Below are 57671 nucleotides of genomic sequence, written 5' to 3' on the forward strand. Positions count from 1 at the left end.
CTATTGTAGCCCGTGCATTATAAGGGGTCAAACGAACGGCCACGTAAAACGCCGCAAAACATGCAAAAACGATCAGATTCCGGCACCTGACGGCGCGGCAGCACAGTGTACACCTCTCCAGACACGTGAAATTGGAGGATAACTTCGAACTGCCACTGTAGCGGCTCTACGCCACCTGCAACACGATTTTGCCTATATGGCTACCACCTTCCATCATTGCATGCGCCTGATCCGCCTGCGCCAGCGGGAAAATCTGGTGAATAACAGGCTTGATCTTGCCACTGGCCAGCAAAGGCCACACCCTAGCCTGCAATTGCTGTGCAATTGCAGCCTTGAACGCAACCGGACGCGGGCGCAGCGTGGAGCCAGTCACCACCAGACGCCGGCGCAGCACCTGCGCGAGGTCCAGATCGGCGCGAGCACCGCCCAGCAAGGCAATCAAAACCAGCCTGCCGTCATCGGCAAGGCTGTCGATCTCACGCGGTACGTAGTCACCCGCCACCATGTCCAGGATCACATCCACACCCCGCCCATCGGTCAGCGATTTGACCACCTCCTTGAAATCCTCGGTTTTGTAGTTGATGCCGCGCTCGGCGCCAAGGCGCTCGGTCGCCCTGCACTTGTCGTCAGAGCCTGCCGTTGCAAAAACCCTGTGTCCCAGCGCCGTCGCAATCTGAATCGCCGTCACGCCTATGCCCGAGGTGCCACCCTGCACCATCAAAGTCTCGCCGGCAGACAATCTGGCTCGATCAAACACATTGCTCCAGACGGTGAAAAAGGTTTCAGGCAAAGAAGCTGCCTCCACCGGCGACAAACCCGCAGGAACAGGCAGGCATTGCGCTAGCGGCGCCGCGCAGTACTCGGCATATCCGCCGCCCTGCACCAGCGCGCACACCAGATCGCCCTTGCTGAATCCACTGCCAGCCAGATCACCATCGACAATTTCCCCAGCAACCTCCAGGCCAGGCAGATCCGACGCACCCGGCGGCACCGGATAATGCCCCAGGCGCTGCAGCACATCGGGACGGTTGATGCCGGCGGCCAGCACCCGAATCAGCACCTCGCCAGCCTTGATTTGCGGAACCTCGCGCTCACATATTTTCAATACTTCCGGTTTGCCGTACTGGGTAATTTCCACTGCTCGCATGGTGTTAAATCCTTTAGGAAAGACCCGATTTTAGCCGATAAAAAAAACGCCCGTTGAAACGGGCGCTTTGGGTGTTGCTTATTGACCGGCGCACATCAATTCAACATCGATGCCGGCCGGACTCAATATTTACTCTGGCTGTTGCGGAGCCGGGGCTTCTTGCTGCTGTTGCTGCTGTTGAGGCTCAGCTTCCAGCGCTGCTTTCATGGACAGTTTGAAACGGCCGCGGTCATCAGTTTCCAGAACCTTGACACGCACTTGCTGGCCTTCTTTCAGGTAGTCGGCAACTGCATTGACGCGCTCATTGGCGATCTGGCTGATATGCAACAAGCCGTCTTTGCCTGGCATGATTTGCACGATCGCGCCGAAATCCAGCAATTTCAATACAGTACCGTCGTAGGTCTTGCCGACTTCAACTTCTGCCGTCAATTCCTCGATACGGCGTTTGGCTTCTTGGCCAGCCGCCGCATCCACGGAAGCGATAGTCACAACGCCTTCGTCGCTGATATCGATTTGCGTGCCGGTTTCCTCAGTCAGCGCGCGAATTACTGCGCCGCCTTTGCCGATAACGTCACGGATTTTTTCCGGATTGATCTTGACAGTGATCAGGCGTGGAGCAAAGTCGGACAGTTCAGTCTTACCGTGCGGTACGGCTTCCTGCATTTTTGCCAGGATATGCACACGGCCTTCTTTCGCTTGCGCCAAAGCCACTTGCATGATTTCCTTGGTGATGCCCTGGATCTTGATATCCATTTGCAATGCAGTAATGCCTTCTGCAGTACCAGCTACCTTGAAGTCCATATCGCCGAGGTGATCTTCATCACCCAGGATGTCCGTCAGAACAGCAAACTTGTTGCCATCCTTGATCAGGCCCATCGCAATACCGGCAACGTGCGCCTTCATCGGTACGCCCGCATCCATCAACGCCAGGCAGCCGCCGCAGACGGAAGCCATCGACGAGGAACCATTGGATTCAGTGATTTCAGAAACCAGACGAACGGAGTAGCTGAAATCTTCCGGTGCAGGCAATGCAGCTTGCAAAGCACGCTTGGCCAGACGGCCGTGACCGATTTCACGACGCTTAGGCGTGCCTACGCGGCCTGTTTCGCCGGTAGCGAACGGAGGCATGTTGTAATGCAGCATGAAGCGGTCAGAGTACTCACCCATCAATGCATCAATTTTTTGCTCATCGCGTGCAGTACCCAGGGTCGCGATTACCAGCGCCTGTGTTTCACCGCGTGTGAACAGCGCTGTACCATGCGTACGTGGCAATACGCCGGTACGGATGGAAATAGGACGCACTGTGCGTGTATCGCGGCCATCGATACGTGGCTCGCCTTCCAGGATCTGGGAACGAACAATCTTCGCTTCCAGATCAAACAGGATATTGCCCACTTCGGAAGAATCAGGAGCGGATTCGCCTTTGGCAGCAGCCTGGGCAGCCAGTGCAGTACCAACTGATGCAGTCGCATCTTTCAGCAACTGGGTACGGGCTTGTTTTTCTTTAGTCTGGTAAGCAGCGCGCAACAAAGGCTCAGCTACTGCTGTGACAGCAGAGATCAGAGCTTCGTTTTTAGGCGCTGGCGCCCATTGCACTTCAGGCTTGCCGCCGTCACGCACCAGTTCATGGATTGCGTCGATCACAGCCTTCATCTGGTCGTGACCATAAACAACCGCGCCCAGCATGACTTCTTCAGACAATTGCTGCGCTTCGGACTCAACCATCAGCACCGCTTGCTCTGTACCAGCAACAACCAGATCCATCAACGAAGATTTCAACTGGGTAGTAGTCGGGTTCAGTACATATTGGCCGTCGATATAGCCAACGCGCGCTGCGCCGACTGGGCCGCTAAATGGAACACCGGAAACGCACAACGCGGCGGAAGCGCCGATCATTGCTGCGATATCAGGATCGATCTCTGGATTGACCGACAATACGTGCACGATGACCTGTACTTCGTTCATGTACCCTTCTGGGAACAATGGACGAATAGGACGGTCGATCAGGCGCGAAGTTAAAGTTTCTTTTTCCGAAGGACGGCCTTCACGCTTGAAGAAGCCACCAGGAATACGACCGGCAGCGTAAGTTTTTTCAAGGTAGTCAACTGTCAGGGGGAAGAAATCCTGGCCTGGCTTGGCATCCTTGCGAGCAACCACAGTTGCCAGCACCACGGTATCCTCGATGGAAACCATGACTGCACCAGAAGCTTGACGAGCGATCTCGCCAGTTTCCAGAGTGACTTGATGTTGACCGTACTGGAAGGTTTTAGTAATTTTATTAAACACAATGCGTCCTTTCTATTTTGCCGACAGATTTTCAGGCGCTGTCGTTCACCTCACCACGGACGATTCCAAGAGTAAGAGTCGTCTTACTGCAAACTACAAACTTCAAACTGCACAAACGACAAAAAGCCCGCGACAGAAAACTGGCGCAGGCTTTTTGCTATAAAACTTTTGCTGTAAAAAGCAATGAATTACTTACGCAGACCGAGTTTTTCGATCAGGGAGCGATAGCGATTCAGATCTTTGTTCTTCAGGTAGGACAACAGGCTCTTACGACGGTTAACCATCATGATCAAACCACGACGGGAGTGGTGATCTTTAGCGTGAGCTTTGAAGTGACCGTTCAGATCGTTGATGCGTGCAGTCAGCAGAGCAACTTGAACTTCTGGAGAACCTGTGTCATTTTGACCACGGGCATTATCCGCAACGATCGCGGCTTTAGCGTTTTTTTCGATAGACATAATATTCCTTAACATGCGATAAAAAGAGAAGAAAACTCCTGGCAAACGAGCCAGAACAACCCTTTTATTATCGTGATAACAAGCATTCACTTATCCTGCCGGGATGGCAAGACGCGTGAATATAGCATAAATGCGATGGTGAATCAAATATATGACAAACCATCGCTGCTTTACCCTGTGACCTCCCCTATATCTGCGGATTCAGTTTTTCCACTTTCGAATGCAGCTTGTTCAGCGCAGACAAATATGCTTTCGCTGAAGCAACAACGATGTCAGGATCCGCCCCCACTCCGTTTACTATACGCCCCGCCTTGGACAGGCGCATCGTCACCTCACCCTGGGACTGGGTGCCCGTTGTAATCGCATTCACCGAGAACAGCAGCAATTCGGAGCCGCTCTGGGTTTTTGACTCAATCGCATTGACGATGGCATCCACCGGGCCATTTCCATGGCCGTCGCAAGTCACTTCCTTGGAATCAATGGTGAAAACAATCTTTGCGGCAGGCCGTTCGCCGGTTTCGGAATGCTGCGCCAGCGACACGAAACGATAGCATTCATTATCGTGCGAATGCTCTTCATCAGAGACCAGGGACATGATGTCTTCGTCGAAAATCTCGGATTTGCGGTCGGCCAGTTCCTTGAAACGCGCAAACGCCGCATTGACTTCCCCTTCCGACTCCAGCTTGATGCCCAACTCATCCAGGCGCTGCTTGAATGCATTGCGGCCGGACAGCTTGCCAAGCACGATCTTGTTGGCACTCCAGCCCACATCTTCGGCCCGCATAATTTCATAGGTATCGCGCGCCTTCAGGATGCCATCCTGGTGGATGCCCGATGCATGGGCAAACGCATTGGCGCCGACCACCGCCTTGTTCGGCTGCACCGCAAAGCCGGTGATCTGCGATACCAGCTTGGAGGTCGCCACGATCTGCGTTGTATCTATATTGAAGTCCAGGTTGAAGTGATCCTTGCGGGTACGCACCGCCATCACGATCTCTTCCAGCGCCGTATTGCCGGCACGCTCGCCCAGGCCATTGATCGTGCATTCCACCTGGCGCGCGCCGCCTATCATGACGCCGGCCAGCGAATTGGCGACCGCCATGCCCAGGTCATTATGGCAATGCACGGACCAGACGGCCTTGTCAGAATTAGGAATGCGCTCGCGCAGGGTTTTCAGCATATTGCCGTACAGCTCAGGCACGCCATAGCCTACCGTGTCGGCGAAATTGATGGTGGTCGCACCCTCGGTGATAACGGCCTCGATCACCCGGCACAGAAAATCCATGTCGGAGCGGCTGCCGTCTTCCGGGCTGAACTCAACGTCATCGGTGAAATTGCGCGCAAAACGCACGGCCTGCTTGGCCTGCTCAAACACCTGGTCCGGCGTCATGCGCAGCTTCTTTTCCATATGCAAAGGAGAAGTCGCAATAAAGGTGTGGATACGCTTCCGCCGCGCTACCTGCAAGGCCTCTGCAGCTCGCGCGATATCGCGGTCATTGGCGCGCGACAGCGAGCAGATGATGGAATCCTTGACCGCACCGGAGATCGCAGTGATCGCCTCGAAATCACCTTGCGATGCTGCGGCAAAACCGGCCTCGATCACATCCACTTTCAGGCGCTCCAGCTGGCGCGCGATACGGATCTTTTCTTCCTTGGTCATGGAAGCGCCGGGCGACTGTTCGCCATCGCGCAAGGTCGTATCGAATATGATGAGTTTTTCTGCCATGATCTCTCTCCTGAGGCTGACGATGTAAGTAAATAAGCTATTAACTAAAAACAATAATTTTTGATGCCCTTTTCCCTACCCTTGCAAGACACACAGGGGTGGATGACGGCTCAAATTGTGGGGATAGGGGGATTTAGCGCGTTACCGCACTAGGAATGCTGCCAGTAGCGGCAATAGTAGCAATGGCAAGCCTTGTAAGCTCGCTTTAGTGTCTGTTGCGAAGGATGTAGACGCAAAATTCATGCAAAAGACTATAAGCGCGATTAGCCGAAAGTGCAAGAATTTATAGCAGTTTCTACTAGAACTCATTTCATAAATAGGAGTGAGATGCGTTTGCCTTAAAAGTGGCGCTGGCAAGGCGTGCGAGGCGTCAATAGCGAGCTATTGACAACGAGTGCAACGCAGTCCAGCGCCACTTTTAAGGCAAACCCTTCGGGAACGGTCCATTTGGGCGCATTGCAGCGTTGCGCCGCTAGCAAAGACGGCCAGTCTTTGCGTCGCGACACGCCTCGCACTGCATCCCAAATGGACTCGTTCGCACTCGCTCCTATCTATGAAATGAGTTCTAATAAAAAGGGGCAGGATTGGGTGACGCCTGAAAATCAAAAAGCCATGCAACAATGACGCTGCATGGCTTTCGTTTATTCATCGGTCCTACTTGTCCTCATGAGGCTCAACTGTTGTCTGCACAATACTGATCGGCCTGCCTTTCCGCCACCTCCACAACAGCACGATATAGCCGGACAAGCCATACAGCACAAACAGGCCGAACAACACCTTGGGCGGATCGCTGACCACGGCCACATAGGCCAGCACAATCAGGAAAGGCGCAATAAAAGGCACCGAGCGGCGCAGGTTCAAGTCCTTGAAGCTATAGAAAGGCACATTGGTCACCATCGTCAGCCCCGCATACAGGGTAATAAACCAGGCGCTCCAGCTCAGCTCCAGGCCAACGAAATGCAAGTCCTCCATCAACAGCACAAAGCCGGCGACGAGGGCCGCCGCTGCAGGGCTAGGCAAGCCCTGGAAGTAGCGCTTGTCAACAACCGCGATATTGGTATTGAAACGGGCCAGCCTTAGCGCAGCACCGGCACAATAGACAAAAGCCGCCAGCCAGCCCAGTTTGCCCATGCCCTTCAGCGACCACTCATACACGACCAGTGCAGGTGCAGCGCCAAAGGAAATCATGTCGGACAGGCTATCGTATTGCGCACCAAATTCACTTTGGGTATTGGTCATGCGCGCCACGCGGCCATCCAGGCTATCCAGCACCATCGCGACGAAAATGGCCAAGGCAGCCTGGTCGAAACGCTGATTCATCCCCATCACAATCGCGTAAAACCCGCAAAACAGCGCAGCGGTTGTAAACGCATTTGGCAGCAGATAGATGCCGCGCCGTCTTTTTACCGGCCGAGCCGCTTCGTGCGCAGCAGCTTCCGCGGCCAACTGGCCTTTACGGGCACGCTTGGGAAAAAGCTTGAAACTGCCTTTGGGTTTACGGCTTGGGGGAGATGTCATGCGTATTTTCAGCGTTTATATTATTGGAATCACAAATATACTTGATCGGGCCGATGGCTACCATCACTAATGAAGCGCAAGCGTCCCCAAATGCCGTCATTTACTTTATTTAGGGGATGCCTGGATAGGGCAGCGTCAGGGTAACGCCATCCATTTCCCTCCGCGCAATGCGTGAGGGGAATACCGTGCTGGAGTATACCCGCTATTTCCCGGCAGGAAAACTATGCAGGATCGCACACACCACTTTCAAAAACCGGCCATCCTGCAAAAGGATGGCCTTCAGCCCCAAGCTGGTTTACTTGATCCTGACTTTTCCCAGCACCTTGGCGCTGAGCGTGGTCGTGCCGGGCTCAAAGCTGAGTTCAGCCACGTCCGCGTCCATGCGGGAAGATTTCGCCATCATCATCGGCGCCGCCGCATAACGGCCAGGCATGCTGTCAGTCCCTTCAAAATTGACGGACTCAACCACGGCGTCTGCCGGCTTATGTCCCATGGCAGTCACGATGACAGCCACTTTCTCCATGAAGTTTTTATAGCTGGCCTGCAGACGCTCTGCTTCAAACTTCTTGGTCGCGGCATCAGACAGGCCAAAGGAGAGGCCGTTCAGCGCGAGTATTTTTTGCGCAGCAGCGGCAGTTGCGGGCAACTGCTTCAGGTTTTCCGTTTTTACTTCCAGATACTGCCCGACCCTCCAGCCAGTCTGCGTACGCTTGCGCTGCGGGCTCGATACCGACGCAGCGTCTTCAGCGTACACAGGATAGGTGTAGTAGCCGCGCGTGCTCAAGGCCGCTTGCGGATCTTCCTTCTTGATAATGTCGGTGCCGGCTTTCATCTTCTGGTTGACGCGGGACGCGGCCTTATCCTTGTCCTTATCCTGCTCTTCAATGAAAAAGGTGGCGACCGCCTGATCGTTGTCGGCTTTGATATCGGCGGAACCGGCAACGACGACTTCAGCGCCAGTAACTTGCTGAGCATAGGATGGCAAAGCAATGACACTTGCGGCGACCAGAGCGAGGATAGGTTTCATATTTTTTCTCCAATAATTGCGTTTAAGACACAAAGCTTGCCACGAAGTTCAAAAAATTGCCAAGTTGTTCACAATTGCTAACAATTGTACTAGCTAAGAATAAAAAAAAACCGCACTTGCGTGCGGCTTTTTTAATGACATCAAAAAATTAGTTTTCGACTGATCGACCAGATTGTTTTTGGCAATCCATGTGCACTTGAAGTCGAAAAAAAAGCTGCACCTGCGTGCAGCTTTTCGACTTCAAGCTGTGCGCGCTTGCAAGCGCGCACTGGATGATGCCCGGTAATATCAGCAGATTAGTTTTTCGACTGATCGACCAGCTTGTTTTTGGCAATCCAAGGCATCATAGCCCGCAACTTGCCGCCCACTTCTTCGATCTGATGTTCTGCAGTCAAGCGACGGCGTGAAATCAGGGTTGGTGCGCCAGCCTTGTTTTCCAGGATGAAGCTCTTCGCGTATTCGCCTGTTTGAATGTCTTTCAGGCATTGGCGCATTGCGTTCTTGGTGTCTTCGGTCACGATGCGTGGCCCTGTGACATATTCGCCGTATTCCGCATTATTGGAGATCGAGTAGTTCATGTTGGCGATACCGCCTTCATAGATCAGGTCAACGATCAGTTTCAGTTCATGCAGGCATTCGAAGTAAGCCATTTCAGGCGCGTAACCGGCTTCAACCAGAGTTTCAAAACCGGCCTTGATCAGTTCCACGGTACCGCCGCACAGCACTGCCTGTTCGCCGAACAAATCAGTTTCTGTTTCTTCGCGGAAGTTGGTTTCGATGATGCCGGCACGGCCGCCGCCATTCGCCATTGCATAAGACAGAGCGATATCGCGTGCGGAACCGGATTTATCCTGGTACACAGCGATCAGGTGGGGAACACCGCCGCCCTGGCTGTAAGTACCGCGCACGGTATGGCCTGGAGCTTTAGGAGCGATCATGATCACGTCCAGATCGGCGCGAGGAACAACTTGTCCGTAGTGAACGTTGAAGCCGTGTGCAAATGCCAGTACCGCGCCTTGTTTTGCATGCGGAGCGACATTCTCGTTGTAAACCTGGGCGATATTTTCATCCGGCAGCAAAATCATGATGACGTCTGCAGCTTTCACTGCTTCGTTGACTTCGGCCACGTTCAGGCCGGCATTTTTTGCCTTGTTCCATGAAGCGCCGTCTTTACGCAGTGCGACAGTTACTTTGCAGCCGGAATCATTCAGGTTTTGTGCGTGCGCATGTCCTTGCGAACCGTAGCCGATGATGGTTACGTTTTTATCTTTGATCAGGGACAGGTCACAATCTTTATCGTAGAAAACTTTCATTTTTAATCCTAGTAATTTAATAGTATGCAGTTGAATTTTGTTTAAGCGGGCTGGTATCTAAGCGCCCGCATAGACTCTGAGAGAGATTATTATTGGATCTTGAGTCAGACCTTGAGTATGCGCTCGCCGCGACCAATGCCTGAACCGCCGGTACGGACCGTTTCCAGGATCGCCGTTCGATCGATGGAATCGATAAAGGCGTCCAGCTTGCCCTTATTGCCGGTCAGTTCTATCGTGTAGGTTTTTTCGGTCACGTCGATGATGCGGCCACGGAAAATATCCGCAGTACGCTTCATCTCTTCACGTTCCTTGCCGACCGCCCTCACCTTGATCAGCATCAGTTCGCGCTCTATATGCGCACCTTCGGTCAGGTCCACCACTTTCACTACCTCAATCAGGCGGTTCAAATGCTTGGTGATCTGCTCGATGATGTCATCCGATCCGGAAGTGACTATCGTCATCCGGGACAGCGTCGCATCTTCGGTAGGCGCCACAGTCAGCGTCTCAATGTTGTAGCCACGGGCCGAAAACAAACCGACAACGCGGGACAGGGCACCTGCTTCATTTTCCAGCAAAACAGAAATGATATGTCTCATGTTACAGATCCTCCGAACCCAACAGCATTTCAGTCAGGCCCTTGCCTGCCTTGACCATAGGCCAGACATTCTCGGTTTGATCCGTAATGAAATTCATGAATACCAGTCTGTCTTTCATTGCAAATGCATCTCTCATCGCACCATCCACGTCACCCGGCTTTTCTATCTTCATGCCGACGTGGCCGTAGGCCTCCACCAGCTTGTTAAAGTCCGGCAGCGAATCCATATAGGATTCTGAATAGCGGGAGCCGTAATCAATCTGCTGCCACTGCCTGACCATGCCGAGGAAGCGGTTATTCAGCAGAACGATCTTGGGCGTCAAGTGATATTGCTTGCACGTCGCCAGTTCCTGGATACACATCTGGATGGAGGCTTCACCAGTCACGCAGGCAACCGTGGCATCGGGATTGGCCATCTGCACGCCCATCGCATACGGCAAGCCGACACCCATCGTGCCCAGACCGCCGGAATTGATCCAGCGGCGCGGTTTGTCGAAGTTATAGTATTGCGCAGCCCACATCTGATGCTGGCCGACGTCGGACGTGATAAAGGCATCGCCCTTGGTCACTTCCCACAACTTCTGCACTACCGCCTGCGGCTTGATGACTTCACTGGAAGTTGGATACTTCAGGCAATCGCGGCCGCGCCACTCGCCTATCTGTTTCCACCAGCTCGCCAGCGCCTTGGGATCGGGACGGATTTCTATCGTATTCAATTGCGACAGGAATTCCTGCAGCACGTCCTTGACGTTGCCGACGATAGGAATATCCACCTTGACGCGCTTGGAAATCGATGAAGGATCGATATCGATATGGATGATCTTGCGCGGAACCGACGCGAAATTCTTCGGATTGCCGATCACGCGGTCATCGAAACGCGCACCGATGGCGATCAACACGTCGCAATGCTGCATCGCCATGTTGGCTTCATAGGTACCGTGCATGCCCGGCATGCCGACGAATTTCTCATCGGAGGCACGGTAGGCGCCGAGACCCATCAGCGTATTGGTTACCGGGAAACCCAGCTTGTCGACCAGCTTGTTCAGTTCCGGTGCAGCGTTTGCCAGGATCACACCGCCGCCGGTGTAGATCATTGGGCGTTCCGCCTGCAGCAGCAACTGCACAGCCTTGCGGATCTGGCCGGAATGGCCCTTATCGACAGGCTTATAGGAACGCATCTCTATCTCTTTAGGATAGGAGTAGGTCGTCTTGTGCATGGAGATATCCTTAGGGATATCCACCAGCACCGGACCCGGCCTGCCTGTAGAAGCGATATAGAAAGCTTTCTTGATCGTTGTCGCCAGCTCTCTTACATCCTTGACCAGGAAGTTGTGCTTGACGCAGGGGCGCGTAATACCGACGGTATCGCACTCCTGGAATGCATCCTGGCCGATTGCGTGGCTAGGCACCTGCCCGGAGATGATGACCATAGGGATGGAATCCATATAGGCCGTCGCCAGACCTGTAACCGCATTGGTCACGCCTGGGCCGGAAGTAACCAGCGCTACGCCAACTTTTTGGGAGGAACGGGAGTAAGCATCTGCAGCGTGAATCGCCGCCTGCTCATGGCGAACAAGAATATGTTGAAACTTGTCCTGATTGAAAATTGCATCGTAAATATACAGTACTGCACCGCCTGGGTATCCGAAAACGTGCTCAACGCCCTCTTCGGCCAAACATCGTACCAATATTTCTGCGCCTGTTATTTCTGAATTCATGGTTGTTGTCCTTTCAAGGTCCATAGGAGATTGATAGGATGTTCTTTCCTGGCGAAATTGCTTCGCGCGGCTGCTAGCTGCCATTCCTTTTTGTGCTGTCACGCCACCCTTCATACATCCGTTGGACATAGTTCCAGGCACCGCTTAAGGCACTCGTTCAGTCAGTGTTTAAGCCTTGCAACTACAAATTTCTCACGCTTGTGGCATGGGTTAGAACAAACAGCTTCAAGTAAAGCGCACCTGTTTGACCGGCATTGTGGGCCGATGTGACAGGCATTTTTTGCCCCGAGATCTCAGGGCGGACTAGTACGGTACTGCGTTGCACCAATCTGGTCAAGACAATTTCTTGGTTGAATCGCAAATTTCTTGCAAAAAACGCCCGACAAATCAAGATATGTAACAAAATTGTAGGGACAGTAAGCAGCATTTTTGCTAGCATTAGCGCGATTAAAAAGCCCTGTCTTCAAGGCAAAGTAAAATTCCCACCTACTTTTCCAGGATTTTTCGCGGAATTTAGCTATTGATGAATGAATTTTCGGCAAAAGATAAAGAATAAGCGACGTATTGATGAGGCCCGCCGAAATGACACGCATCTTTGAACCAATGATTACGAACGCCACTCATGGCCACAGATAAAGAATTATCCAATTTCCTGGAGGGCGTAGAACGCCGCGCCTTCAAGCACGCAGCATATACTGTACGCAATGATGAATCCGCACTGGATATTGTTCAGGAAGCAATGATCAAGCTCGCCGAAAAATACGGTGACAAGCCTGCCGGCGAATTGCCGATGCTATTCCAGCGCATATTACAGAACACGATACTAGATTTTTTCCGCCGGGAAAAAGTACGCAATACCTGGGTCAGCCTGTTTTCCAATATGACACCGGCCAATCAGGACGATGATAATTTTGATTTATTGGAAAGTTATTCGGCGGAAGAAGGGACCGAGGCTTCGGAGTCAAGTGCTGATAAAATAGAAAGAGAGCAAGTCCTCACCATTATTGACGAAGAAATACAAAAACTGCCCGCACGTCAACGGGAAGCCTTCCTCATGCGTTACTGGGAGGACATGGATGTGGCTGAAACGGCCGCGGCGATGGGCTGCTCTGAAGGGAGCGTAAAAACACATTGCTCACGCGCAACACACGCTCTTGCAGCATCGCTGAAGGCTAAAGGGATACGCTTATGAACTACTCAAAAGAAACCAGGGATATTGATTTCGCCTATAAAGTGCGTCATGCACTCAACGAATCTGCAGAAAAACTGCCGTCCCAGACTCTGGACCGCCTGGCCAATGCCAGGAAAATAGCGATGTCCCGCAAGAAGGCGGACACGCCTAGTGCTGCTTTGGCCATTAAAGGCGTGTTGGCTGGCAATGCCGGCTTCTCGTTCCAGGGCCCCGGCTCGTGGATGGGCAAGCTGGGTGTCGCCCTGCCTTTGCTGGTGCTGATCGTCGGCCTGTTCGGCATTTATCACTATGAAGAGCAGCGCCGCGTCAGGGACCTGGCCGATATCGACGCCGCAGTCCTGGTGGATGAATTGCCACCGGATGCCTACTTGGACACGGGCTTCACTGCCTATCTGAATAATGCGGGGGAATAGGCGTGCGTTTTTCCGTTCCAACGGTAACTAATTTGGCTCACTTAGCCGGCAAAAACAGAATTACGACTAGCATACTCGCCGCATTTTTATGCGTACCGCTGGCTTATGCCGGCGGTAATGCCGTGCATGCTGCATCTGCATCCAAGCCTGCAGCAACGGTAACACCGCCTGTTGCCGGCGTAGGACCGACCTGGTCCAGCCTGCTGCCTACCCAAAAGACAGTACTCGCATCATTGGCGCCTGATTGGCCAATGATGGGCGAACTCCAGAAAAGAAAATGGATGGAAATCGCCAATAAATACCCATCGATGAAGCCGGATGAGCAAGCCCGTATCCAGGAGCGCATGCGCGCCTGGGTGAAGCTGACCCCGGAGCAGCGCATGGCTGCGCGGGAGAACTTTACCCGTGTGATGAACCTGAAGCCGGAACAAAGATCTGCACAGTGGCAGCAATACCAGCAACTGAGCGAAGAACAAAAGAAACAATTGGCAGAGCAGGAAGCCGCCAAGAAGAAAACGGTCACCAACCTGCCGCCTGAAGCACAGAGAAAAACCGTACCCCTGGCGCCGATCAAAGCCGTAGCGCCAAAACGTATCGTCAATCCGGTACCGGCATCGCAGCCTGCGGCGGCGATCGTGCAATTGCCCGCCCCTCCTGCCTCGGCTTCCATGCCTGCAGCTACCACCAATGTCGCACCGGCATCCCAAGCAGTCGCAAAGTAAAACGTGTCAACCATATTAACGACTCCGCGGATGAAACGCCGCCTGGTGTGCATGCTGTATGAAGCGGTACTGGTTTTCGGCCTGCTGGTGGTGGCCGGATGCGCGTTCTACGGCGTGGCAGCAATCTTCGGCATCAAGTTTATCGCCTACGCGCAAACCAACAGCTCCACGGCCTTTCACATAGCACTGCAGGCTTGGCTATTTACCGTGCTGGGCCTGTATTTCGTTTATTGCTGGCGCAAGAGCGGCCAGACGTTGGCGCAAAAGACCTGGCGCATACGCGTCACCGATCTGGATGGCGAGCGCGTACCACTGGCAAAAGCAGTCGTGCGCTACCTGTTGGCATGGATGTGGTTCCTACCAGCAACTATCCTCGCATGGCGATTTGAATTGCGCAGTCTGAGCCAGGTCAGCGGCATGGTGGCTGCCGGCATCGCCGCCTGGGCCATGACGGCACTTTTGGACAAGAATGGCCAATTCTTGCACGACAAGCTGGCAAAAACCCGGCTGACGCATGTAGAACTGGATCCGAACGTCGATCACAAATACATCAGGTAAGCGACCACATCAAAATTAGCCAGTTTTGATACGTTTTAAAGGCAAATAGGCAAAAATAAGCATATTTCAAATGCTTATCGCCAATACACCAGCATTTGCGCCGCGCCATGATTTTTGTGGATTGCGTGTTCAATGTTATTCTATTGAAAAATCATAGAGAAATAACATGCAACACAAAGCTCCTCGCCGCACCAGAGAACGCATTCTGGAACTATCACTCAGGTTATTCAATGAATTCGGCGAACCGAATATCACGACGACCGTGATCGCCGAAGAGATGAACATCTCCCCTGGTAATCTGTATTACCACTTTCGCAATAAAGACGATATCGTCAATTCCATCTTTACCCAGTTCGAAGAAGAGATCAATAAGAAGCTGGCCTTCCCGCATGGACGCAAGGCCAATATCCAGGATATCTGGACTTATCTGCATCTGACCTTTGAACTGGTGTGGCGCTACCGTTTCTTTTACCGCGACCAGAATGATTTGCTGTCCAGAAACCGTAAGCTGGAACTGAACTTCAAGCAAATCCTGACGCATAAGATCAAGGTGGCGACCGAGCTCTGTACAGGTCTGCGCGCCGATGGCGAGTTTGAAGCAACCGACATGGATATCGATGCGCTGGCCACCAATATGGTCATAGTCGCCACTTATTGGCTCTCTTACGAATACGTCAGGAATCCGCGCAAGTACACGGAACAGCAAGCCATGTCGGAATCGCTGACCCGCGGCTGCTATCAGGTCATTGTACTGATCAGCCCCTATCTGCGCGGCGAGACCAAGGAAGTATTTGAAAAGCTGTCGCAGGAATACCTGCGCAAAATGAACGCCAAAGAAACAATCCCTTCCCCATGAAATCCATCTGCGTGTATTGCGGCTCCTCTGCAGGAGCCTCCGCTGTCTATACCGAAGCGGCACAATCGCTGGCAAAGCAATTCGTCGATAACGATATCGCGCTGGTCTACGGCGGCGGCAACGTCGGTCTGATGGGCGTGATTGCAGACGAGGTGCTACGCCTGGGCGGCAAGGCCACCGGCGTAATACCGAAGGCACTGATGGACAAGGAAGTAGGCCACACCGGCCTCACCCAACTGCACATCGTTGCCAACATGCACGAGCGCAAGGCGATGATGGCTGATTTATCCGATGGTTTTATCGCCATGCCGGGTGGCGTGGGTACGCTTGAAGAGTTGTTCGAGGTATTCACCTGGGCGCAATTGGGTTTCCACACCAAGCCCATCGGTGTGCTGAATGTGGACGGCTTCTACAATAGCCTGATTGCCTTCCTGGAACATACCGTGGCCTCCCGCTTTCTGAAGGCCGAGCATCTCGCAATGCTGTTTAACGAAGCCGATCCGCAAAAGCTGGTACAACGCTTCAGGCAATATCAGCCTGTGCTGGTAGATAAATGGCTAAAGAAGCAAGATCTGTAGATAGACTTACCGGCAAATCAACTCTGCGCCGGCCTGTGCATCCACTGAAATTGCCGCATCTGCTGTCCGAATAACAGGGTAAAATGTTGCCTTTGATGCTTTTAACCGTTTTTATAGCGATATCATGAAATTATCCAAGCAATTCCAGCTTTACGAATCCGAGGCAACCCAGTTTATCAAGGGTTTGAAACAAGCCAATCCGGCACTGGAACAAAGCCAGCGTGACGGCCGCGCCTTGCTATGGGATAAAGCGCCTATCGACCTCGATACGCAACAGCGCACCAAAGAATCCCGCATCAATCAACAAGCTTACGTGTACCAAAACAAAGGCTAATACGTGAGCGTTGCACCAAGCTTGCCGGCAACTGAGCTGCCTCTGGTCGGCTCTACCGATAGCACGCCCGATGTGGTCGATGGCCTCGCTTTCGCCAAACTGTATGGCGAACCGCTGTTCAAGCTACCGAATGATCTGTACATCCCCCCCGATGCACTGGAGATTTTCCTGGAGGCCTTTGAAGGCCCCCTGGATCTCTTGCTGTACCTGATCCGCAAACAGAATTTCAACATCCTCGATATCCCGATGGCGCAGGTCACCCTGCAATACCTGGAATACGTGGAGCAAATCCGCAAGCACAATCTGGAACTGGCCGCAGAATACCTGTTGATGGCGGCGATGCTGATCGAGATCAAATCGCGCATGCTGCTGCCGGTGAACAAAACCGAAACCGGTGACGAAGCGGAAGATCCGCGCGCGGAACTGGTACGGCGCCTGCTCGAATACGAGCAGATGAAGCTGGCTGCCTATGACCTCAATGCAGTTCCACAGTTGGGCCGCGATTTCCTGCATGCGCAGGTCTTCATAGAAACCAACACCGTCCTGCATTGGCCGCATGTCGATGTCGTCGATTTGCAGGCTGCCTGGGCCGACGTTTTGAAACGCGCCACCCTGGTGGCACATCACAAGATCAGCCGCGAAGAACTGTCGGTGCGCGAGCATATGACGGGCATCCTGCGGCGCCTGCAATCGGCCAAGTTTGTCGAATTCTCCGACCTGTTTGATCCCTCCAAAGGCGCGCCGGTGCTGGTCGTCAATTTCGTCGCCTTGCTGGAGCTGGCGAAAGAAACGCTGATAGAAATTACCCAGGCCGAAGCCTTTGCGCCGATTTACGTCAGGCTGTCTTATTCGCCAGCCTAGGCTGAGGCAGAAACCACCTGTTTTGAAGTACTGCAGCCCGCGGCGCTTCAAAAAAGAAATGTCACACTTTTGAAAACAGACACATGAAAATCATTTCCTCCATCGAAGAATTGCGCGACCAGTTGCGCGGCCAGTTGCGTACTGCCTTTGTACCAACCATGGGCAATCTGCATGAAGGCCACCTGTCGCTGATGCGCCTGGCGAAGAAACACGGCGATCCGGTGGTTGCCTCCATCTTTGTCAACCGCCTGCAATTCGGACCGAACGAAGACTTTGACAAATATCCGCGCACTTTCCAGGCCGACGTAGAAAAGCTGGAAAAAGAAGGCGTGTATGTGCTGTTCGCACCGACAGAAAAAGACTTGTACCCTGAGCCGCAAGAATACCGCGTGCGCCCGCCGGATGACCTGGGCAATATCCTGGAAGGCGAATTCCGTCCCGGCTTTTTCACTGGCGTGACCACTGTCGTGCTGAAGCTGTTTTCATGCGTGCAGCCTAAAGTGGCGGTCTTCGGCAAGAAGGATTACCAGCAGTTGATGATAGTGCGCAATATGTCCAAGCAATTCGCATTGCCGACTGAAATCATCGCCGCCGAAACCTGGCGCGCGGACGACGGCCTCGCTTTGTCGTCCCGCAACGGCTATCTGAGCGACGCTGAGCGCGCAGAGGCGCCAGCCTTGTACCAGACCTTGAACGAAGTCGCGCAAGAACTGCGCGCCGGCCACCTGGACGTATTCGAGCTGGAGAAAAAAGCGATGGCCAAACTGGCGGCCCGCCAATGGAATCCAGACTACATCGCCGTGCGCAAGCAAGCCGACTTGCAACCGCCGTCGGCAGGCGACCTGGCACAAAAAGCGCCACTGGTAGTGGTTGCTGCAGCCAAACTGGGCAAAACCCGTCTGATCGACAACCTCGAAGTCTGATGCAAAAGATGCGTCGTGGCGTGAGCATTAACATGAGCATGAGTTGTAGAGCCGGCAGCATGCTAGTCGGCATAATCTTCGCTGCTTGCTGCGCCAGTTCTTTCGCTGCAGTAGTTGCAACAAGCGTCAGCGTCATCGACGATGCGCAACGCACCGTTGCGCTGGAAAAGCCTGCGGCGCGCATCATCAGCCTGGCGCCGCATACTACAGAGCTGCTGTTCGCCGCTGGCGCGGGCTCCAGGGTAATCGGCGTCAGCGAATACAGCGACTATCCTGAACAGGCAAAGAAAATTGCTTCCGTCGGCAATGTATTCGCGCTGGATTTCGAGCGCGTACTGGCCTTGCAGCCGGACCTGGTCGTGGTGTGGGGTACAGGCAACGGCAGCGCCATTGCCGACAAGCTGCGCGGCCTGCACCTGAACGTCTATCAAAGCGATCCGCACGACTATGAAGGAATCGCCACGTCGATGGAACGCCTGGCGGTGCTGACCGGCACAGCCGCGACCGGAAAATCGGCAGCGAGTGCATTCCGTGAACGGCTGCAGAATTTAAAGAAAACCTATGCGCAAGCACCGGGAACAAAGCCGGTGAGCGTGTTCTACCAGATCTGGCGCAGCCCCTTGATGACGCTGAACGACACCCATATGGTATCGGCAGCGATCCGGCTATGCGGCGGTGAAAACATCTTTGGCAAGCTGCGTGAAATCAGCCCCACCGTAAATACCGAAGCGGTGCTGAAAGCCAATCCTGAAGTCATCATGACCACCGATGGCGAAAAACAGGAAGCGCTGGAAAACTGGACCCGCTTCAGCAAGCTGGCAGCAGTTGAAAAATCCAATCTATATATCGTCAAAGGCGACTGGGTCAACCGCTCCGGGCCGCGCATCCTGGATGGCACGGAAGCAGTCTGCAAATATCTCGACAGAGCGCGCAAAAAACGCAGTCACTAGAACTCATTTCATAAATAGGAGCGAGTGCGAACGAGTCCATTTGAGATGCAGTGCGAGGCGTGTCGCGACGCAAAGACTGGCCGTCTTTGCTAGCGGCACAACGCTGCAATGCGCCCAAATGGGCCGTTCCCGGAGGGTTTGCCTTAAAAGCGGCGCTGGCTGCGTTGCGCTCGTTACCTCGGCGGCCCCGTCAATAGCCCCGCTATTGACGCCTCGCACGTCTTGCCAGCGCCGCTTTTAAGGAAAACGCATCTCACTCCTATTTATGAAATGAGTTCTAGCGCAAGCCTAGTGCCACTCGCGAGGATCTACGCGGTAATACTCCCTTAACTCGGCAAACAGGGCGGGATGAAATTCCGCCATCTGCCAGGATTTCTCAAAAAAAGTCTCGGTCGCCACTGCAAAGAATTCTGCCGGATTGGTCGCGCCGTAATAATCCATTGCGCTCTCCATGTGATAGGCCGCTGCCTCCTGCAGCTTGCGAAACTCATGCATCATCACCGCAGACCAGCGCTGGTATTTTTCCTTGCTCATCAATTGCGGAGCACCGTTGGGTGCACCGGTCTCGCTATCGAGCTGGTGCGCAAATTCGTGCAACACCACGTTGTGTCCATCGATAAAATCCGTATTCCTTTGCTGCACATGATCCCAGGCCAGGATCACCCTGCCATCGCTCCAGGATTCGCCAGAAAGGGTCTGGTTCGCATGGGTGACAATGCCGCCGGCACCCAGTTCCGTACGCGGCGCAATGAACGCGGAAGGGTAGACCAGCACCAGCTTCAGGTCTGGAAATACGCTGGCAGGACGATTCAGCAACAGCATGCAAGCCTTGCCGGCTATCGTCACCCTGACTTCATCATTGATCCTGAAGCCATCACAGCCTATGAATTTTTTCTCATGCAGGAATTGCTTGATCAGGCGCTTCAACTGTAACTGCAGATGCGTTGGCATCCTGGCATAGGCCGGAATATTCCGTCTGAGAATACGGGAGTAATTGCCGGGAAAAGGCTGCCGGACAGCGCGACGCAGCCTGTATTTGGGAATCCAGAATACCAGGCCCATCGTCAGCAGCGAAAATAACAATAGATACAGCAGCGGCATCATCTGCTCCCACGATGAAGATACTCGCAAACGCCGCGCCCTTGGCAAGGACCGCCTATCGATACATCTACGCTATCAGTGGTACCTGCACTATCGGCACTATTCATCATTTGCATGGACTGCCCCTTGTAAGAAAGCTAGCTGATAGATGGGACAAGTACAAGGAAAAGCAATGGCTGCCTGCCCTTTATTTTTGATCCCTCGCGGCAGCAGCCTAGTTGCCCTGTGAGAATGCCGATTTGCTGCGATAATGCCAAATGAACAAGGGCATGCCGCTAGAACTCATTTGCTCATTTTATAAAAATAGTCATGAAATGAGTTCTGGCAAAGATTTGACCTGCCTGCCTCCTCCCTCCAATTCTGATTGTCCGTCATGCGTAAAGGCATAATATTCGCCGCCACCTCTTACATACTCTGGGGTTTGTTTCCACTCTATTTCAGGTCATTGCACGAATTTGCGCCTATAGAAATACTGCTGCACCGCATGCTGTGGTCGCTGCTCTTCCTGTCCCTGGTATTGCTGGCACGCAGGCAATGGTCATGGTTGCGCGATGTGGCCCGCCAGCCGAGGCTGGTTGCCGGTTTTGCTGCCAGCGCGCTGCTACTGTCGGGCAACTGGTTTATCTATATCTGGTCCATCAACAACGGCCACGTCATTGATTCGAGCCTGGGTTATTTCATGACGCCGCTGGTGAATGTGGTACTGGGCTTCCTGCTGTTGCATGAGCGCCTGCGGCCAGGCCAGTGGGTGTCGGTCGCAATGGCCGCCTGCGGCGTCTTATGGCTTGCAGTACAGGCGGGACATGTGCCCTGGATAGGTCTATCGCTGGCGATGACCTTCGGCGGCTACGGCCTGCTGCGCAAGACCGCAAAGCTGGGTGCATTGGAAGGGCTTTCGCTGGAGACCTTGCTGCTATTCCCGCTTGCTGCAGCCTATCTGGCAATATTGAGCAGCCAGGGGCAAAGCCATTTTGGCGGCGCTTCCACGCCGTCCCAGCTACTACTGCTGGCAGCCGGCCCTATCACGGCCATCCCCTTGCTGTTATTTGCGGCCGGCGCCAGGTTGATACCGATGTCCACCCTGGGTTTGCTGCAATACATTTCACCCTCACTGCAATTACTGCTGGGCGTATTACTGTTCAAAGAACCGTTCAATGGAGACAGGCTGATAGGCTTTGTCGCGATCTGGGCAGCGCTCGCCGTGTATTCGGTCGAGGGCCTGCGGCAAAGCTACAGGCTGTCAAAACAAAGCAATTAGGCAACAAAACAAGCTAAAACCCGCCTATATAGCCATTTGGCCATGATGGATATCAGCATGCCCCTCGCGAAAGCCGGGGGTTTCGTGGTAAAGTGGCATCCTCGCTAGGGGTCCTGGAAGCATTGTTTCCGGGTGAGAAATACCCTCCGAACCTGATCTGGATAATGCCAGCGCAGGGAAGCGCAAAGCTCCTCCCCTATCTTTGTTTGCTCTCCAGCGTCGCTTCCAGTACAAAGCAACCGGAATTTACAGAGCAAACATGTCCAACTTATCATCTTCACGCGTCCGCTACTCCATCGGCCGCACCATCATCGCCCTGTCCGTCGCGCAGGCATTTGCCATTCCCGCTTTTGCGCAAAGCGCGTTGCCGGAAGTCGTGATCAGCGCCGTCAAGCAAGACAATAATAAGGCGGACCGCGCCAGCGTCGGCGGCTTCTCCAGCGCGCCTATCGTGGAAACGCCCGCTTCCATCACCGTGTTCACGCAAAACCTGATGCAGGATCTGCAAGTACGCCAGACCACCGATGCGCTGAAGTACGATGCCAGCGTCAATGATTCCTACAATGCGATCGGTTACGCGGAACAATTTTCCATACGCGGTTTTGCGCTGGACAATTCCAGCAGCTACCGCAAGGATGGACTGGCTATACCAGGCGATGCATCCATCCCGTTGGAAAACAAGGAACGCATAGAAATACTGAAGGGCATCGCCGGCTTCCAGGCTGGCTTTGCCACGCCTGGCGGCGTCATCAACTATGTAACCAAGCGTCCGACGGAAACGCCGCTACGCTCTGTCACCGTGGGCGCCAGTGAGCGCGGCACGCTGTATGGCGCGGTCGATCTGGGTGGGCAATTTGATGACAGCCGTTTCGGCTACCGCATCAATGCCGCCGATGAGAGATTGCGCTCCTATGTAAAAGGCGCGGACGGCCAGCGCCAGTTTGGCTCCCTCGCCTTCGACTGGAAAATCTCGCCGCAGGCACTGCTGCAATTGGATATGGATTACCAGCACAAGTCGCAATTGACCGTGCCCGGCTTCCAACTGTTCAACGGCACGGACTTACCAAGAAATGTCAGCGCCGACACCATGCTGAACAGCCAGCCCTGGGCCCGCCCGGTGGATACCCGCGACAGCAATATCGGCCTTCGTTTTGAATACAAGCTGAACCAGAACTGGAAAGCATCGCTGGCGGCGAACAAGCATGAGTTCAAGCGCGACGATTTCACAGCCTTCCCTTACGGCTGCGGCGAGATCGCAGGCTATTGCGCCAACGGCGACTATGATGTGTACGATTACCAAAGCACCAACGAATCCAAATCGCCGCTGGCTACGCAAGCGCTGTTGCAGGGTAAATTCCTGACAGCAGGCCTGCAGCATGAACTGACATTGGGGTTTTCCAGTTTTGAGCGCAAGGACAGGTTTGGCGACTATGTGTACGACTACGTGGGCACCAGCAATATTTTCCACCCTGTGGTCGTGCCCTCCTCCAGCAATGTGACGCAAAACGTTTCGCTGCGCCGGCATGAAAAGGAATGGTCGGTTTTCGCCCAGGACGTCCTGAGCCTGACGGACAATCTGAAATTGCACCTGGGTGCGCGCCATGTGCACATCAAGCGCGACCAGTATATCGACGCCGATACGCCTGAAGCAAAGTACGACCGCAGCTACCTGTTGCCGAACGTGGCGCTGGTATTCAGCCCGCAAAAGAACTGGTCGGTGTACGGTTCATACACTGAAGGACTGGAGCACGGCGGCATCGCACCTTTCGGCTCAGAAAATGTGAACCAGTTGCTGAATCCGAACAAATCCAAACAATATGAACTGGGCGTCAAGGCCGACGTTGGCCGGGACCTGACTGTGACGGCTGCCGTGTTCCAGATCAAGAAGTCGCTGGAAATCAGCAAGCTATTGTCGGCTGACGATGAGTTCCCGACTTATCTGCAGGCAGGCCAGGAAAAACATACCGGTCTGGAGCTGGCCGCACAAGGCAGGATCACCAGCGATCTGTCGCTGGGCGCCAGCCTGACCGCATTGCGCGCACGCCAATACGACACCGGTGATGTCACGCTCGAAGGCAAGCGCGTCACCAACGTGCCGTCATTGAAAGCCAGTGTATATGCGGACTATGCCGTACAACAGGTGAGCGGCCTGAACGTGAATGCGACAGTACTGTATTCCGGCGACAAGGCATTCAGCCCGGACAATCGTGTGACGGTCCCCGGCTACTTAGTGGTCAACCTGGGCGCGCGCTATGCAACCCAGATCGCCGGTACTGCGACGACGCTGCGCTTCAATGTAGACAATGTGTTTGATAAGTTCTACTGGCGCGATGTGACGCAATCGCTGGGCGGCTATCTGTTCCCGGGGGCATCGCGCCTGTATAAAGTATCGGCGCAGTTCGACTTCTAAGGTTTTTGCTTTTAAGCGCTATATCCATCCCGCTGCGTCCAGCGCAGCGTGTACGAGGGACATGCGATGCTGCATGTCCCCGCTTACCAGCAGGTAGGGGATGGCCCTGGCCTGCAATTCCTTCAGTAATTCATCATGCACCATCTGGCGCATCGCTTCCGACTCCCTCTGCAAGCCGTCCGGTGTCCACGGCAAATCTGGCGCAGTCACTATCGTAAAATCGTAAACACGCGCTCGCGTCAATTGCTGCAAGGGTGCATCCGCCTGTACAAAATAGAAGTGGCTGTAGATCGCCGTCATTAACGGCGTGGTATCGCAAAACAGAAAACGGTTGGCACGCGACAAGGCTTGCTCTTCGCGGGCGACCTGGGTGCTGGCGATATGGAACTGGTCGCCCTCTACCGGAACGCGCTGATGGGTCTCGACGAATTCACGCAGATACTCGGGCACCCACTCCGTCTGGTAGTGGGCAGCCAGTTGCTCGGCCAGAGAAGATTTTCCAGAGGATTCCGCACCCAGTATCGCAATGCGTTTGATGTCTGCAGCTTGCATGAACGCCTAACTGCCGGCAACGGCTGCGGGTACTGCCGCCGAATTATTCCACGCGCGCAAACCCATGGCTGCCATGATCACAAACAGCGCATACAGGATCGCCGTCAGCATCAGATGCTTGTACATGTATAAGCTGACATACAGGATGTCCACCAATATCCATACATGCCAGTTTTCCAGCTTCTTGCGGGACAGCAGCAATTGCCCCAGCAAGCTACCGGCCGTCAGGAAACCATCCATATAAGGTACGTCGGTATCGGTATACGACTTCAGGAAAATGGACAGGATGCCAAAGCCTGCCAGCCACATCAGCGCTGACTTAGCCCAGCCAGCTCCGGACAGCCGTGATATCTGCAACTCGCCATGGGCAGTTCCTCCACGCAGCCATTGATACCATCCCCATACCGACACCGCGATAAACACCAGCTGCAAACCGGCGTCGCCATACAGCCGGGATTGCGCAAACACCAGTGCATACAGGCCGGAAGCAAGGATAGAGAAGAGCCAGGCCCAATGGGTCTGCCGTATGTTCAGGGCGACGGTAATGACGGACAGTACGAATGAAACCAGCTCCAGCGGAGTGGTAGTAAAGCCGAATAGGGGAACGATGTCATTCATGTAATGCTGGCCGCTTCATAAAGAGTACGGCAAGCATTATCACTGATTAGGCTGGCGCTGTCATGTCAGGCCAGCTTTATGAAGTTACCAAGTTACGAAGGCCTGCCCTCGCGGGCAGGTGTCAATACAATCAGAATTTTTGTTCCAGCAGCACCCTCACGACGGTATTGGTCGGCGTGAAGGTGGTTTGGCGCTGCGATCCCGTTGCATCGGCATAAATCGTCGCAGCGACATTATCCTGATGCAGCATATTGGCCAGGGAAATGCGCAACTGGGTCTTGGCATCGAACTTCCACAGGCCGAACATATCCAGCACGCGCTTGGGTGCAGAGTAAGAGCTCTGCGTGCCGGACAGGCGCACCGGGCCGCCATCCTGGAAGCTCAGGTTGCCGCCCAGGGTCAGCGGCATGCCGCCTACCTTGTAGTCCATGCCCAGATTGGCGCTGACAGGTGTTTGGGAATCCAGCCTGTTGTTCGGTCCCGGTACGGTGGACAAGGTGGACCAGTTGAAAGACAGATTGGCCCGGAAATCGATCGCCGGCGCCGTCTTATACAAAGAACGCAATGGCATCTTGGCTTCCAGTTCTATGCCTCGCGTAGTCGCCTGGCCGTCATTCACCGGCATCGTGACCCAGGATCCGTTGGTAAAAGACAATTGCTGGCGTGTGATGTCGTCGATGCGGCGATAAAACACGCTGGCGCTCAGCAGGCCGCCATCAGGCAGATAGTGTTCGTATGCAGCATCCAGGCCCCAGGCCAACTCGGGGCGCAGGTTAGGATTGCCCTGGCTGTCCGGGCTGACGGCACTATTATTATTGGACAGGTAGCGGCGCGGAATCAGGTTGCCGGTGGATGGCGCCTTGTAAGTGCGGGTTAGGCCGAAGCGCACCTGGTCGTTCTTGGAGTCAGGCAATTTCCACAAGGTCTGCAATAAAGGGCTCCACACAGCGGAGCGGTTGCTCACTGCGGAAAACAGCTTGCCCTCGCTGCTGGTATCCAGCGTCTCCCAGCGCAAACCCATATACACCGACCAGCGTTGCGTGACACTCCACTCATCCTGCGCAAATACGGCCAAGCGTTTGACCGTGGCGCTGAAGCTCTCGTTCAGGTTGATAGGAGTAATGCCGGTGAAGGTGGCGTCGTTTTGCAGACGGTCTTCGCCGCGCTGGCTATAGGCGCCGTCCCAGCCGACCACCAGTGCGTGATCGGTGATGATAGGCGTGGAATATTTGCCGCTCGCGGTAAAACCCTTGTCGGTGGCATCGGTAGTCAGCTTGCGGTCCAGCTCAAACACGCCGGTATCGCTATATCCCTGATAGGCCACGTCGGAGTCGCGCTTGTTATAGTTGGCACCAAACTTCACATCCAGCTTCGCACCTTCGCTCAGCTTATGGATCCAGTTCACATCGGTGCGAAACATATTGGACCGGGATTTGAAATGCTGGGAATTGCTCGCGTAGAGAGGAGCGTCGCCTATCGAGGTTGTAATATTTTCCCTGGTATTGCCTTCAGACTCATTATGAGTCACAAAGCTTTGCGAAGTCAGGTTATCGCCGTTGGGTAAAACCCAGTTCAGCCGTGGCGAGATATTCACAACTTCAAAACGTCCGTGATTTTCATCGGTGTAATGGCGCGCCAGGTCTTGCTTACCCGTGGCATCGGTACCAATTTCCTCTATCGTGGAAGGACGCTCCCAACGGCCCCGGTACGTAGCGCCAGCCAGCGAATAGGATAATTTGTCTATCCGGTCTGACAACTGCAGGTTGACACCTTCAGACCACACACCATGCTCATAGGACGCACCCGGCTTGATCTCCCGCTGCGCAGTCTGCACCGCCTTCTTCAACACGATATTGATTGCACCGGCGATGGCCTGCGTACTGTATTCAGCCGTAGCGGCACGCATGATCTCTATGCGCTCTATCAGCTCCGGCGCGATGGAATCCAGGGAGAAGCCGGGAGGGCTGGGTTCACCGTTCAGCAATATCTGCGTATAACCTGAACCCAGCCCACGCATGCGAATCTCCCCGCCCCGCCCCTGCACGCCGCCTATCGTAATACCGGGCAAGCGCTTCAGCACATCGGCCACAGTGCTGTCACCGAACTTGACGATCTCTTCGTGCGTGACCACGACCTTGGTCGCGGTATCCAGGCGCCGCTCGTCATATTCCCTGTTACCAGATATTTCCACAGTCCTGACCGCTTCGGCTTTTTCCTGCTTCGCTACCGGTGCCGCCGTTTTTCCACTTGCTGCCTTACCCGCTTTTACGTCCGTAGTTTCCGCTTGCTCCGTTTTTTCCGACTCTGCGTTGCCCGCGGGTTGTTGTGCGTAAGCAGCGCCGCCAAAGGCAGCCAATATCGCAAAAGGGACGGGGGTAAGGCGGAAATTAAAAGTAGATAACATAAAGGCTATATATGGCTGCAGAGGCTGTTGAAATAAAAAACAGGGAATTAAACAAAGGCGACATCAAAATAGACAAAGCTTTTGACTATAGCAAGAATGACAAAGTTCCACTAGGGGAAACAATTTTCCTTTTTTGCTAGCAAGGCTGATTTACACTAGCGTATCTATGGACGATTTTGCGCAATTTGCTGTCAAATCGCTTCAAAAACCAATGATAGTCTGATAAGGCAACAAGATGATGACAAAGAAAACCGGCTTCACCTTGCTGGAAATGATGGTTGTCGTGGCTGTGATTGCAATCCTGGCTGCGATGGCGCTGCCATCCTATCAATACAAGATTGTGCGCGAGCAGATAGAAAACGGCATGACGCTGGCCGACATTGCAAAAAAACCTGTTGCTGCCGCCTGGGCCGACAAGCAGCCCTTGCCGGTAGATAATGCCGCGGCTGGTTTGCCTGCCGCCGACAAAATCGTCAACAACTATGTCAGCGCCCTCAGCGTACAGGATGGCGTAATCAATATCACCTTCGGCAACCGCGCGCAGAGCGTTATTCGCGGCAAGATTTTGTCGATACGTCCGGGCGTGGTGGAAGGTGCAGCTATCGTCCCCGTCACCTGGGTATGCGGCAATGCAGACGCGCCGACCAACATGACAGCCAAGGGGAATAACCAGACCAGTGTACCTGGCGCTTATTTGCCGCTGCCTTGCCGCAAAATCAACCCATGACGGACAACACCAGCGCAGGGACCAAGATGAAAGACTTGAAGATAACGATAGTAGGCGCCGGTGCAGTAGGCGGCCTGATCGCAGCCAGGCTGGAGCATGCCGGCATCAGGACATCGGTGCTGGCGCGCGGTGCGCATCTGGCCGCCATCCAGTCCAACGGCCTGAAGCTGCTGGAGCAAGAGCAGGAATTGACCAGCCATCCCAGGGCGGCGGCGTCCGCCGATGAACTCGGCGCGCAGGACATTGTCTTTCTATGTCTGAAGGCCCCGGCCCTGTTTGAATCGGTACAGTCATTGCAAGGCCTGATTTCCGCCGATACCGTGATCGTGCCGGCGATGAATGGCGTGCCTTGGTGGTTCATGGCGGGTATCCAGGGCCCATACGCCGACACCTGGCTAAAAACCACAGATCCGCAGCATAACCTGTCGGACTACCTGCCGCCTGCTCAAGTCCTGGGCTGTGTGGTCCATCTGGGATCGACGATACAGGGGCCGGGCGTGATACGGCGCGGCATGGGCAATCAACTGATCATCGGCGAGCCGGATGGCAGCCGCTCCAGCCGCCTTGAACTGGTTGCAGGCCTGCTAGCGCAAGCCGGGTTCGAAGTAAAAGCCAGCGAGAACATCCGCCAGGATATCTGGACCAAGCTATGGGGCAATATGAACATGAATCCCATCAGCGCCCTTACCTCGTCAACGCTGGATGCAATACTGGATGACCCGCTGACCCATCAACTGGTGCTGGACATGATGGAAGAAGCAAAACGCATAGGCGAAAAAATAGGCATACAGTTGCCGATGGATGCGCGCGAACGCACGGTCATCACCAGAAAACTCGGCGCCTTCAAGACCTCGATGCTGCAAGACCTGGAAGCCGGGCGCCAGATGGAAATCGATCCCATACTTGCAGTGGCGCACGAACTGGCGCAAGTAGTCGGCGTGGACACGCCCTTCATCAATGCGGTATTGGGCCTGGTGAGGCAGCGCGCCCGCAATGCCGGTCTGTATACCTACTAAGAGTAAGGGAGTAAAAAAAACGGCGATCAAATGATCGCCGTCAGTTTTGTTGATGCAGAATCCGGCTCCTATTTCTTTGCCGCTTTCTCTATATAGCAGTTCTCGCGCAGGAAGCGCATTGCCCCGGTGTAATTGCTATCCCAGTCATCCATCAGGTAGTTATTCGCTTCTTCCACAAATTCTTCCCAGTCGGCCAATAGGCTTTCCTGTTTTTCATGCGGTGCTGCGGTCTTGATGAAATCCGTCGCGGCATCCGGATTGAAGCCTTCATCGCGCAGCTTCTTCACCAGTTTCTTCGCACCGGCTTCGGTCAGGCTGGTTTTGGGTGGCAAGTCTGCCGACAGGCAAAGGAACAGGGTCAGCAGCGAATCGATATCGCTTTTCCCCTTCGTCACCTTGGTCCACTCCTTGGACACCAGCGCATCATATTCCGAGGTATCTTCTACTTCATAATCCCCCAGGAAATACCTGTCTTTCAGTTCATACACCAGCCTGTCCAGCGACATTTCCATATCCTGGATACGCGGCAGGTCACGCTCCCCGACTTCCTTCTGGATACGCTCTGCGATAGCGCGGTATTTTTCCGGTATCTCCGCCGCTTTTGCCTTCGCCGTCTTTCCGGCCTTTGGCACCTTCGATACCTTCGCACCTTTGGCCCGCATGCTGTCCAGCAGCGCCGCAAACTCCACCTGGTTCAATACGCTGGTATCGGTCTTGCCTGCCAGCCGCAGCAACATCACTGTCCTGATCACGGATTCTGCATCGGCATCCTGTTCCTGCAGATCGGCCTTTTCCATACCCAGTTGCGCACCAAACCAGAAGCCTGCTTCTATCTCCAGCAAATTGGCCTTGCGCTGCGCCAGGGCTTTTTGATAGTCGATCTGGCTTTCCTTGCGGGACCAGAACTCCAGGAAATCTTCAACCCGGCCTTTTTCTTCACGGCCCAGCAATGCATACTCCGGCATCGCAAACAAGGCCTTGATCAGGCCGGAGCCACCGCGCGACAGCGACAGAAAACTATTGTCGCGTATCAGCTTGGCGGCAAGCTGAAGATCGCCGTTCGACGTCTCCGACAAATACAAGCTCACCAGATTGACAATGCGCTTGCGTGCCGTTTCTATCTCGGGCCGCAGATACTTGCTGCCAAAGGCCTCCGCAATCTGCACCATGCCCTTGGGCGCATCGGTTTCTATCGCTGCGATCTTGGCCTGGTCTATCACGCCTTGCTGAACGCCAAGCCGCAATGCCCTTTCAAAGAAAGGGCGATCTTCAAACAGGGAAACATTGAAAGTAGTATCGGACATTGATTGCCTTGGCATTCAGCCCTTATTCAAACAGGGGCATGGAAAGAGAAAGCGCCTCCCGCAGCCGGAGCCAGCGGTGGCGCATTGGAAAGAAGCAAAGCAGCTTCCGAAGACCGGCGCTTACAGCGCAGACTCTTCTTCGTCGCCCTTGTCTTCCTTCTCGTTCTTCGGTGCATCTTCGTCGTCCTCGTCCTTGGCCAGCATTTCGGCTTCGGCGTCTTCCAAGGCCTGGGCACTATTCTGGTAACGGGTGCGCAATTTCAGCAATACTTCCCTGAACAGTTCCGGCAACTGGAAGCGCAGGATGTAGGTCACTTCCATCCAGTCATGGTCGATCACATTGGCCATGTCCTGCGGCGACAGCGACGCATCGGTATCGCCGCTCAGGTTCATCAGATCATCGTCGATAGCCTGGGTCTTGACTTCATCGCCGTATTCAAACAGATCAAAAGTGCCATAGCGGTAGAAGTGTTCCACGCGCTTGGTGCGCTCGGACAGGTAATCGACCAGCGCATCGTAGCCGCCATCCAGTTCACCGATCTCGTACAGGAACTCGGCCGGATCTGCGCCTTCGCGGAAGATGACGGAATTGATCATGCCGCGCAATTGCTCATGGCTAAGATCGCCATAACGCTTCTCAAGCACAACCGCTTTGGCGAACTGCTCAGGCGTCACCAGCAGGTTGACCAGGGATTCCTTCGATGTGTCGTATTCACGGATGATCGCCAGCAAGTCCTTGGCAGGAAACTCATCCAGCGCCGCCACCAGTGCGTGATCACCCTCCGTTTCCGCCATCGTCGCCAATGCCGATTCCGCACCGACTATATCGCCTATCTTGACCAGGCTTTGCGCCTCTATCAGCGCCGGAAAATTTGTCTTCATTGTCGTCCTAAATAATTCTGTTTGATTCTGCTTAGTTCTATTTAATCTTTACGGTCGAAACCTTGTTCCACCAGCCAGTCAGCCCCGGCCTCTTCCAGGTCTTGCTGGTCTTCATCGTACTCGTCGCCGCTGCCGTTGCGGGTATCGACGTGGTAGCGGCCCTCATTGGCTTCGCTGTCGTCTTCATCTTCCTCTTCATGCTCTTCGACATTGGAGGGGCTGTTGGCGCGCGATTTGCCGCTTTTGTTCAGATATTCCAGGCAGGCAGCAGTCACCATGAACTGATCACCATCGACATTATCCAACACAATCGCACTCAATTTCTCGGCCCATGCTTCCAGCACGACGCTGGACTTCAGTTCTTTCCATGAAGGAAATCTATTTGGCTCTTTCGACGCCAGCACTTCGAGTACCAAAGGATTCAAGAATTTCATGCCGCCGTGAAAAGCTACCGCAATCATTTCGGGATTGCTCTTCAGCATGGGCAGCAGCAGCGGCACTTCGCCACGCTTGGTCATCAGGCGCTTGCGCAATATATCGTTGCCTTCGGAATCGCTACGCAAGTCCTCCAGTTCCGCATCATACGCCGATGCCAGGGCTTCAAAAAATTGTGACAACTTCACTGCACTACTCCTGATAAATAATTCTTCCAAATTTCTGTTGCGGTCTGCAGGGGATCTTCCAGCAGGTTGCGCCGCCGATTTTCATCGTAGGCGGCGCGGGCAGCCTCGTCCGACAGGACATCATAGGCTTCCCTGATCTCGCGGAATTTTTCTGGTGCGATTTCCGATGTATTCCTGTCCGGGTGAAATTCGGCAGCCTTCTGCCTGAATGCTTTTTTTACCTCTGACAGCGGTGCTGTGCTCGATATTCCCAAAACAAAGTAATAGTCTTTCATGCACCCTCTTTAAATTTCAATAATGGCAATATCCTGCCCCATGCATTATAAAAGCCCCGCATCTTAACATCGCTGGCACTAAAACGATAAGGCCGGAACGCATTTCCTTGGCATCAAGAAGATGATTCTACAAAAAGAAGGGAAGATAGAGGAAGTTGCAAGAGCATGGCATGATTTCAACGAAAACCGGCTATCGTCAAAACAGTGTTGCTGAAAAAGCAAATCCGGGCCATTTACAATACAAGTAAATGGCCCGGTTTGATGTGGAATTTTAGGGGCTTAAGCCTGTTTTCTGCGGGCTATGTAAGCAATTGCGGCAATCAGCAAGACTACCGGCAGCACAACCGGGGCCAAGGCCAGCAACACGATCAGCAGGATGAAGGCGAACAGCCCCATCAGGAACAGCGATACTCCGGCCAATACCGCGCCGACTATCACCAGCGCGAAGACCGCAGCAACCAGGCCTATCACCATCCCGCCAAATGCAAAACCGGCGCCGGCGATGCCATCAACAGAGTCCCCATCTACCGTCACGGCCCAGTTGGCGTCGTGGCCGCCGAACGACAGCAAGGCGCCGACTGCCAAAGCGGCAATAACAAGCAGCACTGCAAAGCTCAACAAGTAGTTACGTGTCCTGGTGTTCATGGTGGATATCCTTTTATTGTATGGCCCATATTTTTGTCGTAATCAGCTAGCCATGTTTGTCTGATCCGATGTAAGCATCTTACGAAAACCTGCTTTCCTCCTCAATTGAACTGCGACAGAACGACGGAACACATGGATAAAGTGATAAAAACACGGATAGCCGTAGCAATTCGGGGATAAAACGCCGGGAAATCGCGTTTTTCAGCCAATAAAAGCCGGAGGTTACAAAAATTTCCGCAAAAACACTTCCATCAAGGAACTGTTTTACACTTCTCATGTCCATCTGTTTCCGACTGGAGCTTTAGTTAGGAAAATTAGTCAGGAAAATTATTATTAGACTTGCCGCGTAGATCACCATCACGAGGCAGGCGATTACCCCCTCCGAGAGAACCCAATGACGCCAAGATTACTATCTGCCAGTGTAGCGCTGGCATGGGCAGCCTTTGCAGGCATCAGCCTCAGCCATGACTACGCACATGCAGCCACATCGCCCGCCTCCACGACCGCTGCACCTCTGGCCCGCCTGAAGCCCAGCGAACTGACACTGGAACGCCTGTACCGCTCCAAGAGCTACGCAGGACAAGCTGCACGCGATCTGCATTTCAGCGAAGACGGGCGTTATCTGGCTTATCTATGGAACCCTTTCGGGGAAAACGGCAGCGACTTGTATGTCTATGACACGCAAACCGGGCTCAGCACGCGCATCACCTCCCCCGCCATCATGAAGGCCTACGATTCACCGGAAGATCTGGAGCGTTACAATAAAAAGGGCCTGCAAAAGGAACGTGAAGAAGCAGAACGCCAGGCCAAGGCTGAAGCGCAAGCCGCTTACCTGCGTGGCGAAAAAGTGGACCTGTACCAATGGGAAACCGCCGCACTGGAAGTGCTGAAGCGCGAACAGGCTGAGAAAAAGGCCAAGGACGCCGCCAAGAAGCTGGAGCTGGACGCTGAAGCAGCCAAGGAAAAGGTTGCTGCAGCCGCCGCCAGGAAAGACGGCAAGAGCGAGGCAGAAATCGCAGAAGCCGACCGCAAGGCCGACGACGCAGAAAAGAAAGCCGCCAAGCTCAGCGACAAGCCCAAGGAATTGTGGGAATTGCGCGATGACCTGAAGAAGAAACTGGAAAAAGAAAAGCTGAAGCCCAGCGACCTGTATCCAGGCGTAGAAGACCTGGTATGGGCGAAGAGCCGTAATGAACTCATCTTCCAGTATCGCGGTGACCTGTTCCGCCTGAGCCTGGCCGATGGCAAGATCGAGCCTCTGACGCAGACCGGCCGGCTGAAACGCATCGTCTCTTACAACGCGGACGACAGCGGCTATCTGTATATGGACGATAAGCGCATCTACAGCGCCCGCTTCGATCGCGGCACTGTCGTGCAACTGAACCGCGAATTGTGGAACCCGGACGACGAAGAAAAGAAATACAAGATCACCGACACGGTGCTCAGCGAAAACAAGCAGTGGATGGCGATTTCTGCAGAGGCGCCTGAGCCCAAGCCTGAAGGTGATGCCAAGCCTGCCCCGGCCGAACGCCAGGTAGAAATCATGAACTACAACAGCCGCTTTGCCACCGCCAAGAAAGTCTCGCGCGAAGTCTCTGACGACAAGCGCAAGGTACTGGCATCGGCGCTGTATATACGCCGCGTAGCAGACGTTTCCGCGAAACAGCCGGAGCCGGTATTTACCAATGCCGGCGGCGACGTCTGGTTTGAAATGAGCAAAGTGACCTGGGCCAAGGATGGCAGCCGCTATACCTTCTCCACCTGGGAACGCGAAAAGGAACTGCTGCGCATTTATGTCGGCAAAGCTGAAGAAGGCGTGAAGCCCGCCATGGTTTTCGAGCGCAGGGGCAAGGTTGGCCATGAGGTGGTCAACGTATTGTCGCCGCGCTTCACACCGGATGGCAGCAAGCTGATCGCCATCCTGGATGAAGACGGCTTCCGCCAGCCTTACGTGATCGATACCGGCAATGGCAGCGCGCATGCCATCGTCAAGGGTAGTTTCGAAACGCACCATATCGTCGGCTTTACGCCGGATAGCAAAACGATGTTCGTCGCTGCCAACCGCGACGATTTTGCGGCGATGAATCTGTACAGCGTGGACCTGTCCAACGGCAATATGAAGGCCCTGGGCCAGGCGGGAGACTACCACCGCACGACCACCGTGTCGGAAGACGGCCAACGCATTGCGACGATGGCAGGCCAGTGGTCGCACCGTCCGGAATTGCAGTACCTGGACCTTGCCAAAGCCAACCACCGCACATTGACGCAAAGCCATGACCCGGCTTGGGCCCAGGTTGACCTGATGCGTCCTGAACGCTTCCACTATACGAACCGCCACGGCGACACTATCCAGGCCTATGCCTTCAAGCCGGCCAACTGGAGCGCCAGCGACCACCGCCCTGCCGTGGTGTATACCTATGGCGGCCCCTTGAACGACAGGCATACCGTGGAGACCGACAGCTTCCAGCAAACCGCCTACCTGTTCGGCATGTATATGGCGGCAAAGCACGGCTACGTGATGGTGGCGGTTGATCCGCGCGGCCACTCCGATTACGGCCGCCGCTTCAGCGATGCCAACTGGGAACAGCCTGGCAAACCACAAACCGAGGATCTGGAAGACCTGGCCAAGTACATGGGCAACAAACTGGGTGTGGACGGCAAGCGCATAGGCCTGACAGGCTGGAGCTTCGGCGGCTTCCAGACCCAGTACACGATGTACACCAGCCCTGATACCTTCGCCGCCGGCATCGCGGGTGCGGGGCCGACAGAATGGGAAAACTACAATAGCTGGTATAGCGGCCGCACGATAGGCAAGACTGAACGCAATAAACCGACCCTGCGCCGCTTCTCCCTGTTGCCGCTGACCGCAGGCCTGAAAAAACCGCTGATGCTGGTACACGGCATGCAGGATCCTAACGTGCTGTATCAGGATACGGTGAATGTGTATCGCGCGTTGCTGGAAAACGGCAAGGAAAACCTGGTTGACCTGTTCCTCGACCCGGATGGAGAACATGGGCTGGGCGGCGTGGTCAAACCCAAGGCGCTGCACAAGAAGTATGAAAGCTTCTTCCTGGAACACCTGGGGGAAGGCCGCTAGAAAGACCGCTAGCACAGCAGGCAGGTCTCCTCCTGTGTAACTGCAAGCACCAGCCAGAGTCTTGGAACAAAGGGTGCTGTTGATCATCTGATTATGATCAACGGCACCCTTTTTCATTGCAACTATGTTTTTTTTGCATCGGTGCGCGCGCAGATGCTGTACCGGTACAATTTGAGAAAACTGTATCGCGACATAGAGACTGTCTACCACTATGATGAACTGAAATCGAAGCTTGCTTCCTTCTGTAGCGCCAGCGGCTTCATTCTTACCCGGAGAAAACAGCCATGCACATCGCCATTCTCACCTTTGAAGGCTTTAACGAACTCGATTCCCTGATTGCCTATGGGATGCTAAGCCGCATTTCGCTGCTGGGCGACACCAACTGGAAAGTCAGTATCGCCAGCCCGTCCGCACGCGTTACCTCGATGAATGGCCTGAGCATAGACGCGCATATCGGACTGGAAGAAGCCAGCCAGGCTGATGCCGTGCTGATAGGCAGTGGGAGAAGAACCCGCGAGGTCGCCAATGATGCTTCCATCATGAGCCGCATACAACTGGACCCGGCGCGCCAACTGGTCGCCGCGCAGTGCTCCGGCACCTTCTTGATGGCAAAGCTGGGCGTGCTGGGCAAGACGCCAGCCTGCACCGACACTACCAGCAAACCCTGGGTGCAAGAAGCCGGGGTCAACATCTTGAACCAGGCTTTCTTCGCCAGCGGCAATATAGCAACTGCAGGCGGTTGCCTGTCTGCACAATACCTTTCTGCCTGGATGCTGGCGCGCCTGAAAGGCATCAAGGAAGCAAAAGAGGTAATGCATTATTTCGCGCCGGTCGGCGAGAAAGAAGAATATGTCGCGCGGGCCCTTTCCCATATCGCGCCACACATAAACGAGCACACGAGCGGCTTGAAGGAACTGGCAACGTGAGCGACGTGAGCCCTTGCAGATGTAATCAGAGAGGATGAAATCCGCCATGTCCAGCCTGCTGAATAATTCGATACAAATACGCGCTGTAGCCGAGGCTGACTTTGATGACTGGAAGCCTCTTTGGGATGGCTACAATGCTTTCTACGGACGCCACGGCGAAACAGCCTTGCCGCAACACATCACGCAAACGACCTGGGCACGTTTCTTTGACGCCTACGAACCGGTTTATGCGCTAGTAGCTGAAAACGAGGGCCGGCTAGTGGGCCTGGCCCACTTCCTTTTTCACCGCAGCACCACGCAGGACGGCCCGGTGTGCTATCTGCAGGACTTATTCACTGATGAGCATGCCAGAGGAAAAGGTGTCGCCCGGATGCTGATAGCAGAAGTCTATGCGCGCGCCAAGGCAGGCGGAAGCAGCAGGGTCTACTGGCAGACACATGAAAGCAATCACACTGCGATGCAATTGTATGACAGGATGGCCGAAAAATCGGGTTTCATTGTGTATCGCCATTTGCTTTAAATATTAAAAATTGAAATGTCCTTAAACAATTTTTGATATCTAAATTAAGCAAAATGAACAAAAAATAGCACCATAATTTCTTTAATAATTCGCGCTTCTAGATCATCAAATGTTTATTGATAATATCTAAAAATGTCTACTTTATGCGTTTGCTATGGATAAGGGAAAAACGTATAAAAATTTACCCAAACCCTATCAGGTGGAATGAAATTATCAAAATGGAACCGGATAGTCTTATCGTCCACGCGAACGGGTTTTCCGGGAAAACAAAGTGACACGATGCTATCTGGATTTTCTTTTACGATATCCAAAGTAAAATCGGAAATTGGGCCTTTCCAGTTTCTGGCAGTTCCCAGTATATATTCGACATCGTTTAGATAAACCTGAACGCTTTTTGCGCCCTTCTTACCTAGTAAGTCGATCTTTTTTGCGATCGCATCAAGCGCGCCCTCGGCTAAGCAAGAACGGTCGGTGGAATCGTCCAAAATTGAAGATACTGCAAGCTCCGACTGCGTCAAAGGAGTATTTGGAATTACGTTGGTAAAGACTTGTCCTTTCATTGGCTTATAAGAGTGCTCAACCCGGATTTCCTGCTTGGCAGGAAAGATTTGCTTCCAGTATGCCGTTTCTGAGACCACCCACTCCGGAAATGCCACACCAAAAGCTCCAAGCTTTTTCAATTGCTTAAGCTGTTTTTTAGAGACTTCCAATTCCATGTCGGCAAAAGCAAAAGTGCGGAAAATTTGTTCGTTTGACAAACCAATCTTGCGGAGAGAGTTCGTAATATCAATTTCTTTTAGCAGGGCTTTGCTTTCGGTTTTTGTAGCAACTTTATGACCATCAACCGAAACTATAAATGATTCAATAGGGCCCACATTCGCATCAAGCGCACTTTGCCCTGCGTTCCATCGGAAAGAAGGCATCGGGAAAGCTACTATCGAACTGACTGGTGAATTACTCTCATTAAGAAACCGATATTTAACAACGATGCTCTCAGTCGAAATCGTCAATTTCTCATTTGTCATGCGAATGTCATCCGTCTTAGTAAACGTTAGCCCCCCTGCTCCTATGCGGGCAGTTGAGTCATTTGCATAAACGGTGAAAGTAGAAAAAAGAAGAATGGTAAATTGCAAAATAGAAATTTTGTGGCGCATATTTTAGAATTATTTTTTGACGGTCGTTTTAATTAAATCAGCATCAAAGTTCAATATTGATTTCTAAATAGAGTAAATATTTGAAGCATTCTAATGTGATTTAACGCCATCTTAAAAACTTTGCAAGAATTCTCCTTTTTAGAAAAAAGTCTTTATAACGGGTCGGCGTGAAATAAAAATTTATCCGTACTAGATCGTTACAGATTTAATTCCAAAAAACGCGCATACTGCTGCCGCCACCGCAGCGCCTGCAGCGACAAGCGCGGCAGCGTGAAACGCCGCCAGCAGAGCAGCTCCCTGCGACGCCAGCACCAGCCCCAGCAATGCAGTAGCCACCAGGCCGCCGGAACGTGCCACTGCGCTGTTGAAACCGGAGGCGACGCCGGTGTGCTCAGTTCCCACGGAAGATAGTACTGCGGTCGTCAATGGAGCAACCGCGCCGGCCATGCCCAGTGCAATGACCAGCATCGCCGGCAAGGTCGTAGTCCAGTAACTGCTACCGTCGCCAATGCGGGTGGCAAGTAAAAATCCTACTGCGACGATCAGCGGCCCCACTGTGAGCGGCAGGCGTGGGCCGATTTTCCCTGCCAGCCTGCCCATCGTGGATGAAGCAAGCGCAATGACAATGGGTAATGGCAGCAAGGCAGCACCGGCGGCGGTTGCAGAATATCCATCGACCTTGATCAGCACGAAAGGCACCAGCACCATCAGCGCGCCGAGCGCGCCATAGAGCAGGAAAGTCAGCAGGTTCAACCCGGCAAAAGAGGCAGAGCCAAACAAGGACATCGGCAGCATGGCGCCTTCTCCGGCGTTTTTTTCTGCCCAGATAAAAAATAGCAGGAACACGATGCCGGCAACGATTGCCGTCGATGATATCCAGTTGAAGCGGCTCTGCGCCGAGGCCAGGGTCAAGCCCCAGGTAAGCGCAGCCAAGCCTATGCTCGCCAGCATTGCACCGGGCAAATCCAGTGACGGCCGCGCCGGATTGGGTTCGTCGCACAGATAGCGGGCTCCCAGATAAAATGCGAGCGCTGCAATCGGCAGATTGATCAGGAAGATCATGCGCCAGCCCACAACATCGATCAGCCAGCCGCCCAATAGCGGGCCGAGCGCACCGGCAGCAGCACCGATGGCAGCCCAGATGCCGATCGCCCTGCCACGCGCTTCGCCGCTAAAATTGGCTCCCAGTATCGCAAGACTGTTTGGCATCAGCAAAGCCGCCCCTATTCCTTGCAGCACCCTGCCCGCAATCAGCCATGCCAGTGCGGGAGCCGCCGCGCATAACGCGGATGCCAGCGCAAACAGAAAAACGCCGATCAGCAACAGGCGCTTGCGCCCGAAACGGTCACCCGCGGCACCGCCCAGCAAGAGCAGCGCACTCAGGGGCAATAAATAACCATTCACTACCCAAGACAGACCCACTGCTCCGGCATCCAGGCTATGCCCGATCGCAGGCAAGCCCACATTGACGACAGAACCGTCGATGAAGGCCAAACTGGAAGCGAGAATAGTAGTGGCAAGTATCAGGCGCGAATGGGTGGCATCGCTAATGCCAGGGCTTGCGGCAGCATTGGGCGCAACTCCCGATTGCGGCATGCTGGCAGCAATAGAACGGTCGCAGCCGGGAGGGAGGCTGGCGCTCATGGCACCAACCCGAGAACATTGCGGTATCTTGCAGTATCAGACACGAAGCATTGCATATTCACTCCGGCGCAATTGAATGCAGCTGGCAAGCTGGACATCACCAGCCTGCCGTGCCAGCAACAATACGCCTATCCCCGGCTCTCTGCGAGCTTTTTCAATGCAGCCAGCACCTCGGCAAAATCGGAGGTGACCATAGGCCCAAATTCGGTGGCAGACGGTCCGGTGATTTCTGTGCTGTAGCTGACCCTGGTCAAGCCCGAGGCCAGCGGGATGATCTTGTGGTGTACCAGGACATAGGTAGCATCGATGACAGTCTCATCGGTAAACCCTTCGTTTTCCTTCACGTTCGTCAGTGTGCTGACGAAGGCTTCTTCGCCGGGAGGCTGCATTGAGAAGGTAGATCCATTAGCGAAGGGGCCGCGCATTTCCAGGTATTCAATGCCGCTATTCCATTTCTTCCAGCCCGGCACGTCTGAAAACAGCGCCCAGATCTGGACGGGTGTCGCCGTTGTTTCCATGCTTTCTTCATGCGTCCACATAAGCTGTCCTATCCCTGTGTTAATTGAAATCCCATGCCTGCGGTTTGCTCGGCACATCATTTTTGTTATTTTTTTATCAAAATAGCTCAAAAGCAGGATTTGCAAAAGATGAATCTGTAGCGCAATTTCCTGAAGACAAATTGCAACAGTAGATGGTGCTCGTGCAAGCTGACAGCGTGTTGCAGCAAACACGGACGTCAGCATATTCCTGCCTCTCCAATGCCTTTCTCGGTCTAGCCATGGCTAATCAGATCGGGCGGTGTTCGTGCCCGGCCGGCTGTCAGACATTAATTGCGCCGATTGAGTAATGGTAACGGATGATTTGTGAGTACTCCCTCTAGCCACTGGATTTGTGGCGTGTAGTGGGCTTTGTCTCCAATGACTCCCTTCAGCCTTTCATTGACACATGTGGATTCAAACAAAAGGCACAAATTATCTTCTTGACCGCCATAGATGTTTTCAGCAAGCATGGCCTTGCCAAGAGCGTCCATAAAATCCCAAGACTGAAGTCCCGACGAATAATACGAGACAAAATAATAGACCATGCCACAATCATAGGGCTCACGAAAATCGACAGCCTTCTGTTCAATTTTTTCATGAACTGTGCGTGTATCGGAAAACTTTGCGCAGTCGCCGGCAGCTTTAAGCACCCGTTGTTTTGCCGCGTTTTCGCTAATCAAGCCGGAGTTGCGCAATACTATTATTTTTAAAAAATCCGCCTGCCCCTCCACGATGTAGCGGGCTAGTGGCAACTTATATACCTCGTCCCTCTGAAGCTTGTGCGCCAGTTCATGCGCAAAAGTCGAAGGCATTATTTCATCCAGCGTCAGTAACTGAGCCGGAGTGGGATTGTCATAGCTCATTCGGATAATATTGACGGAGTCTCCGCCAAAACCCGAGTAGTTCCCCTTATTGCGGACCACAGCCGTTACAACACCGATGTCTTTCTGAGGATTGACCTTTAGTACATTCTGATAAAACGCCGATACTTTTCCAAAAGACGTCTGCAGCCTGGCCAAGGTCGGCGCTGGGATGCCTGCATCAAAATAACTGCTCCCCTGCACGACTGGAGTCAGCTCATTCGTGAAAAAAATGGCCTTTCCTCTCGCCTCTTCCGAGGGAAATCTGGTGCTGCCCGAGTACCATTTGTCACCCCACAAGATATGCTGGGCCGCTATTTCAAAAACGACGCCCTTGCATTCACGCGCCGGAAAGAAAAAGGGAAGGTAGATGTAGATGCCTCCTCCCATACGCGCTGCCTTTAGATATTCTTCGCCATCCGGTGCTTCCGAGTTTAGCTGTTGCACATAGGATGTATCGGACAGTTTGCGCATACCTAGCGCCGGATTAAATACCTGACCATTTCTTCCAGTGCAGACAGGCTCGACGCCATCAGCGCTTAAATCGAATCGCACATTCTCGTTCGCAGCTTCCGATATACGGACCACAAGGGACGCTTTGGCAAAGACCGGGAGCATAGCCAAACACAGCGCAAGCAATCCAGGAATACGATGACAGCGTTTGATGGGAATCCATTTTGAAAGAAAATTTATCATTCTGACGGGCTTAGAGGTGTTTTTCGGAATCGGTACAGGTCGACACAAGCAGACAGCTATATATTCACACAAATAAAAAACGCTGGGCAGCTATCTTTATAGATAACTACCCAGCGTTTTTAGCGGCAGATAATCCCTACCAGGGACTACTCCATCTAATTCCAATCAATGATGATGGCCGTGCTCGCCATGTACGTGGCCGTGAGCGATTTCTTCGTCGCTGGCGGCGCGTACTTCCAAAACACTCGCATCAAAACGAATCGTCATGCCGGCCAGGGGATGATTGCCGTCTACCGTGACCTTGCCTGCGTCGATTGCCGTTACACGGAATTGCATTGATTCTTCTGTTTCGGGATCGCGTGTTTCAAACATCATGCCGACTTCGATATCAGGTGGAAACAGGCCGATGTCTTCTTCGCGCACCAGTTCTGCCTCGTGTTCGCCAAAGGCATCTTCCGGTGCCATTGTGACGGAAATGGTATCGCCTGCTGCTTTGCCTTCCAGCGCTTCTTCCACTGCAGGCAGGATGTTGTCATAGCCGCCGTGCAGGTAAACGATAGGTTCTTCATTCTTGTCGATGATTTTGCCCGCGTCGTCGAACATGGTGTAGTTCAGCGAGACGGCGGTGTTTTCAGTAATTTTCATGATGTCTGATAAATAATAAGAATTTGTCGATTCCGACAGGAGCGATTTGGCACCATAGGGCACAGTCAGACACAAATCAAAAACACCATCGGTCAATAAAGTTGCAACAGGCATAATAAAACCTGCGCACAGGTGAGCATTGTAGCAGAGCGCGCTATCAAAGTTTCTGCAAGGATGCGAGCAAGGGCTCGCAAGCATCCGCCACCCTGTCTATGCTTTGTTCGCGTAAAGCCGCGAGATCCACCTTGATATCGGATTTCAGCCCGGCCCATTCCAGCAAGGCTGCGCTGGCTTCAGGCTCATCAAACATGCCGTGCAGGTAGGAACCCAGGATCTGGTCATCGGGAGAGCGCGTACCCTCTTCTTCGCCATTGATGATAAAGGCCGGCAGCGTGTCGTTGCTGGCATAGGTGATGCCCATATGGATCTCGTAGCCGGCCACCCTGGCTTTGTCCCGGCTACCGAATGCGCAATAGCCGCTGACCTGTTGCAGGCGCTTTTCCTGGGTCAGCTCGGTAGTAATATCCAGCAAGCCCAGGCCCGACGAATCTCCGGGCGTGCCTTCCACGCCGTGCGGATCGCTGACCAGTTGTCCCAGCATCTGGTAGCCGCCGCAAATGCCTATCACCTTGCCGCCATAGCGCAGATGTTTTTCCAGTGCATCCAGCCAGCCTTGCTCGATCAGAAAAGCCAGGTCGGCACGGGTGCTCTTGCTACCGGGCAGGATGATCAGGTCCGCACCGGGGATTGCATGGCCGGGGCCGATGAATTTCAGATCCACGTCAGGATGCGCGCGCAACGCATCAAAGTCGGTGTGATTGGATATCCGCGGTATTGCCGGAACGATGATGCGGAATTTCCCAGTGCTGCTCTGGCTGGACTGGATCGCGTCTTCCGCATCCAGTTGCAGCCCATGCAGATAAGGCAGCACCGCCAGTACCGGCTTGCCGGTTTTGTGTTGCAGCCATTCCAGGCCAGGTTCCAGCAGGCTGATATCGCCGCGGAAACGGTTGATGACAAAGCCGATTATGCGCTGCTGCTCGGATGGAGACAGGCATTCCAGCGTGCCGACAAAGTGCGCGAACACGCCGCCGCGGTCTATATCCGCCACCAGGATTACCGGGCAGTCCACCGCCTCGGCAAAGCCCATATTGGCAATATCACGGTCACGCAGATTGATCTCTGCCGGGCTGCCCGCGCCTTCCACAATGATCGCCTCATACTGCTCCTGCAGGCGCGCATAGGATTCCAGCACAGCCTGCATCGCCACCGTCTTGTACTGATGATAATCCTTGGCATTCATGTCGGCACGCACCTTGCCGTGGATAATCACCTGTGCGCCGGTGTCGGATGAGGGCTTCAGCAAGACCGGATTCATGTCGGTATGCGCAGGCAGGCCGGCGGCAAGCGCCTGCAAAGCCTGGGCCCGGCCTATCTCTCCGCCATCCACCGTTACCGCGCTATTCAGGGCCATGTTCTGCGGCTTCATCGGCACTACCGCAACACCTTGCCTTGCCAGCAGGCGGCATAAAGCGGCCACAACCGTGCTCTTGCCGGCGTCGGAGGTCGTGCCCTGCACCATTAATGTCGTCAGCTTCATATCGCGTTCATTATTTCATCTGTTCTGTTTTCAGGTGCCAGTCGGCAATCAGGGCCTGTATCTGCGGCAGCCCTTCTGTGATGGCGCAGGGGCCGGGTGACAGGATGTCTGCTGACTTGATCTCAGCCACATGTCCATTCCTTACCGCAGGAATCTGCTCCCAACCGGCGCGCGCGCATACCGTTTCGGAGCGGAATTTCTTGCCGCACCAGGAACCGATGATGATATCCGGCGCACGCTGGATGACGACGGCACCGTCCGCGATGATGCGCTCCCTGGCACTGTGATGCTGGGCCAGATCGGCGAAGGCATCTTCGCCGCCAGCGATGCCTATCAATTCCGACACCCAGCCTATGCCGCTCATCATCGGCTCATCCCACTCTTCAAAATATACTTTGGGCTTACGGGTCCATGAGGCGGATCTTTTGCGCGCGCGCAAAATGCAGGCATCCAGCTCCTGTATCAACTGCTTGCCCTGTTCATGCTTGTCCACCATCGCCGCCAGCACAGCAATCATGTGCAGGATACCGGCAACACTACGCTGGTTAAACAAATGTACTTCAATCCCGGCCTTCACAAGATCGCGGCAAATTTCTGCCTGCATATCGGAAAAGCCAATCACCAGGTCAGGCTTTACGGCAAGGATGCGCTCTATCCTGGATGACGAGAAACCGGAAATCTTGATTTTTTCCTGCCGCGCGCGGGACGGCCGCGTCGTAAAACCCGAGATGCCGGCGATATACTGCTCGGCCCCAAGGGCATACAAGGTTTCCACTGCCTCCGTGGAAAGGCAGGCAATACGTTGATAATGACTCATGATTTATTTTTGCTTACTGCCTGTGCTCTGGTTTCTGTTAGTGCGGGCCACCTCCAGCGCATCGCATACCGCTTTCGCACCGTCTATGATACGCGGTCCCGGCCGGTTCAACTCATCACCATCTATAGCCACCAGATTATGATTCTTTACAGCCAGTAGGCTGGGGAACGGCTTCCATTGTTCTATGCCGCTGACAACCTGGTTCTTGCTGTCGCCACTGAGCACCACTTCAGGATTCTCCGCCAGCACCGCCTCCAGGTTCACGGTAGGCGCAGCAACGGGCAAGCGGCCAAAAATGTTTTCGCCGCCGCAGGTGCGGATCACGTCGCTGACGATATGCTGGTCATTCAGTGTATATAAAGGCTTGCCCCACACCTGGTAAAACACCTTGACCTTGCTTTTGGACTGGTAGCGGCTGCTTAACTGTGCAACTTGCTGGCGAAAATCATTCGCCGCAAGCTGTGCCTGCTTTTCAGTGCCGAACATCGCGCCCATCTTGAGCAGGGTTTCCGGTATCTGTTCCAGCTTACGCGGATCACTGAAAAAATAAGGAATGCCCGATTTTTTCAATGGTTCCAGTTGCCGCTCAAACGCGCCATGCATCCAGACGATCAGCAAATCAGGCTTCATCGCAATCACACGCTCTATATCTACCTGGCGATTGTCGCCGACGCGTGGAATATCCTTGGCTGCAGGCGGATAATCGCTGTACTTGACAGTGGCGACTATCCTGTCACCGGCCCCGGCCGCATAGATCAGCTCTGTCACATGCGGCGACAGGCTGATGACTCTCTGCGCTGGCTTTTGCAAGGTGATGGTGTTGCCGGCGTCATCGGTCACGGTGATTGCCGCCTGTGCCTGCACGGCCAGCAGCGCTGCCGGGAATACACAGCAAAGTACAATTTTTTTCATTACTTCCTCATCAAGCCAAGTTCAAAAGCCAGCTCCAGCCTGCGCCATGCCGCTTCGTCCGCAGGCAAGCCAAAACGCACACCGCGCGCAGCCTCCCTGAACAAACGTATCCAGATACCCTGCTCAGCCATGTGCTGCCACAACTGTTCCGCCTGCCCCTGCAAATCGGCATCGGAGCACCACTGAAATAAATCGGTTCCCGACGAGCGGTAGCCATGCTTTTTCAGCAGAGCGCGCAGGCGGTCACCCTGTTGTTGCAGGTATAGCCGCGTATCGTTTTGCCACGCCACATCTTTTAATGCGGCACAGGCGATCTGCTGCGCCGGGCCGCTAATGGTCCAGGGGCCCAGGTAATTTTCCAACTGCGCGAGAAGCGCTTCTTCTGCCGCAACAAAGCCCAGGCGCAACCCCGCCAGCCCAAAGAACTTCCCTACCGATCTCAGCACGATCAAGCCCGGCTTATCGGTGTAAGCGGCAATGCTGGCTCCGGGTAGCGTATCTGCAAAGGCTTCATCCACGACCAGCCAACCGCCCCGGCTTCGCAACTCATCGGCCCAGCGCATCAGGGTCTGCGGTTGCATGCCAGCACCGGTAGGATTATTCGGATTGCAGATGACAACGACGTCAGCGCTGGATACTGCCGCATCCAGGTCAGCATAAGCCACTTCCCGGACTTGATGCAGATATTGATTACCGCGTTGATGAGCATGCTGCCGCCACTGATGCGCATGCTCGGCGTAGGATGGTGCGGACACAAGGACCCTGGACGCCGCCCGCAACCGCGGCAACGCTTGTATCGCGGCTTGTGTTCCAGCCACGGCCAGCATCCTTGGCGCACCATAAAAATCCTGTGCAGCGAGCACCAGCTCATCCGATTTTTCCGGCAAACGATGCCACGCATTTTCCGCCACCGGCGGTACAGGATAAAAACGCGGATTGATGCCGGTCGACAGATCTATCCAGTCCTGCAAGGGACGGCCAAAGTGCCTGACTGCATCCGCCAGGTTGCCGCCATGTTCAAGCATGTGCGCTCCCATTGAGTGCATTGAGTATCTTGGCCACCGCCACCAAAAACAGGACGCCAGTCCATAGCAGGCTGGCATTGAATACCAGGCGCCAGGCGCGCTGTATGTCTTTTGCGAGAGCTGGCTTGCCCTCACCCAGCAAGGGCCTTTGTTCCAGCACACCGTCATAGATGGCCGCGCCACCCAGTGCAAGTTCCAGCGCACCGGCGCCGGCGGACATCACCGGCCCCGCATTCGGGCTACTCCATTGCGGTGCCTGCTTGCGCCAGCATTGCCAGGCCAGCCGGGTGTTTCCCAGTGCAGCATACGACAAGGCAGTCAACCTGGCCGGTATCCAGTTCAAGCCATCATCAATGCGCGCAGCAGCACAGCCGAACTTTAGAAAACGGGAAGTACGATAACCCCACATGGCGTCCAGTGTGTTGGACAGGCGGTACAGCACCGCACCGGCACCGCCAGCCACGACGAACCAGAAGATGGCGCCGAATACCGCATCGCAGCCGTTTTCCAGCAGCGACTCGACTGCCGCCTTGGAGATATCCTGTTCCTCTGCCTGCGCATTGTCACGGCTGACGATCATCGACGTAAGCTGCCTGGCATCTTCCAGATTGCCGGCTTCCAATGCCGCCTGTATAGGCGCGGTATGCTCATGCAGGCTGCGCAGGCCTACGCAAAAATACAGCACTACCGCATGCAGGGCAGCTCCCAGCCACGGATTAAAGCGGATGGCCAGGATCACGATAATCTGAACGACAGCAACCAGAGGTAAAACCACAATACACCAGGCAAGCAGGCCAGTAAGGCGGCTTGCCGCGGCATGGTTAAGTTTCCCCTCCACCCATATTGCCAGCGTGCCAAAGCCTACTAGCGGATGCAAGCGCCTGGCTTCACCAAGTGCCAGGTCCAGCGCAATCCCGATGATGACGCACAATACGATGCCGGTAAAAGACAGGCCCGCCAGCTCCATGATCTCAGCCCTTCAATGCCAGCGGCAAACCCGCTGCCACCAGGAATACGCGATCGCATGCCGCCGCGACGGCCTGGTTCAGACGTCCGGCTTCGTCGACAAACCAGCGCGACACCGCACCTTGCGGCACGATGCCCATGCCAACCTCGTTGGACACCAGGACCACATCACTCGTCACCTCCTGCAAAACCTGCAGAAATTGCGCGCGCTGCTGCGAGAAACTGTCCGGCGGATTGAGCTTGCCGACCTCGGGGTAATCGCGCTGTTCGGAAAACAGCAGGTTGGACAGCCAGACCGTCAGGCAATCTACCAATACCAGCGTGTGCGGCGTGGCATGCTGGCGTATCGCATCCGCGAGCGCAAGATTTTGTTCCACGGTGATCCAGTTGGCCGGACGCTGCTGGCGGTGCAGCGCTATCCTCGCTTGCATTTCCTCATCGCCTGCTTGCGCGGTAGCGATATACACCACGCGCTTGCCGGACTGCAGGGCCAGCTTTTCTGCATAGGAGCTCTTGCCAGAGCGTGCGCCGCCGAATACCAGGATGCGGCTCATGGCTTCCTCCGCAAAAACAGCGCAGCAGCCGCCTGCGGATTGGATGGAAAATAACTGTGAAAATAAGAAGCAGTCAGATTACCATCGCAGTAAACGGCCTCACCGGCTTCGCCATCGGCGTGTTTTTGCGTATGCTTTTGCGTATACATTTGAGGCTGCATCGGGGTCTCGAAGCGGGAATAGTGGAAAGCGTGTCCGCGCAAGCTGCCTTGCGGCGTATTCCAGGCCTGCGCACCCAGCGCCGCCAGCCTGTTTTGCATGACCACCGTTCCCGGCAACAAGCCCAGCATGGGCCAGGTGGATTCCTGCTTATCGACCAGCTTCTCTGTCAATACCATCATGCCGCCGCATTCTGCCAGTATCGGCATGCCTGCCGCATGAACCTTCCGCATGGACTGCTGCCAGCGTGATGCGCGAGCAAGTGCCTGCCCATGCAGTTCAGGATAGCCGCCGGGAAGATAAAGCGCATCGGCACCAGCCGGTACCGGCTCGTCATTCAAGGGCGAGAAAAACACCGGCTCCGCACCCAGTTCACGCAGGCAATCCAGATTAGCCGGATACAGGAAAGCAAACGCCGCGTCGCGTGCAATCGCAATGGTCCTGCCGGACAAAAGACTGGGGAGTATGGGTGCGGCTGGCGGGGAAAATACCAGCTTGGGCAAAGCGTCCCAAGCATCTAGATCCAACTCCAGCTGGTCGGCGAGGCGGTCCAATATCTGCTCCAGCGCAACCACTTCATCAGGCAACACCAGGCCCAGATGCCGCTCCGGCAAGGCTTGCTGCTGCCTGGGCAGAGTGGCTATCAGTGGAATATCGCGCATGGCTTCGGCGATCATCCTGGCGTGACCGGTGGAGGCAACCCGGTTGGCCACAACACCGGCTAATTGCACCGGGCCAAAATCGCGCAAGCCCATCACTACTGCGCCCACCGTTTGCGCCATTGCCGACGCATCTACCACCGCCAGCACCGGCACGGCGAAGGCACGTGCCAGATCGGCGGAAGAAGGATTGCCGTCATACAGGCCCATTACGCCTTCTATCAGGATCACGTCTGCCTGTTGCGCGGCCTGAGCCAGCATCGCCTGCGATTGTTTCTGTCCTACCATCCACAGGTCCAGCGACTGCACAGCATGGCGGCTGGCACGTTCCAGCATCATGGGATCGATAAAGTCGGGCCCGGTCTTGAATACCCTGACCGATTTGCCTAGCCTTGCCAGTTTGCGTGCCAGCGCTGCCGTGCTGGTGGTCTTGCCTTGGCCAGATGCGATCGCGGAAACCAGCACGACGGTGACGGCACGCTCCGCGCCATGGGTGTCCATTGCGGCCATTGCAGTCATTACCATTCCACCCCTGCCTGCGCAGCGATACCGTCCTTGAATGCATGCTTGACCACCTGCATCTCCGTAACGGTGTCTGCAATATCAATCAGTTCTTGCGGTGCGCCGCGCCCGGTCACGACCGCGTGCTGCATTTCCGGCCTGGCATCCAGGTCGGCGATCACCTGCTGCACATCCAGATAGTGGTACTTCAGCGCGATATTCAATTCATCCAGCAACACCAGACCTATGCTTGGATCGCTTAAAAAGCGCCGCGCCTGTTCCCAGGCCAGCTGTGCCTTGGCGATATCCCGCTCCCTGTCCTGGGTTTCCCAGGTATAGCCTTCACCCATCGCGTGAAAACTGACTTCGTCAGGAAAGCGGCGCAGAAACATTTCCTCGCCGGTGGACATTGCTCCTTTGATGAATTGCACGACGCCGACTTTCTTGCCGTGCCCCATCGCGCGCATGACCATCCCGAAACCGCTGGAGCTTTTGCCCTTGCCATTGCCGGTGTTCACCAGCAATACGCCGGTCTGCCGTTGCGCCGCCTGGATTTTTTGATCGACAACTTCCTTTTTGCGCTGCATGCGCCGCTGGTGGCGGGTATTCATATTATCTGCGTTGTCGGCGTTATCGGCGTTATCGGCGTTATCGGCGCTGCCTGGGCTATTCTGGTCCATATCGGTCTTGTCAATGTTGTGGAAGGAAAACTGTCTGGCTTCCATGCTGGAACATCTCTATAGGATGCCCCAGGCACAGGCTCAGCCGTTCCGCCGTCATGATCTCTGCTGCCGGTCCCGCTTGCCAGCTACCGTCGCCCATCAACAGCAATGCATGGGTCGCTATACGGTAGGCCAGGTTCAGGTCATGGCTGACCATGACGACCGCTTTTTGCTCCTGGTCGCAAAGGCGGGCAAATAATTGCATCACGCTGATCTGGTGCGCGAGATCCAGCGCATTTGCCGGTTCATCCAGCAGCATCAGGCCAGCCTCTTGCGCCAGCAAGGCGGCAATGGCCACCCTCTGCCGCTCGCCACCGGACAGGCTGCGCACATCCCTGTCGGCAAGATCGGCCACGTCCATTTCCTGCAAAGCCTTGCGAGCCAGCCCCATGTCTTCGCTGGATTCCCAATAGCGGCTGTCCTGATAAGGATGGCGCGCGCTCAATACCGTTTCTATCGCGGTGTAGGCAAAGGCATCTACCCGCCCCTGCGCAAGAAAAGAACGCTCACGTGCCAGCGCCGGCAGCGACCAGTCGCCGATATCCTTGTCATGCATCTGTACCTGGCCGGAATCGATATCGCGCAAGCCGGCTAGCGTACGCAGCAAGGTACTTTTTCCGGCGCCATTGCGGCCGATCACGCACCAGCATTCACCGGGCAAGACTTGCCAATCCAGATTTTTGAGCAGGCAACGCTTGCCCACATAGAGATCGAGCTTACTTGTACGCATCAACGTCTTCTCAACTGGTGGAGCTGCAACAGGAAAACCGGCACACCGATGATTGCGGTAATAACACCCACGGGCAATTGCTGCGGCGCGAGTACGCTGCGTGCCAAAGTATCCGCCAGCACCAGGAAACTGCCGCCCGCCAGGCTCGCTGCCGGTATCAGCAAGCGGTGATCCGGCCCCCAGGCAAAGCGGCAGGCATGCGGCATGATCAGGCCGACAAAACCTATGCTGCCTGCGCTACTGACAGCGCTCGCTGTCAGCAAGGCCGAACAGAAAAACAATGCCTGGCGCAAGCTGCCTACCTTGATGCCCAGCGTGCTGGCATTGTCCGCATGCATCGCAGCGATATTGATGGCGCGCGCCATGCGGATGGAAAACGCCAGTACGGCAAGCAGGATGATCCACGACAGATAGCGTGGCTGCGTCGTGGATAAATCTCCTATCATCCAGAACACCATGCCGCGCATGCGGCTATCCGGCGCGATCGACAGCATCAGGCTGACCAGCGCACCGCAACCGGAGGCGATGATCACGCCGGTCAACAGCAGAAGCGGTGCATTGCCTTCCGAGCTGCCGCTGCCGCGCAGGTCGCGGTAAGCCAGTGCAAACAGCAGCATCGCGACAGCAATGGCACCTGCAAATGCAGCGAGGTCCACCATCCAGGCTGCCCCGAGAAACAGTATAGTTGCCAGCGCGCCCACCGAGGCGCCGCCGGAGATGCCAAGCACATAGGGCTCGGCCAGGGGATTGCGCAACAGCGCCTGCATCAATACGCCAGTGAGCGCCAGCGTTGCGCCGACCACAAAGCCGGACAAGGCTCGTCCCAGGCGCAACTCCAGCAGGGTTGCCGCCAGCGTGGAAGGCTTGCCATGCAGGATATCGACGAACGCTTGGAATAATTCGCCGGTCGACAGCGAAATAGAGCCGACCAGGCAAGCGATCAAAATGCTGGCTACAGAAAGCACCGCCAGCGTGGACAAAATAAGGAAGGCGCGGCTGGAAGAATTCGCCTGAGCCGGAATGCGTGCGCTGGCAGTAGAAACAATAGGCACAATCAGCCTTTGTGAAATGAGCGATATGGACGTCTATACAGTCTAGGGAACGTAGGAACTGTACGGATTAAAACGAGCTTACACCTGAATTAAATCAGGGGCAAAACGATCTTGGGCCCGGTAAAAAAATCAAACCGGGCCCAAGGTGTGCTACCAGCTATGCTGCCGGTCTATTACTTGAAACCGTAGTTCAGGCCAACATAGACATTCGAACCCATGGAATTATAGTTCTTTGCCAGTTGATAGTCTTTATCCAGCACATTGTTCCAGCGGCCAATGACAGACCAGCTAGGTGCGATGTCGTAGGTTGCGTACAGGTTCAGCAGGCTATAACCGCCCAGGACCTTTTTGTTCGCAGCATCGTCAAAACGCTTGTCGGAGAATGTAGTCTCTACGCCCACTTTGGCTTTTGCAATAGTGTATTCCGCAGCGATGTTGCCGTGCTGTTTGGCACGGCGAGCCAATTGCTTGCCTGTCGTATCATCCTTGGGATCCTGGATATCCAGCGAACCGCGCAAGCTCAGGTCGCCGAACTTGGTGGAGCCGCCTATCGTCAGGCCGGACAAGGTTGCTTTTTCTACGTTGTACGCGCAGCCGAAAGGATGGGTATCTTGTTGTACCGGGCAAACATTGGTGCTGACCAGCAGGTCAGTCAGCTTGTTCTGGTAGTACACAGCGCTCAACTGCGTGTCGCCCAGTTCATAGTAGATGCCGACTTCTGCATTCTTGCCTTTTTCCGGTTTATTGCTGGCAATACCGAAACCTGGATAGTACAACTCGTTGTATGTCGGAGCACGGAAGCTGGTACCGTAGCTGGCATTGACGCGCAATGCATCGTTGATGCGATAGCCGTAGGCAATGCTGCCGGTGGTATTGGAGCCATACACGGAGCTGTCGTCATAACGCACGCTGGCGCTAGCCAGGTGGGCGCCGCTTTTCATCACATACGATGCAGCGAAAGAATCGGTTGTACGTTTGCCGTTGAGGCCGACTGTTGTAGTCTCCACTTTTTCTTCGCGGTTTTCATACATCAGTTGCAGCACATCCTTGCCGAACATCAGATCACTCTGGATGTTGAAGGTGTCTTGCTCGGTATTGATCTGGCTCTTGCCATAGGACGCGTCAGTAAAGGATTTGTCCTTGGCTTGTGCGTACTGGGTCTTCACTGTCCAGTTGTCGGCCAGCTTGTTCTTGCTGTACACAGCCAGTGTTTGCAGGTCTTGCTGCGTGCGGTCGTCATAGCCTGGACCTGCATCAAACTGCGCTTTCAGGCGGCTTTGCAACAGATTCAGACCGAGTTCCTGGCCCTTTGACCATTCATAGGCAAGGCGGCCGCTGACGCTATCCAGCTTGTAGCCGTCTTTATCCGGGTTATAGGTAAAAGCGCCTGCAGCAGGCGTGCTGGCAGAAAAGCCGTCTGCTTCTTCATGCGCGACATTCAAGGCGAAACTGAAGCGGCTATCCAGCGCGCCGGAAATGCCGGCATCAGCCTTGCGCAAGCCATAAGTGCCGGCGCCAACGGATGCCGTTGGGGTAATGGCCGAGCTGCCTTTTTTAGTAAAGACCTGGATCACGCCGCCAATCGCATCCGCACCGTACAGGCTGCTCAGCGGGCCATAAACGATTTCGATGCGCTCAATCTGGGACAAAGGAATAGTCGACCAGGTTGCGCCGCCCGTGGTGGAGGAACCGATACGCACGCCATCTACCAGCACGACGTTTTGTGCGTTGCTGGTACCGCGGATGAACACGGAAGAAGTCGTGCCGGGGCCACCATTATGCGTCACCTCAACACCGCGCTGCTTTTGCAGCAGATCGACCAGCGAAGATGCGCCGGATTTGGCGATTTCATCTGCAGTGATAACGACGTTATCTGCCAGTACATCCTTGGCAGCCTGGGCCTGGCGGCCGGCTGTCAGGACAACGGCTTCTGCAGTGCCGGTGTCTGCGGCAAATGCTGATGCAGGAAAAAGGGAGGCAACAGCCAGGCTGATGGCGAGCGGCTTCAGCGCTGAAATAGCGCGGCGAGAAACAATAGAGGTCATGATAGCTACAATAAAGGGCAACCAGCCAACGTCCCCGCAGGCTGGATTGAACAAAAGCACCGCGATCAATCCCATTACCATTACGCGCTGCATTTTTAAAACGCAGCATCTGGCAATGAGGTGTCGTAGGGAGAGTTTCCCGTCGGCGGTACTTTCACCTATTCTGGCCGGTATCCGGGCTAACAAGTATGGCCATCCGACCTTCCCATGCAAACTGCACAGTGGTATTGGAGAGAGCTTGCCTGTCGCCTTCAAAAAAACACGGAAGACTGACAAGGCACTTGTACACCGTTGCGGGGGCAGCACACATTATGCAAATCGCAGAAGCCTGCGTGAAGATGCACTGTGTTTCCCGTTTAACCGCAGACATGAATATGTCCGCGAGCACCAAAACCCCGCCATTTTATAGACTCTTGGGCTGAGTATCAAGGCAAGCCGCACTACTCATGCAACACAGGAATGTTGAGCGATGAAAAAACTTCCCGCTTGGGCATCAATGAAAATATCAATTCAACAACGTCAGCGCCGGGCAGGAAAAGCCGGCAAATCGACCGCCAGGCACTGTCCATACTGCAGCGCATGAGGATGCGATGCAGCTTGCAGAGCCATCTCTGCTGCAGATATTCGCACCTGATAAGCCAGCATCAGACGTATCGTGCCGGCATGGCAGATCAATGCCAAACCGCCGCCATCTGCATGCATCAAGCGGATGTCTTCAAGAAAGGCCAGCACACGCACCGCCATGATTGCCACACTCTCACCACCGCCCGGCCGGTAGTGTGAAGTATCTTTCGCCCAGGCATTAATTTCCGTGCGCGGAATTTCGTCCCAGCGCTGCATTTCCCAAGCGCCGAAATCCATCTCCTGCAGGCGTGCATCCAATACGGGCGGTGCGCACTGCATTACCTGCGCCAGTTGCAGGGCAAGTGCAGTGCATCGCCGCAGGGGGCTAGAAATCAGGTGAATGCCTGCCGGTAAAATTTTCGCCAGCGATTCTGCAAGCTCGCGGCAATGCTCTGCATCGGCAGGGATGTCGGACTTACCGTAACAAATGCCGGCATCAATCTCAGGCCGCGGATGGCGAATCAGATGGATGCGCATCGCATTAGATGAAACGGCTCAAGGCGGCTGCAAAGCCGAGGTAAAACGCCAGTTCGGAAAGCTGCTGCACCGCTCCTAGGCAATCTCCGGTATATCCGGCAATACGCAGCACAAACAGGCGCGCCAGCCAGCAGCCGGCCAGCACAAGCAATACCAGCCCCGCCATAAAATTCATCAGCAGGAAAGCCTTGCAATACAACAGTATGCCTATGGGCAGCAGCACACTGATACAGGCAATTGCAAATTCAGTATCCGACATGTGCTGCGCCAGCGGCTTGGCCTTGCCTTCCTGGCGCGCGTATTCCAGACGCCAGATCAGGCTCACCGCCATCAAGCGCGACAAGGGGTGGGCGATCAGCAAGGCAGGCACCACCCAGCCCGAAGGCAGGCTGGCAAGCGCGGCACACTTCAATAACAGCATCAGAGTCACGCCTATCGCACCATAAGCGCCGACGCGCGAATCCTTCATGATCTCCAGCACACGCTCCGGCGTAGAGCCGCCGCCAAAGCCATCGCAAACATCGGCAAAGCCGTCTTCATGGAATGCGCCGGTCAGCCATATGCCTGACGCAGTGGAAAGAACGACGGCAACCGGCTGCGCCCAGAGCATTGAAGCTATTGCATACACCAGCGCCGTGCAAACCGCGACTACCCAACCAACGGCGGGAAAATAGCGCGATGCATGATGCAGCCAGGAAGCATCAAATCCTACCCAGCGTGGAATGGGAATACGCGTGAAGAACTGCAGTGCGATGAAGAACAGGCGTAGCTGATGCACAATCTGGCCTTAGCTTTTTCCTGCGACATTGGCCGATTCAAAGGTCGCCATCTGCCACATGAAATTTACTGCAGCCTGCAGCAGAGGATACGCAAGCGCGCCGCCGGTACCCTCACCCAGCCGCAGATCCAGTTGCAGCAAAGGCCGTGCATCCAGTGCATCCAGCATCTTTGCGTGGCCGCTCTCATCCGAGCGGTGCGCAAACACACAATAGTCGAGTATGGCCGGCTGCAGTTTCGCAGCAACCAGCAAGGCGGAGGTGACGATGAAACCGTCTATCAGCAGCACCATGCGGCGCGCTGCAGCTTCCAGCATCGCACCTACCATCATCGCCACTTCAAAGCCGCCGAAAGTAGCCAGTATGTCCAGCGGCTGCGTCACGTCCGCATGCAGGCTCACTGCCTTTTCTATCACCTGCTGCTTGTGCAGCACGCCCTCCGCAGACAGACCTGTGCCGGCACCCACGCACTCAGCCACAGGTATGCCGGTCAGCTTGTGCATCAATGCCGCGGCGACGGTCGTATTACCTATCCCCATTTCTCCGAAGCCCACTACATTGCCCGGCAAAGCCACGACCAGGGATTTTCCGTGCTGTATCGCCAGCCGGCACTGTTCGCTGGACATCGCAGCTTCTTGTGCAAAATTATGGGAGCCCATCGCGACTTTGCGGTTGATCAGTTGAGTACGCTCACCAAACTCATGCTTCACTCCGGCATCAACGATATGCAGCGCAATGCCGTTTTGCCTGGCAAAGACATTGATCGCAGCGCCTTCCGCCAGAAAATTTTCTACCATCTGCCAGGTCACGCTTTGCGGATAGGCCGAGATATTTTCGGCACAGATGCCGTGGTCGGCGGCAAACACCAGGATGGACGGCTGGCTCAATGCCGGCTGCGTACTTTGCTGTATCAGGCCTATCTGCTTGCCCAGGCTCTCCAGCCGGCCAAGGCTGCCTGGCGGTTTGGTTTTGTTATTGATG

Annotated in this window: 54 protein-coding genes and 2 riboswitches (1 of these 56 cut by a window edge); of the genes, 17 read left to right on the top strand and 37 right to left on the bottom strand. The window is 54.6% G+C overall.

The window, feature by feature from the left end:
• Positions 1–166: 166 nt before the first annotated feature.
• The 9 genes from IEW12_RS09525 to IEW12_RS09565 form a co-directional block, all read right to left on the bottom strand.
• Entirely contained in the window at positions 167–1147 is a 981-nt protein-coding gene (locus tag IEW12_RS09525) for an NAD(P)H-quinone oxidoreductase (protein WP_188565836.1), read from the bottom strand.
• A gap of 129 nt (positions 1148–1276) precedes the next feature.
• Complete coding sequence (pnp, locus tag IEW12_RS09530; protein WP_188565837.1) at positions 1277–3433, bottom strand: polyribonucleotide nucleotidyltransferase; 2157 nt, start codon at positions 3431–3433, stop codon at positions 1277–1279.
• A gap of 188 nt (positions 3434–3621) precedes the next feature.
• Positions 3622–3891 carry a 30S ribosomal protein S15 gene (gene rpsO / locus IEW12_RS09535; RefSeq protein WP_188565838.1) on the bottom strand — a complete coding sequence of 90 codons (270 nt, stop codon included), beginning with the start codon at positions 3889–3891 and terminating at the stop codon, positions 3622–3624.
• A 187-nt stretch (positions 3892–4078) separates the two neighbouring features.
• Positions 4079–5617 (bottom strand): 2-isopropylmalate synthase, encoded by a 1539-nt coding sequence (locus IEW12_RS09540; RefSeq protein ID WP_188565839.1) that lies wholly within the window; start codon positions 5615–5617, stop codon positions 4079–4081.
• A 654-nt stretch (positions 5618–6271) separates the two neighbouring features.
• Entirely contained in the window at positions 6272–7135 is an 864-nt protein-coding gene (pssA, locus tag IEW12_RS09545; RefSeq protein ID WP_188565840.1) for a CDP-diacylglycerol--serine O-phosphatidyltransferase, read from the bottom strand.
• Between the two features lie 295 nt (positions 7136–7430).
• Positions 7431–8162: an SIMPL domain-containing protein gene (locus IEW12_RS09550; RefSeq protein WP_188565841.1), complete on the bottom strand. Its 732-nt coding sequence runs from the start codon at positions 8160–8162 to the stop codon at positions 7431–7433.
• Between the two features lie 296 nt (positions 8163–8458).
• Positions 8459–9475, bottom strand: a complete 1017-nt coding sequence (gene ilvC / locus IEW12_RS09555) for a ketol-acid reductoisomerase (protein ID WP_188565842.1) — start codon at positions 9473–9475, stop codon at positions 8459–8461.
• A gap of 104 nt (positions 9476–9579) precedes the next feature.
• Positions 9580–10071 (bottom strand): acetolactate synthase small subunit, encoded by a 492-nt coding sequence (ilvN, locus tag IEW12_RS09560; RefSeq protein ID WP_188565843.1) that lies wholly within the window; start codon positions 10069–10071, stop codon positions 9580–9582.
• A 1-nt stretch (position 10072) separates the two neighbouring features.
• Entirely contained in the window at positions 10073–11788 is a 1716-nt protein-coding gene (locus tag IEW12_RS09565) for an acetolactate synthase 3 catalytic subunit (RefSeq protein WP_188565844.1), read from the bottom strand.
• A 622-nt stretch (positions 11789–12410) separates the two neighbouring features.
• Between IEW12_RS09565 and IEW12_RS09570 the strand changes: the two genes are divergently transcribed.
• From IEW12_RS09570 to IEW12_RS09615, 10 genes are all read left to right on the top strand, one after another.
• Positions 12411–12980 (top strand): RNA polymerase sigma factor, encoded by a 570-nt coding sequence (locus tag IEW12_RS09570; protein ID WP_188565845.1) that lies wholly within the window; start codon positions 12411–12413, stop codon positions 12978–12980.
• Positions 12977–13393 carry a DUF3619 family protein gene (locus tag IEW12_RS09575; RefSeq protein WP_188565846.1) on the top strand — a complete coding sequence of 139 codons (417 nt, stop codon included), beginning with the start codon at positions 12977–12979 and terminating at the stop codon, positions 13391–13393. Before IEW12_RS09570 ends, IEW12_RS09575 begins: the two co-directional genes overlap by 4 nt.
• A 32-nt stretch (positions 13394–13425) precedes the next feature.
• Positions 13426–14115 carry a DUF3106 domain-containing protein gene (locus IEW12_RS09580; protein ID WP_188565847.1) on the top strand — a complete coding sequence of 230 codons (690 nt, stop codon included), beginning with the start codon at positions 13426–13428 and terminating at the stop codon, positions 14113–14115.
• A gap of 3 nt (positions 14116–14118) precedes the next feature.
• Positions 14119–14673 carry an RDD family protein gene (locus IEW12_RS09585; RefSeq protein ID WP_188565848.1) on the top strand — a complete coding sequence of 185 codons (555 nt, stop codon included), beginning with the start codon at positions 14119–14121 and terminating at the stop codon, positions 14671–14673.
• A 166-nt stretch (positions 14674–14839) separates the two neighbouring features.
• Entirely contained in the window at positions 14840–15529 is a 690-nt protein-coding gene (locus IEW12_RS09590; RefSeq protein WP_188565849.1) for a TetR/AcrR family transcriptional regulator, read from the top strand.
• On the top strand, positions 15526–16107 hold the full coding sequence (locus IEW12_RS09595) for an LOG family protein (protein ID WP_188565850.1): 582 nt from the start codon (positions 15526–15528) through the stop codon (positions 16105–16107). The genes IEW12_RS09590 and IEW12_RS09595 overlap by 4 nt, the downstream gene beginning before the upstream one ends.
• Before the next feature lie 124 nt (positions 16108–16231).
• Positions 16232–16441 carry a DUF3460 family protein gene (locus IEW12_RS09600; protein WP_188565851.1) on the top strand — a complete coding sequence of 70 codons (210 nt, stop codon included), beginning with the start codon at positions 16232–16234 and terminating at the stop codon, positions 16439–16441.
• Between the two features lie 3 nt (positions 16442–16444).
• Entirely contained in the window at positions 16445–17302 is an 858-nt protein-coding gene (locus IEW12_RS09605) for a segregation and condensation protein A (protein WP_188565852.1), read from the top strand.
• 83 nt (positions 17303–17385) lie between these two features.
• Positions 17386–18225: a pantoate--beta-alanine ligase gene (gene panC / locus IEW12_RS09610; RefSeq protein ID WP_188565853.1), complete on the top strand. Its 840-nt coding sequence runs from the start codon at positions 17386–17388 to the stop codon at positions 18223–18225.
• A gap of 59 nt (positions 18226–18284) precedes the next feature.
• Entirely contained in the window at positions 18285–19175 is an 891-nt protein-coding gene (locus IEW12_RS09615) for a cobalamin-binding protein (protein ID WP_188565854.1), read from the top strand.
• A gap of 288 nt (positions 19176–19463) precedes the next feature.
• Here the strand turns inward: IEW12_RS09615 and IEW12_RS09620 are convergent, their stop codons facing one another.
• The gene (locus IEW12_RS09620) at positions 19464–20306 is read right to left on the bottom strand and encodes a M90 family metallopeptidase (protein ID WP_229751024.1); all 843 of its coding nucleotides are present in this window, start codon (positions 20304–20306) and stop codon (positions 19464–19466) included.
• Between the two features lie 343 nt (positions 20307–20649).
• On the opposite strand from IEW12_RS09620, the gene rarD reads away from it, so the two are divergent.
• Together rarD and IEW12_RS09630 are read left to right on the top strand one after the other, a co-directional pair.
• The gene (gene rarD / locus IEW12_RS09625; protein ID WP_188565855.1) at positions 20650–21534 is read left to right on the top strand and encodes an EamA family transporter RarD; all 885 of its coding nucleotides are present in this window, start codon (positions 20650–20652) and stop codon (positions 21532–21534) included.
• Between the two features lie 96 nt (positions 21535–21630).
• A riboswitch (TPP riboswitch) is annotated at positions 21631–21730 on the top strand.
• 63 nt (positions 21731–21793) lie between these two features.
• Positions 21794–23944, top strand: coding sequence for a TonB-dependent siderophore receptor (locus tag IEW12_RS09630; RefSeq protein ID WP_188565856.1), 2151 nt, complete (start codon positions 21794–21796; stop codon positions 23942–23944).
• An 18-nt stretch (positions 23945–23962) separates the two neighbouring features.
• Here IEW12_RS09630 and IEW12_RS09635 read toward each other — a convergent pair whose 3' ends face one another.
• The 3 genes from IEW12_RS09635 to IEW12_RS09645 form a co-directional block, all read right to left on the bottom strand.
• Positions 23963–24496 (bottom strand): AAA family ATPase, encoded by a 534-nt coding sequence (locus tag IEW12_RS09635; RefSeq protein WP_188565857.1) that lies wholly within the window; start codon positions 24494–24496, stop codon positions 23963–23965.
• Positions 24497–24502: 6 nt separating this feature from the next.
• Positions 24503–25114, bottom strand: a complete 612-nt coding sequence (pnuC, locus tag IEW12_RS09640) for a nicotinamide riboside transporter PnuC (protein WP_188565858.1) — start codon at positions 25112–25114, stop codon at positions 24503–24505.
• Between the two features lie 130 nt (positions 25115–25244).
• Positions 25245–27518: a TonB-dependent receptor plug domain-containing protein gene (locus IEW12_RS09645; protein WP_188565859.1), complete on the bottom strand. Its 2274-nt coding sequence runs from the start codon at positions 27516–27518 to the stop codon at positions 25245–25247.
• Between the two features lie 235 nt (positions 27519–27753).
• On the opposite strand from IEW12_RS09645, the gene IEW12_RS09650 reads away from it, so the two are divergent.
• Together IEW12_RS09650 and IEW12_RS09655 are read left to right on the top strand one after the other, a co-directional pair.
• A complete protein-coding gene (locus IEW12_RS09650) occupies positions 27754–28245 on the top strand; it encodes a pilin (RefSeq protein ID WP_308789122.1) in 492 nt (163 codons plus the stop codon).
• Positions 28242–29261 (top strand): 2-dehydropantoate 2-reductase, encoded by a 1020-nt coding sequence (locus IEW12_RS09655; protein ID WP_188565860.1) that lies wholly within the window; start codon positions 28242–28244, stop codon positions 29259–29261. The genes IEW12_RS09650 and IEW12_RS09655 overlap by 4 nt, the downstream gene beginning before the upstream one ends.
• Positions 29262–29329: 68 nt before the next feature.
• On the opposite strand, the gene IEW12_RS09660 is transcribed toward IEW12_RS09655, so the two are convergent.
• The 5 genes from IEW12_RS09660 to IEW12_RS09680 form a co-directional block, all read right to left on the bottom strand.
• Complete coding sequence (locus IEW12_RS09660) at positions 29330–30565, bottom strand: hypothetical protein (protein ID WP_188565861.1); 1236 nt, start codon at positions 30563–30565, stop codon at positions 29330–29332.
• A gap of 120 nt (positions 30566–30685) precedes the next feature.
• Positions 30686–31447: a hypothetical protein gene (locus tag IEW12_RS09665; protein WP_188565862.1), complete on the bottom strand. Its 762-nt coding sequence runs from the start codon at positions 31445–31447 to the stop codon at positions 30686–30688.
• 41 nt (positions 31448–31488) lie between these two features.
• Entirely contained in the window at positions 31489–32070 is a 582-nt protein-coding gene (locus IEW12_RS09670; RefSeq protein WP_188565863.1) for a hypothetical protein, read from the bottom strand.
• The gene (locus tag IEW12_RS09675) at positions 32067–32345 is read right to left on the bottom strand and encodes a DnaJ domain-containing protein (protein ID WP_188565864.1); all 279 of its coding nucleotides are present in this window, start codon (positions 32343–32345) and stop codon (positions 32067–32069) included. Before IEW12_RS09675 ends, IEW12_RS09670 begins: the two co-directional genes overlap by 4 nt.
• Before the next feature lie 279 nt (positions 32346–32624).
• Complete coding sequence (locus IEW12_RS09680) at positions 32625–32990, bottom strand: hypothetical protein (protein WP_188565865.1); 366 nt, start codon at positions 32988–32990, stop codon at positions 32625–32627.
• Between the two features lie 394 nt (positions 32991–33384).
• On the opposite strand from IEW12_RS09680, the gene IEW12_RS09685 reads away from it, so the two are divergent.
• From IEW12_RS09685 to IEW12_RS09695, 3 genes are all read left to right on the top strand, one after another.
• Positions 33385–36087: a prolyl oligopeptidase family serine peptidase gene (locus IEW12_RS09685; protein WP_188565866.1), complete on the top strand. Its 2703-nt coding sequence runs from the start codon at positions 33385–33387 to the stop codon at positions 36085–36087.
• Positions 36088–36371: 284 nt separating this feature from the next.
• Positions 36372–37013: a DJ-1/PfpI family protein gene (locus IEW12_RS09690; protein ID WP_188565867.1), complete on the top strand. Its 642-nt coding sequence runs from the start codon at positions 36372–36374 to the stop codon at positions 37011–37013.
• Positions 37014–37059: 46 nt separating this feature from the next.
• Entirely contained in the window at positions 37060–37533 is a 474-nt protein-coding gene (locus IEW12_RS09695) for a GNAT family N-acetyltransferase (protein ID WP_371874524.1), read from the top strand.
• Positions 37534–37685: 152 nt separating this feature from the next.
• On the opposite strand, the gene IEW12_RS09700 is transcribed toward IEW12_RS09695, so the two are convergent.
• The 19 genes from IEW12_RS09700 to cobT form a co-directional block, all read right to left on the bottom strand.
• Positions 37686–38687: a DUF4424 family protein gene (locus tag IEW12_RS09700; RefSeq protein WP_188565868.1), complete on the bottom strand. Its 1002-nt coding sequence runs from the start codon at positions 38685–38687 to the stop codon at positions 37686–37688.
• A 189-nt stretch (positions 38688–38876) separates the two neighbouring features.
• Positions 38877–40331 (bottom strand): DHA2 family efflux MFS transporter permease subunit, encoded by a 1455-nt coding sequence (locus IEW12_RS09705; RefSeq protein ID WP_188565869.1) that lies wholly within the window; start codon positions 40329–40331, stop codon positions 38877–38879.
• 128 nt (positions 40332–40459) lie between these two features.
• Positions 40460–40870: an SRPBCC family protein gene (locus IEW12_RS09710; RefSeq protein WP_188565870.1), complete on the bottom strand. Its 411-nt coding sequence runs from the start codon at positions 40868–40870 to the stop codon at positions 40460–40462.
• Positions 40871–41157: 287 nt separating this feature from the next.
• Positions 41158–42426, bottom strand: coding sequence for a hypothetical protein (locus IEW12_RS09715; RefSeq protein WP_188565871.1), 1269 nt, complete (start codon positions 42424–42426; stop codon positions 41158–41160).
• 165 nt (positions 42427–42591) lie between these two features.
• Positions 42592–43071, bottom strand: a complete 480-nt coding sequence (locus tag IEW12_RS09720) for an FKBP-type peptidyl-prolyl cis-trans isomerase (protein WP_188565872.1) — start codon at positions 43069–43071, stop codon at positions 42592–42594.
• Between the two features lie 157 nt (positions 43072–43228).
• The gene (locus tag IEW12_RS09725) at positions 43229–44671 is read right to left on the bottom strand and encodes a cobyric acid synthase (protein WP_229751025.1); all 1443 of its coding nucleotides are present in this window, start codon (positions 44669–44671) and stop codon (positions 43229–43231) included.
• A 10-nt stretch (positions 44672–44681) separates the two neighbouring features.
• Positions 44682–45488: an ABC transporter substrate-binding protein gene (locus IEW12_RS09730; RefSeq protein WP_188565873.1), complete on the bottom strand. Its 807-nt coding sequence runs from the start codon at positions 45486–45488 to the stop codon at positions 44682–44684.
• 3 nt (positions 45489–45491) lie between these two features.
• Positions 45492–46400: a cobalamin-binding protein gene (locus IEW12_RS09735; protein ID WP_188565874.1), complete on the bottom strand. Its 909-nt coding sequence runs from the start codon at positions 46398–46400 to the stop codon at positions 45492–45494.
• On the bottom strand, positions 46400–47425 hold the full coding sequence (cobD, locus tag IEW12_RS09740; RefSeq protein ID WP_188565875.1) for a threonine-phosphate decarboxylase CobD: 1026 nt from the start codon (positions 47423–47425) through the stop codon (positions 46400–46402). Before cobD ends, IEW12_RS09735 begins: the two co-directional genes overlap by 1 nt.
• Positions 47418–48392: an adenosylcobinamide-phosphate synthase CbiB gene (gene cbiB, locus IEW12_RS09745; RefSeq protein ID WP_188565876.1), complete on the bottom strand. Its 975-nt coding sequence runs from the start codon at positions 48390–48392 to the stop codon at positions 47418–47420. Before cbiB ends, cobD begins: the two co-directional genes overlap by 8 nt.
• A gap of 4 nt (positions 48393–48396) precedes the next feature.
• Complete coding sequence (gene cobU / locus IEW12_RS09750) at positions 48397–48945, bottom strand: bifunctional adenosylcobinamide kinase/adenosylcobinamide-phosphate guanylyltransferase (protein ID WP_188565877.1); 549 nt, start codon at positions 48943–48945, stop codon at positions 48397–48399.
• Positions 48942–50282: a cobyrinic acid a,c-diamide synthase CobB gene (locus IEW12_RS09755; RefSeq protein ID WP_229751026.1), complete on the bottom strand. Its 1341-nt coding sequence runs from the start codon at positions 50280–50282 to the stop codon at positions 48942–48944. The genes cobU and IEW12_RS09755 overlap by 4 nt, the downstream gene beginning before the upstream one ends.
• Positions 50282–50875 carry a cob(I)yrinic acid a,c-diamide adenosyltransferase gene (gene cobO, locus IEW12_RS09760; protein WP_229751118.1) on the bottom strand — a complete coding sequence of 198 codons (594 nt, stop codon included), beginning with the start codon at positions 50873–50875 and terminating at the stop codon, positions 50282–50284. Before cobO ends, IEW12_RS09755 begins: the two co-directional genes overlap by 1 nt.
• Before the next feature lie 79 nt (positions 50876–50954).
• Entirely contained in the window at positions 50955–51716 is a 762-nt protein-coding gene (locus IEW12_RS09765) for an ABC transporter ATP-binding protein (protein ID WP_188565878.1), read from the bottom strand.
• Positions 51716–52768, bottom strand: coding sequence for a FecCD family ABC transporter permease (locus IEW12_RS09770; RefSeq protein ID WP_371874525.1), 1053 nt, complete (start codon positions 52766–52768; stop codon positions 51716–51718). Before IEW12_RS09770 ends, IEW12_RS09765 begins: the two co-directional genes overlap by 1 nt.
• Before the next feature lie 173 nt (positions 52769–52941).
• Positions 52942–54813 carry a TonB-dependent receptor domain-containing protein gene (locus IEW12_RS09775; RefSeq protein ID WP_188565879.1) on the bottom strand — a complete coding sequence of 624 codons (1872 nt, stop codon included), beginning with the start codon at positions 54811–54813 and terminating at the stop codon, positions 52942–52944.
• A 148-nt stretch (positions 54814–54961) separates the two neighbouring features.
• Positions 54962–55220, bottom strand: a riboswitch (cobalamin riboswitch).
• A 112-nt stretch (positions 55221–55332) separates the two neighbouring features.
• Positions 55333–55914 carry a histidine phosphatase family protein gene (locus IEW12_RS09780; RefSeq protein WP_188565880.1) on the bottom strand — a complete coding sequence of 194 codons (582 nt, stop codon included), beginning with the start codon at positions 55912–55914 and terminating at the stop codon, positions 55333–55335.
• A gap of 4 nt (positions 55915–55918) precedes the next feature.
• Positions 55919–56692, bottom strand: coding sequence for an adenosylcobinamide-GDP ribazoletransferase (locus tag IEW12_RS09785; protein WP_188565881.1), 774 nt, complete (start codon positions 56690–56692; stop codon positions 55919–55921).
• A 9-nt stretch (positions 56693–56701) separates the two neighbouring features.
• On the bottom strand, positions 56702–57671 hold the 3' portion of the coding sequence (cobT, locus tag IEW12_RS09790) for a nicotinate-nucleotide--dimethylbenzimidazole phosphoribosyltransferase (RefSeq protein ID WP_188566767.1). 62 nt of this gene lie beyond the right edge of the window; the window shows 970 of its 1032 coding nt (coding positions 63–1032); the start codon falls outside the window, past its right edge; its stop codon occupies positions 56702–56704.

The sequence above is a fragment of the Parundibacterium terreum genome (genome assembly GCF_014636315.1).
GTDB lineage: Bacteria > Pseudomonadota > Gammaproteobacteria > Burkholderiales > Burkholderiaceae_D > Undibacterium > Undibacterium terreum.

What these genes read in the sequence shown, in the direction of transcription:
- IEW12_RS09525 (WP_188565836.1), bottom strand. Translation starts at nt 1,147, where the DNA reads ATGCGAGCAGTGGAAATTACCCAGTACGGCAAACCGGAAGTATTGAAA.
- rpsO (WP_188565838.1), bottom strand. Translation starts at nt 3,891, where the DNA reads ATGTCTATCGAAAAAAACGCTAAAGCCGCGATCGTTGCGGATAATGCC.
- IEW12_RS09540 (WP_188565839.1), bottom strand. Translation starts at nt 5,617, where the DNA reads ATGGCAGAAAAACTCATCATATTCGATACGACCTTGCGCGATGGCGAA.
- pssA (WP_188565840.1), bottom strand. Translation starts at nt 7,135, where the DNA reads ATGACATCTCCCCCAAGCCGTAAACCCAAAGGCAGTTTCAAGCTTTTT.
- IEW12_RS09550 (WP_188565841.1), bottom strand. Translation starts at nt 8,162, where the DNA reads ATGAAACCTATCCTCGCTCTGGTCGCCGCAAGTGTCATTGCTTTGCCA.
- ilvC (WP_188565842.1), bottom strand. Translation starts at nt 9,475, where the DNA reads ATGAAAGTTTTCTACGATAAAGATTGTGACCTGTCCCTGATCAAAGAT.
- ilvN (WP_188565843.1), bottom strand. Translation starts at nt 10,071, where the DNA reads ATGAGACATATCATTTCTGTTTTGCTGGAAAATGAAGCAGGTGCCCTG.
- IEW12_RS09565 (WP_188565844.1), bottom strand. Translation starts at nt 11,788, where the DNA reads ATGAATTCAGAAATAACAGGCGCAGAAATATTGGTACGATGTTTGGCC.
- IEW12_RS09570 (WP_188565845.1), top strand. Translation starts at nt 12,411, where the DNA reads ATGGCCACAGATAAAGAATTATCCAATTTCCTGGAGGGCGTAGAACGC.
- IEW12_RS09575 (WP_188565846.1), top strand. Translation starts at nt 12,977, where the DNA reads ATGAACTACTCAAAAGAAACCAGGGATATTGATTTCGCCTATAAAGTG.
- IEW12_RS09590 (WP_188565849.1), top strand. Translation starts at nt 14,840, where the DNA reads ATGCAACACAAAGCTCCTCGCCGCACCAGAGAACGCATTCTGGAACTA.
- IEW12_RS09595 (WP_188565850.1), top strand. Translation starts at nt 15,526, where the DNA reads ATGAAATCCATCTGCGTGTATTGCGGCTCCTCTGCAGGAGCCTCCGCT.
- IEW12_RS09600 (WP_188565851.1), top strand. Translation starts at nt 16,232, where the DNA reads ATGAAATTATCCAAGCAATTCCAGCTTTACGAATCCGAGGCAACCCAG.
- panC (WP_188565853.1), top strand. Translation starts at nt 17,386, where the DNA reads ATGAAAATCATTTCCTCCATCGAAGAATTGCGCGACCAGTTGCGCGGC.
- IEW12_RS09615 (WP_188565854.1), top strand. Translation starts at nt 18,285, where the DNA reads ATGCTAGTCGGCATAATCTTCGCTGCTTGCTGCGCCAGTTCTTTCGCT.
- rarD (WP_188565855.1), top strand. Translation starts at nt 20,650, where the DNA reads ATGCGTAAAGGCATAATATTCGCCGCCACCTCTTACATACTCTGGGGT.
- IEW12_RS09630 (WP_188565856.1), top strand. Translation starts at nt 21,794, where the DNA reads ATGTCCAACTTATCATCTTCACGCGTCCGCTACTCCATCGGCCGCACC.
- IEW12_RS09635 (WP_188565857.1), bottom strand. Translation starts at nt 24,496, where the DNA reads ATGCAAGCTGCAGACATCAAACGCATTGCGATACTGGGTGCGGAATCC.
- pnuC (WP_188565858.1), bottom strand. Translation starts at nt 25,114, where the DNA reads ATGAATGACATCGTTCCCCTATTCGGCTTTACTACCACTCCGCTGGAG.
- IEW12_RS09645 (WP_188565859.1), bottom strand. Translation starts at nt 27,518, where the DNA reads ATGTTATCTACTTTTAATTTCCGCCTTACCCCCGTCCCTTTTGCGATA.
- IEW12_RS09650 (WP_308789122.1), top strand. Translation starts at nt 27,754, where the DNA reads ATGATGACAAAGAAAACCGGCTTCACCTTGCTGGAAATGATGGTTGTC.
- IEW12_RS09655 (WP_188565860.1), top strand. Translation starts at nt 28,242, where the DNA reads ATGACGGACAACACCAGCGCAGGGACCAAGATGAAAGACTTGAAGATA.
- IEW12_RS09660 (WP_188565861.1), bottom strand. Translation starts at nt 30,565, where the DNA reads ATGTCCGATACTACTTTCAATGTTTCCCTGTTTGAAGATCGCCCTTTC.
- IEW12_RS09665 (WP_188565862.1), bottom strand. Translation starts at nt 31,447, where the DNA reads ATGAAGACAAATTTTCCGGCGCTGATAGAGGCGCAAAGCCTGGTCAAG.
- IEW12_RS09675 (WP_188565864.1), bottom strand. Translation starts at nt 32,345, where the DNA reads ATGAAAGACTATTACTTTGTTTTGGGAATATCGAGCACAGCACCGCTG.
- IEW12_RS09680 (WP_188565865.1), bottom strand. Translation starts at nt 32,990, where the DNA reads ATGAACACCAGGACACGTAACTACTTGTTGAGCTTTGCAGTGCTGCTT.
- IEW12_RS09685 (WP_188565866.1), top strand. Translation starts at nt 33,385, where the DNA reads ATGACGCCAAGATTACTATCTGCCAGTGTAGCGCTGGCATGGGCAGCC.
- IEW12_RS09690 (WP_188565867.1), top strand. Translation starts at nt 36,372, where the DNA reads ATGCACATCGCCATTCTCACCTTTGAAGGCTTTAACGAACTCGATTCC.
- IEW12_RS09695 (WP_371874524.1), top strand. Translation starts at nt 37,060, where the DNA reads ATGTCCAGCCTGCTGAATAATTCGATACAAATACGCGCTGTAGCCGAG.
- IEW12_RS09700 (WP_188565868.1), bottom strand. Translation starts at nt 38,687, where the DNA reads ATGCGCCACAAAATTTCTATTTTGCAATTTACCATTCTTCTTTTTTCT.
- IEW12_RS09705 (WP_188565869.1), bottom strand. Translation starts at nt 40,331, where the DNA reads ATGAGCGCCAGCCTCCCTCCCGGCTGCGACCGTTCTATTGCTGCCAGC.
- IEW12_RS09710 (WP_188565870.1), bottom strand. Translation starts at nt 40,870, where the DNA reads ATGTGGACGCATGAAGAAAGCATGGAAACAACGGCGACACCCGTCCAG.
- IEW12_RS09715 (WP_188565871.1), bottom strand. Translation starts at nt 42,426, where the DNA reads ATGATAAATTTTCTTTCAAAATGGATTCCCATCAAACGCTGTCATCGT.
- IEW12_RS09720 (WP_188565872.1), bottom strand. Translation starts at nt 43,071, where the DNA reads ATGAAAATTACTGAAAACACCGCCGTCTCGCTGAACTACACCATGTTC.
- IEW12_RS09725 (WP_229751025.1), bottom strand. Translation starts at nt 44,671, where the DNA reads ATGAAGCTGACGACATTAATGGTGCAGGGCACGACCTCCGACGCCGGC.
- IEW12_RS09730 (WP_188565873.1), bottom strand. Translation starts at nt 45,488, where the DNA reads ATGAGTCATTATCAACGTATTGCCTGCCTTTCCACGGAGGCAGTGGAA.
- IEW12_RS09735 (WP_188565874.1), bottom strand. Translation starts at nt 46,400, where the DNA reads ATGAAAAAAATTGTACTTTGCTGTGTATTCCCGGCAGCGCTGCTGGCC.
- cobD (WP_188565875.1), bottom strand. Translation starts at nt 47,425, where the DNA reads ATGCTTGAACATGGCGGCAACCTGGCGGATGCAGTCAGGCACTTTGGC.
- cbiB (WP_188565876.1), bottom strand. Translation starts at nt 48,392, where the DNA reads ATGGAGCTGGCGGGCCTGTCTTTTACCGGCATCGTATTGTGCGTCATC.
- cobU (WP_188565877.1), bottom strand. Translation starts at nt 48,945, where the DNA reads ATGAGCCGCATCCTGGTATTCGGCGGCGCACGCTCTGGCAAGAGCTCC.
- IEW12_RS09755 (WP_229751026.1), bottom strand. Translation starts at nt 50,282, where the DNA reads ATGACTGCAATGGCCGCAATGGACACCCATGGCGCGGAGCGTGCCGTC.
- cobO (WP_229751118.1), bottom strand. Translation starts at nt 50,875, where the DNA reads ATGAATACCCGCCACCAGCGGCGCATGCAGCGCAAAAAGGAAGTTGTC.
- IEW12_RS09765 (WP_188565878.1), bottom strand. Translation starts at nt 51,716, where the DNA reads ATGCGTACAAGTAAGCTCGATCTCTATGTGGGCAAGCGTTGCCTGCTC.
- IEW12_RS09775 (WP_188565879.1), bottom strand. Translation starts at nt 54,813, where the DNA reads ATGACCTCTATTGTTTCTCGCCGCGCTATTTCAGCGCTGAAGCCGCTC.
- IEW12_RS09780 (WP_188565880.1), bottom strand. Translation starts at nt 55,914, where the DNA reads ATGCGCATCCATCTGATTCGCCATCCGCGGCCTGAGATTGATGCCGGC.